Raw genomic sequence first — 57,671 nt, 5'->3', positions numbered from 1 at the left:
GACGTCGAGCACCAGCTCCTCGGCACTGCCGGAGGCCAGCGGGCTCACCGTCCACCACGGCCGGCCGTGTGCCTCGACGCTCTCGCGCACGTGTCGCAGCGATCGGTATGCCGACGCCGCCAGGTCGATGCCGATGCCGCCGGAGGTGTCCACGCCCGAGGTGTCGATGGTGGAGGTGTCCAGTGGCGCCGCACCGCCGATCGACGCCGCGGTCCAGGACGCCTCCAGGAACTCCTGACCGGTCCGGACCAGGTCGGTGGCCCGGGTGCGGATCTTCTCCGGATCGCACAGCAGCACGTGGCTGCCCTCGGGCAGCACGTCGGTCAGCAGCACCAACTCGCCCCCCTGGAGCACCGGCAGCAGCGCCTCCATGCCCTCCACCGGGATGCCCGCCGACAACTTGTCGAGCATCTCCACCAGCGCGGCGTCGGCCTGGTTGTCGCGCGAGAGCGCCGCGGCCCGGTCCCGGACCTGCTCGGTGAGCATCAGTTCACGGCACGGCGGGGCGATCAGCACGTCCACGTCGAGCTCCGGCAGCGAACGCTGGTCGGCCACCGAGAAGGACCGCAGCTCGGTCACCTCGTCACCCCAGAATTCAACGCGGACAGGATGATCCGCGGTGGGCGCGAAGACGTCGAGGATGCCGCCCCGAACCGCGAACTCGCCGCGCTTGCCGACCATGTCGACCCGCGTGTACGCCATCTCCACCAGCGTCTGGATCAGCCCGTCGAACGGCGTCTCGGTGCCGACCCTCAGGGTCACCGGTTCGATCTCGCCGAGACCCGGCGCCATCGGCTGCACCAGCGACCGCACGGTGGTGACGACCACGCGCAGCGGCGGGCCGTAGGCGGCGTCCTCCGGGTGCGCCAGTCGGCGCAGCACCTGCATCCGGCGCCCGACCGTGTCGGCCCCCGGGGAGAGCCGTTCGTGCGGCAACGTCTCCCAGGACGGAAACTGCGCGACCGCGTCGCCGAGCACCTCGCTCAGCTCGACGGTGAGGTCGTCCGCCTCCCGGCCGGTAGCGGTGACCACCAGCAGCTGGGCGTGATCGGCGATCGCGGCCGCCACGAACGGGCGGGCCGGCACCGGCGCGACGATGTCGAGGGTGGCGCTGCCGACGGCGTCACGCAGCCCGTCGAATGCGGGGTCGGCGACCGCCGTGGCGAACACCCCCGCCAACGGGTGGACGGCGGATTCCGTGGCGGCCTGACTCGGATCGTGCGGAGTACGGGAAGGCAACGTCGATGCTCCTGGGTCTGCCAAACGAGTCTTGAGTTTTCCGAACGAGGTCTTGGGGTCTTCCGAACGAGTCTTCGATTTTCCGAACGAGGATCTAGCCGGACGACTGAGGCGATTCTAGGCGCAGGCCCCCTCGTCACTCCCGCAGCTGAGGGTTCTCCTCCAGATTGGTCAGGCCGTTCCAGCACAGGTTCACCAGGTGCGCGGCCACCACCTCCTTGGATGGGCTGCGTTCGTCGAGCCACCAGGTCGCGGTGGTCGCGACCATCCCCACCAGCGCCTGCGCGTACAGCGGCGCCAGCTCGGCGTCGAACCCGCGGCGGGCGAAGTCTCCGGCCAGGATGTGCCCGACCTGGCTGACCGCCTCGTTGAGCAGGCTCGAGTAGGTTCCCTCCTTCGCCGAGACCGGCGAGTCCCGGACCAGGATCCGGAAGCCGTCGGTCCGTTCCTCGACATAGGTGAGCAGCGCCAGCGCGACCCGCTCGACCCGGATCCGGGACCGGTTCTGGGTGAGCGAGGAGGTGATCATCTCCAGCAGCGTGGACATCTCCCGGTCCACCACCACGGCGTAGAGCCCCTCCTTGCCGCCGAAGTGTTCGTAGACGACGGGCTTGGACACGTGGGCGCGGGCGGAGATCTCCTCGATGGACGCGGCCTCGTACCCCCGCTCGGCGAAAACGCTACGGCCGATCTCGATCAACTGCTGGCGACGCTGGGTTCCGGTCATCCGGGTCCGGGGCGACTTGCCGGGCAGAGCCGGCGATGGTCCGTCTGGAGTTGCCTGCGGTGGTCGGGACATGTCGACGAGCCTATCGGCCGGGGGCGACACGCCCGGCGCGACACTTCCCGGCCGGTTCGACCCGATCGCGGGTCGCATGCGAAGATCGTGGGCGCGCGGCGGGTGCTCGACCTTCGGTTCGACGGCACTCCGCTGCCGAAATGATCCGCCGTAGTGTAATGGCAGCACCTCTGATTTTGGTTCAGATAGTTCAGGTTCGAGTCCTGGCGGCGGAGCGCAAGACAAGTCGACTTCTTGAGGGAGTTACATGCCAGTCGAGACCGCCGTGGTTGTCCTCGCAGCGGGTGCGGGGACACGAATGCGGTCCAAAACCCCCAAGGTGCTCCATGCCCTGGGCGGTCGCACCATGCTGGCCCATTCGTTGTATGCGGCCGCGGAATTGAAGCCTGCGCACCTGGTCACCGTGATCGGTCACGAGCGTGAGGCCGTCGGCGCCGCCGTCGCCGGTGTCGCCGCCGAGCTGGACCGCGAGATCGCCACCGCCGTGCAGGACGAGCAGAACGGCACCGGCCACGCCGTCGCCTGCGGCCTGGGCGCACTGCCCGCGGACTTCGACGGCACCGTGGTGGTCACCTCCGCGGACGTGCCGCTGCTCGACGGCCACACCCTGCACGGGCTGCTCGACGAGCACCTGTCCGCGACGACACCCGCCGCGGTGACCGTGCTCACCTTCGTGCCCGCCGACCCGAAGGGCTACGGACGGATCGTCCGCACCACCGACGGCGAGGTCCTCGAGATCGTCGAGCAGGTGGACGCGACGCCGGAGCAGGTCACCATCGCCGAGGTGAACTCCGGCGTCTACGCGTTCGACGCGGCGGTGCTCCGTGACGCGCTGGGCAAGCTCCGGACCGCGAACGCGCAGGGCGAGCTGTACCTGACCGACGTGCTGAAGATCGCCCGACTGGCCGGCCGGGACGTGCACGCGGCACAGCTCGCGGACGAGGCCAAGGTCGCAGGCGCGAACGACCGCGTGCAGCTGGCCGCGCTGGGCCGCGAGATGAACCGTCGCACCCTCGAACGCCACATGCGGGCCGGCGTCACCGTGATCGACCCCGCGACCACCTGGGTCGACGTCGACGTGACCATCGGCCGCGACGTGACCATCGAACCCGGCGTGCAGTTGCGCGGGCGCACCGCGATCGGCGAGGACGCCGTCGTCGGTCCGGACAGCACGCTGACCGACGTCACCGTCGGCGCGGGCGCGACCGTCGTGCGCACCCACGCGGAGCACTCGACGATCGGCGCGGGCGCGACGGTGGGCCCGTACACCTACCTGCGTCCCGGCACCGTGCTCGGCGAGTCCGGCAAGCTGGGCGCGTTCGTCGAGGTGAAGAACTCCGAGGTGGGGGCGCACTCGAAGGTGCCGCACCTGACCTACGTGGGCGACGCGACGATCGGCGAGCACAGCAACATCGGGGCGTCGAGCGTGTTCGTCAACTACGACGGCGTCAACAAGAGCCGTACCGTGGTGGGGTCGCACGTGCGAACCGGGTCGGACACCATGTTCGTCGCTCCGGTGCAGGTGGGTGACGGTGCTTACACCGGAGCCGGAACGGTGCTGCGGTTCGACGTTCCGCCGGGGGCGCTCGCCGTCTCCGGAGGCAAGCAGCGCAATATTGACGGCTGGGTCGAGCGGAACCGACCCGGCACTGCGGCGGCCGACGCGGCCTCGCGGGCACAGCAGCACCACATCGAGAACACGAACAAGGACGGCGAAGAGCAGTGACCGCGAATTGGATCGACAACCAGAAGAACCTCATGCTCTTCTCCGGTCGCGCCCACCCCGAACTGGCCGAGCAGGTGGCCAAGGAACTTGACATCCAGATCACGCCGCAGACGGCCACGGACTTTGCGAACGGCGAGATCTTCGTCCGCTTCGAGGAGTCCGTGCGCGGCAGCGACGCCTTCGTCCTGCAGAGCCACCCCGCGCCGCTGAACCAGTGGGTGATGGAGCAGCTCATCATGATCGACGCCCTCAAGCGTGGATCCGCGAAGCGCATCACCGCGGTGCTGCCGTTCTACCCGTACGCGCGGCAGGACAAGAAGCACCGCGGCCGCGAGCCCATCTCGGCCCGCCTGATCGCGGACCTGCTCAAGACCGCGGGCGCGGACCGGATCATCACCGTCGACCTGCACACCGATCAGATCCAGGGCTTCTTCGACGGCCCGGTCGACCACATGCACGCGCAGGGCCAGCTCGCCGAGTACGTGCGGGAGAACTACGGCACCGAGAACATCTGCGTGGTCTCCCCGGACGCGGGCCGAGTCAAGGTCGCCGAGAAGTGGGCCGACGCCCTCGACGGCGCACCGCTGGCCTTCGTGCACAAGACCCGCGACCCGCTGGTGCCGAACCAGGTCAAGTCGAACCGGGTCGTCGGTGACGTCAGCGGACGCACCTGCGTGCTGATCGACGACATGATCGACACCGGCGGAACCATCGCCGGCGCCGTGAAGGTGCTCAAGGACGCAGGCGCGGGCGACGTCATCATCGCCACCACCCACGGGATCTTCTCGCACCCGGCCGCCGAGCGGCTCGCGGCCTGCGGCGCCAAGGAGGTCATCGCGACCAACACGCTGCCGATCCCCGAGGAGAAGCAGTTCCCCACGCTGACGGTGCTCTCCATCGCGCCGCTGCTCGCGCGCACCATCAAGGAGGTCTTCGAGAACGGCTCGGTGACCTCGCTCTTCAACGGCAGCGCCTAGGCGCTTCGCGCTCGTGCGCGGTTGACGGGTCTGTGGACCCGTCAACCGCGCACGAGCGATAGCCTGTCCCTGTGGTGTTCACAGGGTTTCCCGTCGCGGCACTCGACTTCTACGAGGACCTCGAGGCGGACAACAGCAAGAGCTGGTGGACCGCGCACAAGAGTGTCTACGACGAGTGCGTCCGCGAGCCGATGACCGCGCTGCTCGCCGAGCTCGAACCACGGTTCGGGGCAGGCAAGGTCTTCCGGCCGTACCGTGACGTGCGATTCTCGAAGGACAAGACCCCCTACAAGACCCACCAGGGCGGATTCGTCGACGCCGCGTCCGGCCTCGGCTACTACGTCCAGGTCGACGCGTCCGGTCTCTTCGTCGCGGGCGGCTTCTACCAACACACCCCCGACCGGGTCGCCCGGTACCGCACCGCGGTCGACGGGGCGCTTCGTGGTGGGCAGCTCGAGACGATCACCGGCGACCTGCGCGCCGCCGGATTCGAGATCGGCGGTGACCGCCTCAAGACGAAGCCACGGGGGTTCGCCGACGACCATCCCCGGATCGAACTGCTGCGGCACCGTTCGCTGACCGCAGGCCGCTCCTACGGCTCCCCGCGGTGGCTGTCCACTGCCCGGACCGCCACCGAGGTCGCGGCCGCGTGGACGGCGCTGGAACCGCTCGTCGAGTGGGCCGCCGACGTGCTCGGCGATCCGTCCTGACGGCACGAGACCAATCGGAATCTTCTTGCGCGACAACCAATTGTGCGCTATGTGGACGCGACACGGACCGGCTGACCATGAGATTCGTCACGCCTGAACGGAGAACGCCAGGTTCGTAACGATCCGGTGTCGTGCGGCGCGGAGGACTGCCCTAGTGTCATGCGTCGTGATTGACGCGCAGACTCTCGATGTCCCGGCCGGAACCACGACGATGCAGGCGGCCCGACGTTGGGTTCCCGGCTCCTGCGTGTGGTGCGGTGACGACGATTCGGTGGAGACCTATCGGAACGAGCCCCGGTGCGGCACCTGCCGCGAGAACGAAGAGATCATCGAAGGTGCGCGACGCTTCCTCGGGATGTACGGCCTGCGCCCGCTCGGCGGCACGCTGCAGTCCGACGACGACGAGGAGCGCGAGGTCCGCGTCAACGCTCGCGACGCCCGCGCCGCGCTGAACGGGACGCGCCTGCAGAACCCGCCGGACCCGGCACTGGTCCGCAAGGCCCTGCGCCCCCGCGCCGCGGCCGTGGTCGCCGAGACGGCCGCCCCGGTCCGCCGGACCGCCCCGCGTACCGCCCCCGCCGCCACCACCGCCTCGGGTTCCGCTGCCGGTACCGCGAAGACCACCGCCTCGGTCGCGACGACCACGGTGGACCTGGCCACGCTCGAGGCCCGGGTCACCGGCCTGCTCGAGCAGCTCACCACCGTCGGCGAGCAGATCGCGGTCGCCGAGACCGGCCAGGGCCTCGCCGCCCGCGCCCGGCTCGCGGACCTCACCAAGCAGCAGGCGTCCATCCTGCGCATGCTGGCGGCGCTGGAGAAGACCCGCCGCGGCATGAGCAACTGAGCCGGATGAATTAGCGTCCACCGCATGCTGATCCGCGACGCCGGCCCCGACGACCTCCCGGGCATCCTGACGATCCACAACGAGGCGGTACTCAACTCGACCGCGGTGTGGGACGAGGAGACGGTCGACATCCCGGACCGTCGGGCCTGGCTCGAGGGTCGCCAGGAGGCCGGCTTCCCGGTGCTGGTGGCGGTCGAGGGTGACACGGTGGCCGGGTACGCCTCGTACGGGACGTGGCGAACCAAGAGCGGCTACCGGCACACCGTGGAGAACTCGGTGTACGTGCACGCCGACCATCACCGCAAGGGCATCGCGACCTCGTTGATGACCGAGCTGATCGCCCGCGCACGCGACGGCGAGGTGCACGCGATGGTGGCGAACATCGAGGCCACGAACGTCACGTCAGTGGCGCTGCACGAGCGCTTCGGGTTCCGGGTGGTCGGCCAGCTGCCGGAGGTCGGCGTGAAGTTCGGCCGCTGGCTGGACCTGACGATCATGCAGCTGACCCTCTAGCGCGCGCACCCGCAGCCCGTGCGGACCGGAATTGGCGAACCCCACCTGTAACACCGCGGCGGCGGTACCGAAACACTGGTCATGGACGACGTTGGGGTGCGGATCGCCACACTGGAGTACCGGGTCGGGCGCCGACGGAGGGCGGTCTACTCGTTCAACCCCGCCCTGCCGGAGGTCGGCGGCTGGGCGCGACCCGAGTCGGCGGCCTGCGCGGAGTCGATTGCGATCTCCGACGCCGCTGCGGCGTTCGAACTCTCGGATGCCTGCGCCCTCTGGCTCCACCTGGCGGCCCCCGCCGCGGATCAGGCCCTGATCGCGACGTGCGAGGACAACGCGTTGGTGGCCACCGCCGACCCCTCGAGAATCCATCACATCTCCGGCATCGCCGCCACGAGCAGCGACGAGCCGCGACACCGCGAGCTGCCGGTTCGCGACGTCCTCGACGCGATGCTCGACAACCTGGACTGGCGACGTGGCCGGTACGCCAACCGGCCTGCCAGTGCACACGAACTGTGGGAGTGCTGCGCCGCCGACGGCCCACCGGGGCCGGTCTCGGCGCGGACCGTCGGACCGTACACCGGCTGGCGGCTCGAACAGGGTGCCACCGTTCGAGTTTCACCGCTGGGCCACAACAACTTCCGCACCGACGCGGCGGTCAGGCGAATCCAGGCCACGATCGACGGCCTGGACGGCACCGTCGAGAGCTGGTGTGACGCGCACGATGCCCTGGTCGGCGTGCCCCAGGCCGGCCCCAGCTGGCTCGTCGCGCCCGGGGCCGACGGGTTCGACGGACCCGACCGCAGGCTCCTCGCCGACCTGTTCCTCGATCTGATCCTGTGGCATGCCGGACGGACCGCCGGCCCGCCCTCGCGCCCGGTGCGGCGCGACCCGCTCGGGTTCGACGCCCCGCTGAACGGCCTCCGGCGGCCCGGGACCTGGTCCCGCGTCACGTCGGCCGGCGCCTCCGAGCTGTTCATCGGCATGAGCGAGGACGGCTTCGAGCTCGGCGTACCGAGCCCAGCCGGCGACCCCGCGACCGAGTACCGGATCACGGTCCCCCACACGGAGATCGACTCGATGTGCCGCCGCCTGGGCGCACCCGCGCAGGCGCATCCGGGTGCCGTCGTCAGCCTGTTCGTCGACGACATCCTGGCGAAGGGCCCGCTCGGTTGGCTGGTGAGCCAGGGTGTCGAACTGTGGACCGAGACGCCGTCGCGCACCGGCCGCGGACCGGACACCAGGCGAGCACCCGCCCGCGTCGCCCCGCCCGCACCCGACGCCGTCACCGGATCGACGGGTGCGGCGCTGCCGGGCACCAGGTTCGACCGGATGCTCTCCTTTCGCGCGGCGAGCGGCGGGCACGACACCGGTCTCGGGCTGCCCGGCAAGTCCGAGTTCCCGGCCGAGTGGTCGACTGACACGACGCTGGCCCGGATCGACGCGACGATGGATTCGCCGGACCGGCGAACACAGATCGGGCACACCGTATTTGACGAGCGGACGTTCGACGGGGTGCTGGTCTGTTGCGTCTGGCGGCGGCCGATGGAGGGTGGATCCCGGATGCTGACGGCATTCCCGGTGTGCGGCGATGGCGTCGCGCTGAACCCGTACCCGGCCGACTACCCTGCGGACCTGGTGACCTCGGTGGCGCAGGCCCTGCCGGACCTGCTCGCCGACGGCGACCGGGAGGCGGTGCGCCTCGTCGCGATGGCCGCGGCGGTCGGCGAGCCGTACGAGGCCGTGCAGTCCGGGCTGTGGGTCGCGCTGCGGGACGGGATCGCGCTGCCCGAGAAGTACATGATGGCGATCGGGACGATGGTCGACAACAACTTCTTCGCGGCCGAGGACGACGACGAGATCGTGGCGGTGTTCAACGTGCTGGCCCGGCGAGACCATCCCGAAGCCACCTCGTGGGGGCAGCTGTAGCCAGTCCCTCGACGGTCGAACAATTCGACCGTCGAGTAACTCCACGGTCGCCCGCGAACCGGCCGGGACGCTCCGAACGGGACATAGAAGACACGGATGTAGCAATCCGGCGTCTCCTGACGATGTACAGGACAATGCAGACAACGAAGTGACGCACCGGCCGGGGGAAGAACCCGGTGTGTTCCGGGAGTCCGAATGGGGAGTGGGCATGGCATCTCGTAGGTTCTTCGCACGTCATCCGATTGCGTCGGGCATGCTCGCGCCCGCGATCCTGGGCGTGGCGGCGATCGCCACGCTGCCGTGGGCGCTGTCCCCGGGACCGCACACCGCGGACACCGAACTCACGGCGTCGGTGACCGAGTGCCACGACATGGTGACCGTCTCGGTCGCCGGCCGAAACGACACGCCCCGGGCGGGCACGACGAAGATGCTGGTCGGCGCCGACGGCAAGGACCTGCCGGCCGCGCTGTCGAGTGACTATCGCAGCGACTGGGTGGACCCGGTCGTCAATGCACCGTCCGGCTCGGTGGACAAGGGGTCCTACGCCGCCGTCTACATCGCGTATCCCGCGAACATGGACAGCTACGACGACGCCGTCAACGTGGGGGTGGCCAACACCGAGTCGGTGATGCGGCAGATCCAGACGGCGTGCCCGAACACCAAGTTCGCGATCACCGGGTACAGCGAGGGCGCCGACGTCGCCCGCCGTGTCGCCATGAATGTCGGGCACCAGCAGGCCGATGCCGACGGCGGCTACTCGATCGTCGATCCCTCGAACGTCGTCGGTGTCGTCATCCTCGCCGACGCCGGCCGCGCGGCCGGTCAGGGCCCGTTCCCCGGCGCAAAGAACCCGTTCACCAACCCGGACGGGTTCGACACCAAGTACCAGAACGGCACGACCGCGACGCCAGGACGGGGCGCCGTCACGAACACCGGCGGCGACGACTTCGGCACGCTGGCCGGGAAGGTCGCCGCGTTCTGCTCCGACGGCGACCTCACCTGCGCTGCACCGCAGAACATCTCGCTGCTGCAACTGGTGGTCAACCTGGGTCGGCAGTTGAACATCGACGGACTCGAGAAGAACGGGCTCACCCCGGCGACGGGCCAGGACGTCGCGGTCACCCTCGGCCGCATCGCAACCGACGCGTTCGCAATGATTCAGTCCCAGCCCAACTGGATGCAGGGTGACCAGACGTTCCTCGACGTACTGCTGACGGTGTCGGATCCGTCGCACAAGCCGGGCACGAAGGTGCAGGCACCCGCGAAGGCCGAGTCGATCTCGGCGGACACGATGTCCCCGCTGGCCTATCTGCCGAAGAAGGTGTTCAAGGAGATCGTCGGGCTGATCGTGACGAACCAGAACACCATCCCGGTGGTCATGAGCGATCCGTACAACTTGACGCTCGCCCCGAACGGCAAGGGCCATCACTTCGACTACTGGCGGGACGCGAACCCCGCCAACGGCAAGCCCCTGACCTCCGCCGAGTACGCAGCCGCCTGGCTGACCGAACTCGCAAAGCAGGCACAGGCCGGGCAGTCGATCGATCCGACGACGAAGCCGGACTCCGTCCTCTCGTCGGCCGGTACCGGAAAGCCGTCGGCCACGCCCACGCCGTCGGGCACGCCCACGCCGTCCGGCGCGCCCGCGACCCCGGCGGCCACGACACCGGCGACGACGACCGAGCCGCTGGCGGATACCGAGTCGGCAACTGAGACAACTGCGCCCGAGCCCAGCACGGACGCGGCGACGACGTCAGCTCCGACCACGACCCTCCCCGTGACGCCGGTCGACACACCGGAGAGTTCGACGACCGCGGAATCGCCCGCAGCGACTCCAACTACCAGTCCCGCGGCGACGACCACGACCACCAGCGCGCCCGCCACTCCGGTTCGAGGCACGACCGAGTAGATCAGCCTCGGCGTCCGACTGTCGGGACACACGGCTCGACGCGGTCAGAACGGCGGCGGCGATCCGTCCGGCCGCGGGCGCCGTGGGCTCGGCGGACAGGAGCGGTCCACGGTGACCGTTCGTCCGACCGTGCCGGCATTGACGTAGTCGCCACCGGCGTCCCGGAACTCGCGGATCACCCGGTCGAACTCCGGGTTCCGCCAGCGCGGGGCACTGAGGTCGAGAAGGAACTCGAGGCCGTTGGTGATCGGCGAGCTCGCGTCCTCGAACAATCGTCGAACGGTGGCCCCGTCGGCGAGGACGTTCGGGCCGATGCCGCGCGCAGCAAGGTCGGCCTCGGCGCGGGCACGGCCGGCCTCGGCGCGGGCACGGCCGGTCAGGGTGGCGGCAGCGCGGTCACCCGGACCGGAGTCGTCGCGGGCGTCCGGATCGCAGAATGCTCCCCCGGGAACGGTCACCAGCTTCTCGCCGTTGGGATCGGTCCATTCGAGGCGTCCGCCACCGATCTGCCGAACCTTCCAGTACCCCTGGTCTTCAGGCGATGATGCTGCCGCCACCAACGGTGCGCCCGACGCCCCTTCAGCGCTGGACAAAATGGCCATTTCCGACAGGTCGGGACAATTCCTGATATTCATTCTCACTCAGCGGGACTGACGCAGATCGCACCGGTGAGCTTGGGTACAAATGGATCCGCACTGAGACGTGCATCACCCCCTTCCATCCCAAGGAGTGCTCACTATGGGTTCGTCTGACGCCGACCTCGCCATGTTCGCCGACGCCGCCAAGATCATCGGGTTCGGCGCCACGATCCTCGGTGGCACCGCCGCGGTCCTCGGACTCGGCATGCACCTGAACACCATGTCGGCCGACAAGTAAGTCGCAGACAACAGCTGCCACACGGAAGGGCCCGCTCGCATCGGCGAGCGGGCCCTTCTGCGTCTGCCGCCTGCTACACCCGGTCCGCGAGGATCAGCGCGAACCGGTCCAGCGGATCCGTCCACACCCGGTCGCTGGTGAACCCCGCGCTCGCCAACTCCTTGCCGATGCCCTCGAGCCGGAACTTTGCCGAGATCTCCGTCCGCATCTGCTCCCCCGCCGCAAACTCCACCGACATATCGAGCGCCGGCAGGTGCACCGTGGCCGCGTCCCGCGCCTCGAGCCGCATCTCGATCCACTCGTTCGTCTGGTCCCACACCGCCACGTGCCGGAAGTTGGACAGGTCGAAGTCCGCCCCCAGTCGGTCGTTGAGCACGGCCAGCACGTTGCGGTTGAACCGCGCGGTCACTCCCGCGGCGTCGGCGTAGGCCGGCACCAGCACGTCCGGGTCGGTCACCAGTCCCACCCCCAGCAGCAACTGCTCCCCCTCCTCGAGCACCTCGGCGATCGAGGCAAGGAATTCCTCCCGCTCCTCCGGGACCAGGTTCCCGAGCGTGCCACCGAGGAAGGCGATCATCCGCCTGCTCCCGCTGCGAGATCCGTCCGCGCCACGCCTGCCCGGCAGATTGTGCAGCGTCTCGGTGAAGTCGCTGACGATCCCGTGCACCGCCAGCGACGGAAACTCCTCGGCCAGTTGCCGGGCCGCCGAGACCAACGCCGCCTCGGACACGTCCTGGGGCACGTACCGCTCCAGCGTGCCGTGGGCGGTGAGCGCGTCGAGCAGCAGCCGGGTCTTGTCCGACGAGCCCGAGCCCAACTCGACCAGTATCTGCGCGTCGGTGGCCTGCGCGATGTGCGGGGCACTGACCCGCAGCAGCTCCCGCTCGGTGCGGGTGGGAAAGTATTCCGGCAGCCGCGTGATCTCCTCGAACAGTTCACTGCCACGCGCATCGTAGAACCATTTGGGCGGCAACCACTTCGGTGACGCCGCCAGCCCGACACGAGCGTCGTCCCGCAGGTTCTGGTTCAGCTGCTCGGGCGAGAGGTGAACCTCCACTGTCGGTTCGCTCATGACCGTCCCTCCGCTTCGGTGATGTCCAGTTCGGTGATCTCCAACTGCCCCGGCCTGGCACGCACCAACCGCCGGTCCGGGACCTGAATCCAGCCCGGCCCGTCGTCGACCGGCTCGGACGCCACCAGCGCCGTCGCATCGTCGACCCGCGCCCACAGCGAGTGACCCACGGTCGACGCCCACAGCGTGGACCCGTCGCCGAGCAGCAGGTTCAACCGCGACCGCGGCGCCGCGGCCAGGACGTCGGAGATCACGGATCGAAGCGCATCCGCCGGTCCGCCCGCGACCAGGCGGCGCCGCACCAACGTCCACACCAGTGCCGAGTCGGTCAGCGCGGGCATCCGCAGCAGCTCCACTGCGGGCAGCCACTCCGCGAGCGCCGCAATCGATTCCGGCCAACCGCCTATGAGACCGTTCAGGCTGAACGCCCAACTGCCGTCCTCGAACGGCGCGCAGGCCGCCCGTTCCAGCGGCATGCCGACCGTCGCGGACCGCACCGCCGCCAGCACCGAACCCGAGCGCACCCCGGCCAGTACCCCGCCGACCGCCGGGTCCGACCAGATCGGCGCGGCATTGCGGTACCCGCGGACACCGGCGGCGCCGTCCCACCAGGCGACGCCGAAACCGTCGGCATTGATGGTGCCGCCGCCCCGCATGTCCCGCGGCGCCCACGACTGGACGAACAGGCTGTGGGTCCCGGCGGTCAGCAGTTCACCGACAGCTCGCGGCGGACCGAGGTAACCGAGGTGCCGGCACACGCGCCCTACGCCCCGACCACGTCTCGCGCACAACGGAACCCCGCGAAGATCTGCCTGCGGATCGGAAGGTCCCAGTTGCGGAACGTGCCTCGGCAGGCCACCGGGTCTGTCCCGAACGAGCCGCCGCGCAACACCTTGTAGTCGCCGCCGAAGAACACCTCCGAGTACTCCCGGTAGGGGAACGCCGAGAACCCCGGGTACGGCTGGAAGTCCGAGGAGGTCCATTCCCACACGTCGCCGATCAGCTGGCCCACCCCCAGCGGCGACCGACCCGCCGGGTAGGCGCCCACCGCGGCCGGTTCGAGGTGCCGTTGGCCCAGATTCGCGTGGCCGGAGTCGGGTTCGCCTTCGCCCCAGGGGAATCGCCGGGACTCGCCGGTCCGCGGATCCCAGCGCGCGGCCTTCTCCCACTCCGCCTCCGTGGGCAGCCGCCTGCCGGCCCACCGCGCGTAGGCCTGCGCCTCGAAGTAGCTCACGTGTACCACCGGACTTGCAGGCGGCAACGGCGCCAGCACCCCGAAGACCCGGCGCCACCAGTTGCCTGCGCCGTCACGCTCCCAGAACTGCGGCGCCGCGAGCGTGGCACTCTGCCGATGCTCCCAGCCCCGCGCACTCCACAGCTCCGGGCGTCGGTAGCCACCGTCGTCGAGGAACTCGAGGAACTGGCCGTTGGTCACCGGCGCCGCGTCGATCGCGAAGGCCGGCAGAGCGACCCGGTGCGCGGGCCGCTCGTTGTCCAGGGCCCACGGGTCGGTGGAGGTACCCATGGTGAACTCGCCTGCGGGCACCACCACCTCCGCCCCCACCGCCGGAGGCCACGACGGCGACGGCGGCGGCGGGGCCGTCAACACCGCCGGGCCGCTGCGCAACTGGTGGGTGGCGAGCATGGTCTCGTCGTGCTGCTGCTCGTGCTGGGCGATCATCGCGAACGCGAAACCGTCCCGCTCGAGCCGCCGTCCCCGCAGCGGCGCCCGGTCCAGCACCTCCCACACCTTGTCCCGGACCTGCGCGACGTACCCGCGCGCCTCGTCCGGATCGAGCAGCGGCAGTGCGGGTCTGGCGGCCCGGGGGTGGCGGAACGCGTCGTACAGCTCGTCGATGTCACGCCGGACCGGCTCGCGGCCGCCGACGTCGCGGACCAGCCACAGCTCCTCCTGGTTGCCGATGTGCGCGAGGTCCCAGACCAGCGGACTCATCAACGGCGAGTGCTGCGCGACCAGCTCGGTCTCGTCGACGCACTCGGTGAGCGCGGCACTGCGGTCCCGGGCCCGGGTCAACGCCACCGCCAGCCGGGCCCGCAGCTCCTCGCCTGCGCTCATCCGCGGGAGTCCTGGACTGGGGTGCGGCCCCGGCGACATCGCTGCGCCGCGGCCGCCAGGTCCGCCTCGAAGGCCGTCGACCGCGACGCCGCGAGGAACAGCAGTTCGGCTGCGGCATTACGCAATTCGCCGTCCTTCAGCCCGAACTGCGCGGCCTCCCGCCAACGGCCGGCGGCCGGCGCCCCCAGGGCCGACGCCCGGGCCAGGGTCTGCCGGTCGCGCAGCAGCGCGTCGAGCGCGGCGATCGGAACCCGCCACAGGTCCCCCGGTTGGGCGTCGAGGTAGCGCACCTCGAGATGACCACAGGCCCGCACCGGGGGGAACAACGTGGTCAGGTGGTAGTCGAGGTCCGCGAGCCCGGGCCTCCGGCCGACCTCGTCGTCGAGGGCGCCGGACAGCCAGTCCGCGAAGCTCGCCGACGCCGGCGCCGACCAGTCGCCGTCCCGGCCGCCGTTCGACCCGAGACACCCGCCGATCACACAGAGCAGCGGGGCGTCCAGCGCCCAGCGGGAGTATCCGGCGATCGGGTCGGTCAACGGGCCCGGACCGGTCCGGGCCGGGTCCAGCTCCAGCCACGCACGCATCCGCTGCGAGGCCCAGTCTCCGTCGGGGATCCCGCACAGTCGCGGCGAGCAGGCGAAACCGGCGAGCAGGGCCGGACCGATCGCATCGAGCGCGGCCCACCGCTCGGCAACCTCGGCCGCGTCGGCGCCTGCGTCCACGCTGACCTGGGTGGCCGCGGTGTTGCACATCATCAAGCGGCCGAAGGGCCCGATCCGGTCGAACCGGTCCTGCATCGCGCGGTAGCGCAGCATCTCGAGCACCCGGCGCGCCGGCCGCGCGACGTCAGCGGCGGCGGCGTGCATGTCGATGCCCTCGTCGGCGAGCAAGCCGCGCAGCGTTCGGGCGTCCCCGCCGAGCGCGGAACACAGCTGCTCGGCGGAGGGAAACGGTGCGCTGGAGAGTTCGACCTGGCCGCCGGGCTCGAGTGTCACCGCGCTGCCGTGTGCCAGGGGCAGGGCGGGCGAGGCGACGGCCAGGGAGGTGGGTGCGTGCGGACCCAACGCGGCCGCGAGGGCGTCGAGGTCCGGTCGATCGTGCCCCGCGCCGGAGGTGATCCACTCCAGTTCGGCGCCGATCAGCCGCGGCGGCCCCAGCTTGAAACAGACACCACCGACATACGCCTCCGCGGCGGCCCTGGTGGTGAACCGTCGGGCGTCTACTGCCATTGCCATGATGCGCTCCGATCCTGGGCGGCACTACTCAGGCAGAAAAATTCACGGGCGAGCCGGATGTGGAACAGCGCCTCCGACACTAAACCGAGATCGGCGACGGCGCACCCGCCCGCGGTACCGTCCAGGCACCACCCGCCCCAGGAACGACACACCCGACCCCACGGGAGGACCCGTGCTCGATCAGCATCGCGTCCGAGCGGACACCCCCGGCTGCTTCGGACAGGCATTTCTCGACAGTGCCGGGTCCTCGCTGCCGCCGACGGTGGTGACCGAGACGGTGATCGCGCACCTGCGCCGGGAGGCCGAGGTCGGCGGCTACCGGGCCGCCGCCGAACGCGCCGACGACCTCGCCGACGTGAAGGTCGCACTCGCCGAGCTGCTCGGTGCCCGGCCCGGCGACCTGGCGCTGGTCGAGAGCGCCAGCCGCGGATGGGCCGACTTCTTCTACGCGGTGCCGCTGGCCGCCGGCGAGAAGATCCTGGTCTCGGAGGTCGAGTACGCCAGCAACGCCATCGCCGCGCTGCAGCGCGCGGGCGCCACCGATGCCGTCGTGGAGGTGGTGCCGTCCACACCCGCCGGGGAGATCGACCTCGATGCCCTCGCCCGGATGCTCGACGAGCGGGTGCGCCTGGTCTCGCTGGTACACGCGCCGACCAACGGCGGCCTGCTCAACCCCGTCCGCGAGGTGGTCGAACTGGCGCACGGCGTCGGGGCGCTGGTGCTGCTCGACGCCTGCCAGTCCGTCGGCCAGGTACCCGTCGACGTGACCACGCTCGGCGTCGACGCACTGTCCGGGACCGGTCGCAAGTGGCTGCGCGGACCCCGCGGCACCGGGTTCCTCTACGTGCGCCCCGAGCTGGCCCGCACGATGGAACCGGCGGCGCTGGACCTGCACGGTGCGCAACTGTCCGGACAGAAGCAGCTCGGCGGGTACCGCCTCGCCGAGGACGCGTCCCGGTTCGAGTTCTGGGAGTGCTCGGTCGCCGGGCGCCTGGGGCTCGGCGCGGCGGTGCGGTACCTGCTGGGGCTCGGCATCGAGGCCGTCGCCGCGTCGGTCGCCGAACGGGCCGAGTTCGCGCGGGCCTGCCTGGCCGCAGTACCCGGGGTGACCGTGCGCGACCTCGGCGCCACCCGGACCGGCATCGTCTCGTTCACGGTCACCGGGACCGAACCCGCCGCGGTACGGGAGTCGTTGGCCGCCAAGGACATCACCGTGACGGTGAGCGGACGGAGCTCGACCCAGGTGGACATGAGCCGCCGCGGCCTGGACGCCGTGGTGCGCGCGTCGCCGCACTACTTCAACACCCTCGAGGACGTGCAGCGGCTGGTCGACGCGGTCGACGCCATCCGGTGACGCCGACGGTCGACCGCCGGGTGGCGTCGGGGCGGGGGCGTCCGGTACGCTGTCCAAGTTGTCTCGGCGAGGGTGAACCAACAACCGTTGGATTACCGTGATCGACGCGGCTACGGCTACCAATCGAGCGTCACTGCTCCGGGCCGTGCGCGTTGTCCGCCCCCCGTCGAGCTCAACATCCAAGCGATGTAAATCTGATGTGAGCCGTAGGAGCTGTATTTCCATGTCGAACGAAGTCAACCGTCTCGAAGCCGCCGTCCGCACCGAGTTCGGCAAGGGTGCCGCCCGCCGCGCACGTCGTGACGGCCTGGTCCCCGCCGTGCTGTACGGCCACCAGAGCGAGCCGCAGCACCTCACGCTGAACGCCCGTGACTTCGCCCGCGTCCTGCGCGCCCACGGCACCAACTCGATCCTGACCCTGGACATCGAGGGCACCGAGCAGCTCGCGCTGACCAAGTCGGTCGTCGTGCACCCGATCCGTCGCCACATCGAGCACACCGACCTCCTCATCGTGAAGAAGGGCGAGAAGGTCTCCGTCGAGGTCGCGATCGTCCTGGTCGGCAACGCCAAGTCCGACGCCCTGGTCGTCACCGACGTCGACACCATCAAGCTCGAGGCCGACGCCCTCAACATCCCGGACCAGATCGAGGTCTCCATCGAGGGCGCCGAGGCCGGCACCCAGATCCTGGCCGGCGGCATTGAGCTGCCCGCCGGCGCCACCCTGGCCGACGACGCCGACCTGCTGATCGTCAACGTCGTTGCCGCTCCGTCGGGCGAGCCCGAGGCCGAGGAAGCTGCCGAAGAGGCCTGAGCCATCGGCCGGCACCCATCAGTGCAGCGCTAACGTGAACGGCGCGTCGTCCCGTCAGGGATGGCGCGCCGTTCTTCGTATCCGGCGCAGTCGAAACGCCCCTACCAGTGAGAGAACCGAAGCGTTGAGCGAGAACACCGCGACCGAGCCCCAAGGCCCCGCACTGGTCGTCGGACTGGGCAACCCCGGACCCCAGTACGAGCGCACCAGGCACAACGTCGGCTTCCTGGTGGTCGAGGCGCTCGCCGCCCGCGAACGCGCCCGGTTCAGCGTGCACAAGAAGAGCGGCGCTGACGCCGTCACCGTCCGGATGGCCGGCCGTCAGGTGATCCTCGCCAAGCCGCGCTCCTACATGAACCTCTCCGGCCAGCCGGTCGCCGCGCTGGCCCGGTTCTTCTCCGTCGAACCCGCGAACATCGTGGTGGTGCACGACGAGCTGGACCTGGACTTCGGAACGCTGCGGCTCAAGCTCGGCGGCGGCGAGAACGGGCACAACGGGCTGCGTTCGATCTCGCAGTCGCTCGGCACCAAGGACTACCTGCGCGTGCGCGTCGGCATCGGCCGTCCCCCGGGCCGGATGGACCCGGCCGACTACGTGCTCAAGCCGTTCTCCTCGGTCGAACGCAAGGAGCTGGACCTGAACTGCGAGGAGGCGGCGGACGCTGTCGACCTGCTGCTGCGCGTCGGGCTCGAGGCCGCGCAGAACCGGCTGCACTGAGCGGCACCCCGCAGCGGCCCCGCAGCGAGTGAACGGAACGTTCATTCGATGCGATCGAATGAACGGAAGCGTTCATTCGATGGGTGGGTGGCCGGTCAGCCGCCGATCAACGCGATCGAGGTGGCCCGCCGCAGCTTCCCCGACGAGGTCTTCGGGATCGACCCGGGACCGAGCACCGCGACGGTCCGGGGCCGGACCCCCACCTCCGCGACCACGGCGTGGGTGACCTCGTGCTCGATCCGGCGGATCTCCTCGGCACTGTCGATCTCGTTGGTCTCCACCGCGACCGCGAAGCCCTCCCGCTTCTTGCCCGCGTCCAGCCGGATGGCGACCGCGTTGCCCGGACGGACCCCGCGGACCCCGCACGCGGCGCGTTCGATGTCGGTCGGGTAGATGTTGCGCCCGCCCATGATGATCACGTCCTTGGCGCGGCCGCACACCACCACCAGACCGTCCTCGGTGAAGTAGCCGACGTCACCGGTGTCGATCCAGCCGTCGGGGTCCTGCGCGGGCCGGGGACCGTCCACCGTCAGGTACCCCGGCGTCACCGATGCGCCGCGCAGTTCGATGATGCCGACGCCGCGGGCAGGCAACTCGTTCCGGTCCTCACCGACCACCCGTCCCTGAAGCCCCGACACCAGGGTGCCGAGGGTCGGCAGGCGCCGGGCGTTGCTGCGCCGCGACGGCACCGCGATGCCGCCGGACTCGAGCAGGTCCGGGTCCACCGCGTCCAGCACCATCCCCAGTCCGGTCTCCGGAAGCGAGACGGCCAGGGTCACCTCCGCCATCCCGTACACCGGCGCGAGCGCCCGCGGGTCCAGCCCGAAACGGGCACCGGCCGCCGCCACCGCGGTCAACGTGTCGGGGTCCACCGGCTCGGCACCGTTGAGCAGGCAGCGCATCGTCGACAGGTCGACGGCGCCGTCGTCCGCCTGGGCCAGCCGGCGCGCCAGCACGGAGTAGGCGAAGTTCGGGGCCGCGGTGACGGATCCGCGGTACTTGCCCATCAGCGCCGCCCAGAGCAGCGGGTTGTTCAGGAAGTCGAGCGGGGTGATGCTCACGACCTCCGCGCCGAACAGCATCGGGAGGGTGAGGAACCCGACCATCCCCATGTCGTGGAAGAGCGGCAGCCAACTGATCATCACGTCCTGCTTGGGATCGATCTTGAGGCGGTCGATCATCGCGCAGGCGTTGGTGTACAGGTTGGCATGGGTGAGCTGGACCGCCTTCGGGGAGCCCGTGGACCCGGACGTCAGCTGCTGCACCACGATGTCGGACTCCGCGGTCGCGACGGGATCGACCTCCCCGCCTGCGCGCAGTTCGTCGAGGGTGACCACGCGGATACCGCGCTCGACCAGCAGCGGCGTCGCGGCCTCGAAGGGCGGACCCACGATCACCGCCGACGCCTCGATCATCGTGATCACCGTCTCGGTGTCCCGCGCCCAGACGGCCAGGTCGGTGCGCGGCGTCGGCTGGTGCAGCATGGTCACGCAGGCCCCGCGCATCCACGCCGCCTGGCAGGCGGGGGCGATGTCGACCGGCATCCCCGCGAGGACGCCGATCGCGTCGCCGTGGCCGATGCCCGCGGCCGCCAGCCCGCCCGCCATCGCGCGGGCCACCTGGTGGATCTCACGCCACGTCTGCCGCAGCGGCCGGTCCGGCTCGCCGGTGACCAGGCCACGGGTGCTCTCGGCGGCGCTCGCGTACATCTCTTCGGTGAACTTGCTCATGTGCAATCCCTCCAGAGGTACAAGCGGGAACTCCCACCATTGTGTTACACCCAACACACCTGAAGTTCGGTTCGCCCGATCTCCCGATCGTCCTCCTCCACGGCCCAGGTACGCTGGAGTACTGGCGTTTCGCCACGTCTCGGGTTGCTCGACCGGCTCGAGCAGTAACCGTCTCCAGTTAGGAATCCCCGGTGACCACCGAGCCCGCGTCGGCGCCCGACACCTCCTCCCCCGGCACCACCGAGGACGCGCCGACCGGCAAGTCCGCGGTCAAGTCCGAGAAGGCCCTGGCCGCGGAGGCCACCCGGCGACGCACCTTCGCCGTCATCTCGCACCCCGACGCAGGCAAGTCGACGCTGACCGAGGCCCTCGCGCTGCACGCGAAGATGATCTCCGAGGCGGGCGCGGTGCACGGCAAGTCCGGCCGCAAGTCCACGGTCTCCGACTGGATGGAGATGGAGAAGGCCCGCGGCATCTCCGTCAGCTCCACCGCGCTGCAGTTCAACTACAAGTCCCCAGAGACCGACCCGGCCGACGAGCCCAGCGTGATCAACCTGGTCGACACCCCCGGCCACTCCGACTTCTCCGAGGACACCTACCGGGTGCTCACCGCGGTCGACGCCGCGGTGATGCTGATCGACGCCGCGAAGGGCCTCGAGCCGCAGACCCTCAAGCTGTTCCAGGTGTGCAAGCACCGCGGCATCCCGGTGGTCACCGTGATCAACAAGTGGGACCGGCCGGGCCAGTCGCCGCTGGAACTGCTCGACGAGATCCACGACCGGATCGGGCTCACCCCGACGCCGCTGTACTGGCCGGTCGGCATCGCCGGCGACTTCCGTGGCCTGCTGCGCCGCGGCGAGGACGGCGCGCCGCAGGAGTACATCCGCTTCACCCGCACCGCAGGCGGCGCCAAGATCGCCCCCGAGGAGATCCTCGACGCCGACGCCGCGGCCGCCCGCGACGGCTCCGAGTGGGACACCGCCGTCGAGGAGAGCGAACTGCTCTCCGCCAGCGGCCAGGACCACGACCAGGAGATGTTCCTGGCCGGGCAGACCTCACCGGTGATCTTCGCGTCCGCCATGCTGAACTTCGGCGTCCGGCAGATCCTCGACACCCTGGTCAGCCTCGCCCCACCGCCCGCGGCCCGGGAGGACATCGCCGGTCGCACCCGCACCGTCACCGACCCGTTCAGCGCCGTGGTGTTCAAGGTGCAGGCCGGCATGGACACCTCGCACCGCGACCGGCTGGCCTTCATGCGCATCGTCTCCGGCGTCTTCGAGCGCGGCATGGTGGTCACCCACGCCCAGACCGGCAAGCCCTTCACCACCAAGTACGCGCAGACGGTCTTCGGCCGCGAACGCTCCACCGTCGAGTCCGCCTTCCCCGGCGACGTCGTCGGCCTGGTCAACGCGACCGCACTGGCCCCCGGGCACACCCTGTACACCGACAAGAAGGTGGAGTTCCCGCCGATCCCGTCGTTCGCCCCGGAGCACTTCTCGGTGCTGCGCGCGGAGAGCGCCAGCAAGTACAAGCAGTTCCGTCGCGCCGTCGAACAGCTCGACTCCGAAGGCGTGGTCCAGGTGCTGCGCAACGACATTCGCGGCGACGCCTCGCCCGTCATGGCGGCCGTCGGCCCGATGCAGTTCGAGGTGGTCGCGGCGCGGATGAAGGCCGAGTTCTCGGTCGAGGCGAAGATGGAGGGCCTGCCCTACCAGCTGGCCCGACGCACCGACGCCGCGTCCGAGGTGGAGCTGAACCGGCAGCGTGGCGTGGAGGTGTTCACCCGCTCCGACGGCGTGATGCTGGCCCTGGTCAGCGACAAGTGGCGGCTGCAGTACCTCCAGAAGGAGCACCCGGAACTGACGCTGGAACCGCTCGTCGCGACCACCGACTGACCCCTCGCGTCGTAGCATCGGGCGGTGACCGACACCGCCCGCACTCCCCTGCGCGTACTCGTCTACAGCGATGACGCGACCGTCCGCGCAGCGGTGACGCGGGCGCTGGGCACCCGCCCGGACCCCGACCTGCCCGAGCTCACCTACGTCGAGGTCGCCACCGCCCCGGTGGTGATCGAGCACCTCGACGCGGGCGGCGTCGACCTCGCGATCCTCGACGGCGAGGCGACGCCTGCCGGCGGGATGGGGATCGCCAAGCAACTCAAGGACGAGATCGACCCGTGCCCACCGATCCTGGTGCTGATCGGCCGGGCCGACGACGCCTGGCTGGCCGACTGGTCGCGGGCCGAGGCCACCTCGACACACCCGATCGACCCGCTGCGGCTGGCCGAGACCGCGCTCACCCTGCTGCGCGGCCGACGGCCCGCGTAGCCCCGGCGACCGGGCTTCGACGCGCCGTCGACCGCTGAAGCCGACCTGCCCGCGGCGACGGCGGTAGCGTGTGTGTCACAGCTCACCAACGCCCGCAAACCGGGTGGTCAGGCTCTCGCGGAGAGGGGTTTCGACGCAGTGAACGAATACCTGCCGATCCTCGTCCTGGGCACGATCGCCGCTGCCTTCGCGATCGTCTCGGTGATCCTCGCGTCCGTGGTCGGTCCTCGGCGGCACAACCTGGCCAAGCTCGACGCCTACGAGTGCGGAATCGACCCGACGCCGGAGCAGCCGGACGGCGGCGGCCGCGGGGCCGGCGGCCAGCGCATCCCGGTGAAGTTCTACCTGACCGCCATGCTCTTCATCATCTTCGACATCGAGATCGTCTTCCTCTACCCGTGGGCCGTGCACTTCGACGCCCTCGGTGTCTTCGGGTTCGCGGCGATGGCGCTGTTCATCTTCAACGTCTCGGTGGCCTACGCCTACGAGTGGAAACGGGGCGGGCTCAGCTGGGACTAGGTCTTCTCCGACAAGAGCTTCGCCGAAAGTGAGGTCGAGTATGGGTCTCGAGGAAAAGCTGCCGAGCGGCTTCCTGCTGACCACCGTCGAGTCGCTGGCCGGATACGCCAGGAAGGGCTCGCTGTGGCCCGCGACCTTCGGGCTCGCCTGCTGCGCGATCGAGATGATGGCCACCGCCGCCGGACGCTACGACATCGCCCGGTTCGGCATGGAGGCGTTCCGCGCCTCGCCCCGCCAGGCCGACCTGTTGATCGTCGCGGGCCGGGTCAGCCAGAAGATGGCGCCGGTGCTGCGACAGGTCTACGACCAGATGGCGGAACCGAAGTGGGTGCTCGCGATGGGCGTGTGCGCCTCGTCGGGCGGGATGTTCAACAACTACGCGATCCTGCAGGGCGTCGACCACATCGTCCCCGTGGACATCTACCTGCCGGGCTGCCCGCCGCGTCCGGAGGCGCTGCTGAACGCGATCATCACCCTGCACGAGAAGATCGCGCAGATGCCCCTCGGCGTCAACCGCGACGAGGCCGTGCGGGCCGCCGAGCAGGCGGCACTCGCATCCACCCCGACCTTCCAGGTGCAGGGGTTACTGCGGTGACCGAGAAGCGTCAACGCGGGATGTTCGGCGTCAGCGGCACCGGCGACACGTCGGGGTACGGACGCCTGGTCCGCCCGGTCACCCTGCCCGACAGCACTTCCCGACCGTACGGCGGCTACTTCGACGAGGTCGCCGACAACCTGGCCGCCGCGCTCCGACCGCACGGCATCGACTTCGCCGAGGCCGTCGAACGGGCGGTGGTCTTCCGCGACCAACTGACCCTGCACGTGCGCCGCGAGTACCTGCCGCGGGTCGCCCGACTGCTGCGCGACGAGCCCGACCTGCGCTTCGAGCTGTGCCTGGGCGTCAGCGGCGTGCACTACCCGGAGCAGACCGACCGCGAGCTGCACGCGGTCTACCCGCTGCTCTCGATCACCCACGGCCGTCGGATCCGGCTCGAGGTCAGCGTGCCCGACTCCGACCCGCACCTGCCCTCGCTGTGCGGGGTGTACCCGACCAACGACTGGCACGAGCGGGAGACCTACGACTTCTTCGGCCTCGTCTTCGACGGCCACCCGTCGCTGACCCGGATCGAGATGCCCGACGACTGGACCGGCCACCCGCAGCGCAAGGACTACCCGCTGGGCGGCATCCCCGTCGAGTACCAGGGCGCGCAGATAGCGCCGCCCGACGAGCGGAGGGCGTACCGCTGATGCCTGCGAGCAAGGAGACCGTGTACACGTCGGGCGGGCAGGACTGGGACGAGATCGTCGAGGCCGCACGCGAATCCGGCGACGAACGGATCGTCGTCAACATGGGCCCACAGCACCCGTCCACCCACGGCGTGCTCCGCCTCGTCCTGGAACTGGAGGGCGAGACGGTCACCGAGGCGCGGTGCGGGATCGGCTACCTGCACACCGGAATCGAGAAGAACCTCGAGTACCGCAACTGGACGCAGGGCGTCACCTTCGTCACCCGGATGGACTACCTCGCCCCCTTCTTCAACGAGACGGCCTACTGCCTCGGCGTGGAGCGACTGCTCGACATCACCGACGCGATCCCGGAGCGGGCCACCGTGATCCGGGTGCTGCTGATGGAACTGAACCGGATCTCCTCGCACCTGGTGGCGCTCGGCACCGCGGGCATGGAGATGGGCGCGGTCACCGCGATGATCTTCGGGTTCCGGGAGCGCGAACTGGTCCTCGACGTCTTCGAGGAGATCACCGGCCTGCGGATGAACCACGCGTACGTCCGGCCCGGCGGGCTGGCCCAGGACATGCCGGCAGGCGCGGACCGCAAGGTGCGCGAACTGCTCGACCTGATGCCGTCGCGGCTGCGGGACCTGGAGAACCTGTTGACCGACAACCCGATCTGGAAGGGCCGCAACCAGGGCATCGGCTACCTCGACCTGACCGGGTGCATGGCCCTCGGCGTCACCGGACCCGTGCTGCGGGCGACCGGGCTGCCACACGACCTGCGCCGGTCCGAGCCCTACTGCGGCTACCAGGACTACGAGTTCGACGTCGTCACCGACACCGGGAACGACTGCTACGGCAGGTACCTGATCCGAATCGGCGAGATGAAGGAGTCGCTGAAGATCGTCGAGCAGTGCCTGGACCGGCTGCGTCCCGGCCCGGTCATGGTGGCGGACAAGAAGATCGCCTGGCCCGCCGATCTCCGCCTCGGCAGCGACGGGCTGGGCCAGTCCGCCGAGCACGTCGGCAACATCATGGACCACTCGATGGAGGGCCTGATCCACCACTTCAAGCTGGTCACCGAGGGCATCCGGGTGCCCGCCGGGCAGGTGTACACGGCGGTCGAGTCGCCCCGCGGCGAGCTCGGGGTCCACATGGTCAGCGACGGCGGCACCCGCCCGTACCGGGTGCACTTCCGGGACCCGTCGTTCGCGAATCTCCAGGCGGTGGCCGCGATGTGCGAGGGCGGCATGGTCTCCGACGTGATCGCCTCGGTCGCCAGCATCGACCCCGTCATGGGCGGGGTGGACCGGTGAGCGCCGCGGAGCCGGTGTTCGTCGAGCTCGGCGGGCGGCCGGAGCGCAGCGCGCCGCAGTCGCCTGCCGACGCCCGGCGCGCCTACCCCGCCGACGTGCTGGCCCGGCTCGAGATCGACGCCGAGGAGATCATCGGGCGCTACCCCCGCTCCGCCACGGACCGAGCCGAGCGACCGCAGCACGCCGAGCGCTCCGCGCTGATCCCGATGCTGCACCTGGTACAGGCCGAGGACGGATACCTCACCCCGGCCGGAATCGACTTCTGCGCAGCGCAACTGGGCCTCAGCGGCGCCGAGGTGTCCGCGGTCGCCACCTTCTACTCGATGTACCGGCGCACTCCGACCGGCGACTTCCACGTCGGGGTGTGCACGAATGCGCTCTGCGCGGTCATGGGTGGCGACGAGATCCTGGCGGCCCTCGAGAAGCACCTCGGTCTCGGCGGCGCCGGCTCGACCGGTGACACCACCGCCGACGGCCGGATCACCCTCGAGCACATCGAGTGCAACGCGGCCTGCGACTACGCGCCGGTGGTGATGGTCAACTGGGAGTTCTTCGACAACCAGACCCCGGACTCGGCCGCGGCGGTCGTCGACGCCCTGCGGGCCGGCGAGCAGGTCACCCCGAGCCGGGGCGCGCCGCTGTGCACCTTCCGGCAGACCGCGCGGATCCTCGCCGGGTTCCCCGACGAACGCGACGGCGCGCTCGCGGCCGCAGGCGTCGGCGACGCCACCGTGGCCGGGCTGCGCGTGACCCGAGAGCAGCGCGACCGGCCCCGCGCCGGGGCGACCCCGCTGACCCCCGTGCTGAGCGGGTACTGGGACGACCCCGAGTCCTGGACGCTCGAGACCTACCGCCGCCACGACGGCTACCAGGGCCTGCACCGGGCCCTGAACCTGAAGCCGGAGGAGGTCATCGCGGCGGTCCAGGACTCCGGGCTGCGCGGCCGCGGCGGTGCGGGTTTCCCCACCGGGACCAAGTGGTCCTTCATCCCGCAGGACCCGGACATCGGCGCGGCGCATCCGCACTACCTGGTCGTCAACGCAGACGAGTCCGAGCCGGGCACGTGCAAGGACATGCCGCTGATGCTGGCCACCCCGCACGCCCTGGTCGAGGGCGCGATCATCGCGGCGTACGCGATCCGGGCCGCGCACGCCTTCATCTACGTGCGCGGCGAGGTGGTCCCGGTGCTGCGCCGACTGCAGGCCGCGGTCGCGCAGGCGTACGAGGCCGGGTACCTCGGCCGGGACATCCTGGGCAGCGGCTACGACCTCGACCTGGTGGTGCATGCCGGCGCCGGGGCCTACATCTGCGGCGAGGAGACGGCGCTGCTGGACTCGTTGGAGGGCAGGCGCGGTCAGCCCCGGCTGCGGCCGCCGTTCCCCGCCACCGAGGGCCTCTACGCCTGCCCGACCGTGGTCAACAACGTCGAGTCGATAGCGAGCGTGCCGTCGATCATGCTCGGCGGCAGCGAATGGTTCCGGACGATGGGCAGCGAGAAGTCCCCGGGTTTCACCCTCTACTCGCTGTCCGGGCACGTGACCCGGCCCGGGCAGTACGAGGCGCCGCTGGGGATCACGCTGCGCGAGCTGCTCGACTACGCAGGCGGGGTCCGGGCCGGGCACCGGCTGAAGTTCTGGACCCCGGGCGGCTCGTCGACGCCGATCTTCACCGACGCGCACCTCGACGTCCCGCTGGACTACGAGGGGGTGGCCGCCGCGGGGTCGATGCTGGGCACCAAGGCCCTGCAGGTCTTCGACGAGACCACCTGCGTGGTGCGGACGGTGCTGCGCTGGTCGCAGTTCTACGCGCACGAGTCCTGCGGCAAGTGCACGCCCTGCCGTGAGGGCACCTACTGGCTGGTGCAGATCCTCGAGCGGCTGGAGGCAGGCGCAGGCACCGAGGCGGACCTCGAGAAGCTGCTCGACATCTCCGACAACATCCTCGGCCGGGCCTTCTGCGCGCTCGGCGACGGCGCGACCAGCCCGATCACCTCCTCGATCGCGCTCTTCCGCGACGAGTACCTCGCCCACTTCGGGTCGGGCTGCCCCTTCGACCCGGCCGCGTCGACCCTTCGGCCTCGTCGATCCACGGGAGGTGCGCGATGACCGTCCACGAGGCCAGCGACGCGACCGGCCTGCCGCTGCCGACCGACCTGGTGACCCTGACCGTCGACGACACCGAGATCAGTGTCCCCAAGGGCACCTTGGTGATTCGGGCCGCCGAGCTGATGGGCGTGCAGATTCCCCGGTTCTGCGACCACCCGCTGCTCGAACCGGTCGGCGCCTGCCGGCAGTGCCTGGTGGACGTGGAGGGCCAGCGAAAGCCCCTGGCCTCGTGCACCACCACGGTCTCCGACGGCATGGTCGTGCGCACCCAGCTCACCTCGCCGGTGGCCGAGAAGGCGCAGCGCGGCGTGATGGAACTGCTGTTGATCAACCACCCGCTGGACTGCCCGGTCTGCGACAAGGGCGGCGAGTGCCCGCTGCAGAACCAGGCGATGTCCAGCGGCCGGACCGAGACCCGGTTCCTCGGGGTCAAGCGCACCTTCCCCAAGCCCATCCCGCTCTCCTCGGAGATCCTGCTGGACCGGGAGCGCTGCGTGCTCTGCGCCCGGTGCACCCGGTTCGCCGAGCAGATCGCAGGCGACCCGCTGATCGACATGCTCGAACGCGGTGCGCGGCAACAGGTCGGCGTCGCCCCGGACCAGCCGTTCGACTCGTACTTCTCCGGCAACACGGTGCAGGTGTGCCCGGTCGGCGCGCTGACCAGTGCCGACTACCGGTTCCGCGCCCGGCCGTTCGACCTGACCTCGAGCCCCAGTGTGTGTGAGCACTGCGCCAGCGGCTGCGCCCAGCGCACCGACCACCGGCGCGGCAAGGTGATGCGGCGCCTGGCCGGCGACGACCCGCAGGTCAACGAGGAGTGGAACTGCGACAAGGGCCGGTTCGCATTCACCTACGCCACCGAGCCGGACCGGCTCACCACCCCGATGGTCCGCGGCGCCGACGGCGAGCTGGCGCAGGCGTCCTGGCCCGAGGCGTTGGCGGCGGCGGCCCGCGGTCTGGGGGCGGCGACCGGCGGGTCCGGGGTGTTGGTCGGCGGCCGGTCGACCGTCGAGGACGCCTACGCCTACGCGAAGTTCGCGCGGGTTGCGCTGGACACCAACGACATCGACTTCCGGGCCCGCGCGCACTCCGCAGAGGAGGCCGAGTTCCTCGCCTGCCGGGTGGCCGGGCGGCCGATGACCCTCACCTACGGCGACCTGGAGCAGGCACCGACGGTGCTGCTGGTGGCCTTCGAACCGGAGGAGGAGTCACCGATCGTCTACCTGAGACTGCGAAAGGCGGCGCGGCGGAACACTCTTCGGGTGCTGTCGGTCGCCCCGTGCGCGACCCGCGGACTGGAGAAGATGTCCGGCCTGCTGATCCAGACCGTGCCCGGCGCCGAAGCCGCGGCGCTCGACGCCCTGCGCGAAGACACCGGGCTGTGCACCCCCGGGGCCGTCATCCTGGTCGGCGAGCGGCTCGCGGCGGTGCCCGGCGGGCTCACCGCGGCGGCCGCGCTGGCCGACGCCACCGGCGCCTCGCTGTCCTGGGTACCGCGCCGGGCCGGCGAACGCGGCGCGGTGGAGGCCGGTGCACTCGGGTCCCTGCTGCCCGGCGGGCGACCCGTTGTCGACGCCGAGGCGAGGGGGCAGGTCGCCGCGGCCTGGAACCTTCCGCACCTGCCGTCGAGGCCCGGCCGGGACACCGCGGGCATCCTCGACGCCGCGCGGTCCGGGGCACTGGGCGCGCTGCTGATCGGCGGCGTCGACCTCGACGACCTGCCCGACCCGGACCTCGCCCGCGGCGCCGTCGAGGCTGCCGGGTTCGTCGTCAGCCTGGAGCTGCGGCGCAGCGCGGTCACCGAGCTGGCGGACGTGGTGTTCCCGGTCTCGCCCGTGGTCGCGAAGCCGGGGACCTTCCTCACCTGGGAGGGCCGCGAGCGCGAGTTCGGCGCCGCGCTGGACACCTCCGCGGCGATGCCGGACCAGCGAGTGCTGGATGCCCTCGCCGAGCGGATGGGCGTGGTCCTCGCGCTGCCGGACGCCGCATCCGCCCGCGAGGAACTCGCCGGACTCGCGTCCTGGGACGGGGCGCGGCCGGCCTACCCCGACCGGGCCGACGCCGAGCCGCCCGCGCCCGACCCCCGTCCCGATCCCGGTCCGGGCCAGGCGATCCTGGCGAGCTGGCGGATGCTGCTGGACGCCGGGCGGCTGCAGGACGGCGAACCGCACCTGGCCGGCACCGCCCGCACCCCCGTCGCCCGCCTGAGCGCAGGCACGGCCGCCGAGATCGGCCTGGTCGACGGCGACCCGGTGACCGTCTCCACCGGCCGCGGCTCGCTGACCCTGCCGCTGTCGATCACCGACCTGCCCGAGCGGGTGGTGTGGCTGCCGCTGAACTCCCCCGGCGCCGCGGTGTACCCGCAACTGGCGGCCGCCTCCGGCGCCGTCGTCCGGATCCGGCCGGGGCGACCGTGATGACCGCCGCCGCGGCCGCCGACCTGTCCGCATTCGGGCAGGACCCGTGGTGGCTGGTGATCGGCAAGTCGGTGGCCATCTTCGCGTTCCTGATGCTGACCCCGATCGTCGCCATCCTCGCCGAGCGCAAGGTGATGGCGTGGATGCAGATGCGGATCGGCCCCAACCGGATCGGACCGTGGGGCATGCTGCAGTCCCTCGCCGACGGGATCAAGCTGGCGCTCAAGGAGGGCATCATCCCGGCCGCCGCGGACAAGCCGGTCTACCTGCTGGCGCCGGTGATCGCGGTGGTGCCCGCGATCATGGCGTTCGCGGTGATCCCGTTCGGCCCGGAGGTGTCCGTGTTCGGGCACTGGACGCCGCTGCAGCTGACGGATCTGCCGGTGGCAGTGCTGTACATCCTCGCGGTCACCTCCGTCGGGGTCTACGGGATCGTGCTCGCCGGCTGGTCGTCCGGCTCGACCTACCCGCTGCTCGGCGGGCTGCGCTCGACCGCGCAGGTGATCTCCTACGAGATCGCGATGGGCCTGACCTTCGCGGCGGTGTTCCTGGTCGCCGGCACCATGTCCACCTCCGGCATCGTGGCCGCCCAGGACGGCCTCTGGTACGTCTTCCTGCTGCTGCCGTCGTTCCTGATCTACGTCACCTCGATGGTCGGCGAGACCAACCGCGCCCCGTTCGACCTGCCGGAGGCCGAGGGCGAACTGGTCGGCGGCTTCCACACCGAGTACTCGTCGCTGCGGTTCGCGATGTTCATGCTCGCCGAGTACATCAACATGGTCACCGTCTCGGCGCTGGCCACCACGCTGTTCCTCGGCGGCTGGCACGCGCCGTGGCCGCTGAACATGTGGGACGGCGCGAACTCCGGCTGGTGGCCGGTGCTGTGGTTCACCGCGAAGGTGTGGGCCTTCCTGTTCCTGTTCATCTGGCTGCGCTCGACGCTGCCGCGACTGCGCTACGACCAGTTCATGAACCTGGGCTGGAAGATCCTGATCCCGGCGTCGCTGTTGTGGGTGATGGTCGTCGCCGCGGTGCGGGCGCTGCGCAACGCCGGGCACGACACCTCGACGATCGCCCTGGTCGGCGCCGGCGTGCTGGTCGCCCTGGCGGTCGGCGCCCTGGTGCGGCGGATGCTGCGGCGACTGGCCGAGCCGGCGCCCCCGGGGCCGCCGACGGCGCCCCCGGCGTTCGACCCGATGGCCGGCGGCTTCCCCGTCCCACCGATGCCCGGCCAGGCCGTGCCTGCCTTCACCCGACCCACCGCGTCAACTTCTGTGCAGGAGGACAGCGATGCCTGAATTCCTCGGTCCCCTATCGGGTTTCGGCGTGACCTTCTCGACGATGTTCGCCAAGCCGAACACCGAGTCCTACCCGGAGGAGAAGGTCCCGACCGCGCCCGGCTACCACGGCAGGCACCAACTGAACCGGTACCCGGACGGCCTCGAGAAGTGCATCGGGTGTGAGCTGTGTGCCTGGGCGTGCCCGGCCGACGCGATCTACGTCGAGGGCGCGGACAACACCGACGACGAGCGCTACTCGCCGGGCGAACGGTACGGACGCGTCTACCAGATCAACTACCTGCGGTGCATCGGCTGCGGCCTGTGCATCGAGGCCTGCCCGACGCGGGCGCTGACCATGACCGACGACTACGAGATGGTCGACGACAACCGCGCCGGACTGATCTACGGCAAGGACCGGCTGCTCGCGCCCCTGCAGGACGGCATGACGGCGCCGCCGCACCCGATGGCCGAGGGCGCCAGCGACGAGGACTACTACCGGGGCAACGTGATCGGCGAGGTGCTGCCGTGACCGGGCCCGGGCCGGCGCTGTTGGCCGCCGGCGCCCTCGACGCCGAGCCGCTCACCCGCACCTCCACCAGCGAGGCCGTGCTGTTCTGGGTGCTCGGCACGCTCGCGGTGCTCGGCGCGCTCGGGGTGGTTGGCGCCGCCAAGGCCGTCTACTCGGCGCTGTTCCTCGCGATGACGATGATCGTCCTGGCGGTGTTCTACATCGCCCAGGGCGCACTGTTCCTCGGTGTGGTGCAGATCGTCGTCTACACCGGCGCGGTGATGATGCTGTTCCTGTTCGTGCTGATGCTGATCGGCGTCGACTCCGCCGACTCGCTGGTGGAAACCCTGCGCGGGCAACGGGTTGCAGCGGTCGCGGTGGGCATCGGGTTCGGGATCTTGCTGGTCGGCGGCATCGGCCGGGCCGTCGCACGGGCAAGTTTCGTCGGCCTGGACGAGGCCAACGGGGCGGGCAACGTCGAGGGCCTGGCCGAACTCATCTTCACCCGCTATGTGTGGGCCTTCGAGCTGACCGGCGCGCTGCTGATCACCGCGACGGTCGGCGCCATGGTGCTGGCACACCGAGAGCGCTTCGACCGGCGGCGGACCCAGCGGGAGCTCTCGCAGGAGCGTTTCAGCGCGGGCGGACGGGTCACCCCGCTGCCCGGCCCGGGCGTCTACGCGCGGCACAACGCCGTGGACATGGCCGCGCTGCTGCCGGACGGCACGCCCGCCACGCTGTCGGTCAGCCGCACGCTGCGTCCCCGCGAGACCGAGGCTTCCGTTCCGACACTCGACGGCAAGGAGGAGGGCACTCGATGAATCCCGAGAACTACCTGTACCTCTCGGCCCTGCTGTTCACGATCGGCGCCGCCGGTGTGCTGCTGCGGCGCAACGCCCTGGTGGTGTTCATGTGCATCGAACTCATGCTCAACGCGACCAACCTCGCGTTCGTGACCTTCGCCCGGATGCACGGGCACCTCGACGGGCAGGTCTTCGCGTTCTTCACGATGGTGGTCGCCGCCGCCGAGGTGGTCGTGGGACTCGCGATCATCATGACCATCTTCCGGGCCCGCCGCAGCGCCTCGGTCGACGACGCGAATCTGCTGAAGTATTGAGTACCGTCGCGCTCGTCCCGGCCCTGCCGTTGCTCGGCGCCGTCGTGCTGCTCCTGGGCGGCCGGCGCGCTGATTCCTGGGGACACCTGCTCGGCTGCATGGCCGCGCTCGCGTCGTTCGCCGTCGCCGCGGTCGCCTTCGTGGAGATGCTCGGTCGCGCCGACGCCGACCGCTCCGTGCACCAGAGTTTGTTCAGCTGGGTGCCGGTGGCGCAGCTGCAGGTGGACTTCGGGCTGCAGCTCGACCAGCTGTCGATGTGCTTCGTGCTGCTGATCACCGGGGTCGGATCGCTGATCCACCTCTACTCGGTCGGATACATGGCGCACGACCCGCAGCGCCGAAAGTTCTTCGCCTACCTCAACCTGTTCCTCGCGGCGATGCTGATACTGGTGCTGGCCGACAACTTCCTCGGCCTGTACCTGGGCTGGGAGGGCGTCGGTCTGGCGTCGTACCTGCTCATCGGGTTCTGGCAGCACAAGCCGGCCGCGGCCACGGCGGCGAAGAAGGCGTTCGTGGTCAACCGGGTCGGTGACATGGGCCTGGTCGTCGCGCTGATGATCATGTTCGCGACCTTCGGCTCGGTCGGCTTCGCCGAGGTCTTCGGCGCCGCACCGCAGGCCAGCGAGTCGGTGCTGACCGCGATCGGGCTGACGCTGCTGCTAGCCGCGTGCGCCAAGTCCGCGCAGGTGCCGCTGCAGTCGTGGCTGGGCGACGCGATGGAGGGCCCGACGCCGGTCTCCGCCCTGATCCACGCCGCGACCATGGTGACCGCAGGCGTCTACCTGATCGTGCGCTCCAACCCGGTCTTCGACCTGGCGCCGAATGCCCGGCTGGCCGTGGTGGTCGTCGGCGCGGTGACGCTGCTGTTCGGCGCGATCATCGGCTGCGCCAAGGACGACATCAAGAAGGCTCTCGCGGCGTCGACGATGAGTCAGATCGGCTACATGGTGCTGGCCGCCGGGCTCGGCCCGGCCGGCTACGCGTTCGCGATCCTGCACCTGCTCACCCACGGCTTCTTCAAGGCCGGGCTGTTCCTCGGCGCCGGGTCGGTGATGCACGGAATGAACGAGGAGACCGACATGCGCCGCTACGGCGGCCTGCGCGCGGTCATGCCGATCACCTTCGTCACCTTCGGCCTGGGCTACCTGGCGATCATCGGGATTCCGCCGTTCTCCGGGTTCTTCTCCAAGGACAAGATCATCGAGGCGGCGTTCGCGCAGCCCGGCGTCACCGGTCCCGTGCTCGGCGCCGTGACCGTGCTCGGCGCCGGACTGACCGCGTTCTACATGACCCGGGTGATGCTGATGACGTTCTTCGGCGACCGCCGGTGGCAGGGCGGCGCACACCCGCACGAGTCGCCCGGCGTGATGACGGCGCCGATGATCGTGCTCGCGGTCGGATCGGTCGCGGCAGGCGCACTGCTGACCGTCGGTGCCTCGCTGGCGGACTGGCTGGCACCGGTGGTGGGCAGCGACCACGAGCAGCCGCCGATTCCGGTGTGGGCGATCACCGCCGGAACGCTGGCGGTGGTGCTCGTCGGCGTCGCGGTCGCCTACCGGCGGTACGCCGCCGAGCAGATCCCGGTGACCGCCCCGACCGACGTCTCGGCGCTCACCGTCGCAGCCCGCCGCGACCTCTACGGCGACGCGGTCAACGAGGCGGTGTTCATGCGTCCGGGTGCGGGGCTGACCCGGGCGCTGGTCACCGTCGACGACCGGGTCGTCGACGGCTCCGTCGACGGAATCGCCGGGCTGGTCGGCGGCGTCTCGTCGCGGATCCGGCGGTTGCAGACCGGCTTCGTCCGGTCCTACGCCCTCGCGATGTTCGCGGGCGCGGCCCTGGTGGTCGCGACGATGCTGCTGGGGAGGCTCTGGTGAACGAGATTCCCTGGTTGACCGCGCTGTGGCTGGTGCCTGCGGTGGGCGCCGTGGTCGTGATGGCGGTGCCCGCGCGGCAACGCCGCCTCGCGAAGGCCCTCGCACTGGGCGTCTCGGTACTGACGCTCGCCGTCGCCGTCGCGGTCGCGGTCGGCTTCGAGCCGGGCGGCGATCGGTACCAGTTCGTCGAGTCCCATTCCTGGATACCCGCTTTCGGTACCCGCTACGCCCTGGGTGTGGACGGCATCGCGCTGGTGCTGGTGCTGCTCACCGTGGCCCTGGTGCCGCTGCTGATGCTGGCGGGCTGGCACGACGCCGGCGCCGAGCCCGCCGACGGCGGCCGCGAGTCCCGGGGCGCGCACACCTATTTCGCGCTGATCCTGACGGTCGAGGCGATGGTCCTGCTCTCGTTCACGGCCCTCGACATCCTGCTGTTCTACATCTTCTTCGAGGCCATGCTGATCCCGCTGTACTTCCTCGTCGGCGGGTTCGGCCCGCGGGCGGACCGGGCCCAGCGGTCGCGCGCCGCGGTGAAGTTCCTGCTGTACAACCTGTTCGGCGGGCTCGTCATGCTGGCCGCGGTGATCGGCCTGTACGTGGTGACCGCCGGCGACCGGAGCCCGTTCGCCGCAGGCACCTTCGACCTCCGCGCGATCGTCGACGCGGTCTCGTCGGGCGCGCTGGTCATCGACGCACCGGTCGCCAACGCCCTGTTCCTCGGCTTCATGTTCGCCTTCGCGGTCAAGGCGCCGCTGTGGCCGCTGCACACCTGGCTGCCCGACGCCGCCGTCCAGGCCACCCCGGCCACCGCGGTGCTGATGATGGCCGTCGTCGACAAGGTCGGCACCTTCGCGATGCTGCGTTTCTGCCTGCAGCTGTTCCCGGACGCATCCCGGACGTTCGCGCCGTGGATCGTCTCGCTGTCGGTGGTCGCCGTCGTCTACGGAGCCCTGCTCGCGATCGGCCAGACCGACGTGATGCGCCTGATCGCGTACACCTCGATCTCGCACTTCGGGTTCATCATCCTGGGGATCTTCGCGCTGACCAGCCAGGGGCAGGCCGGTTCCACCCTCTACATGGTCAACCACGGCATCTCCACGGCGGCGCTGTTCCTGATCGCCGGCTTCCTGGTCTCGCGCCGCGGCACCCGGGCCATCGCCGCGTTCGGCGGGGTGCAGAAGGTGGCGCCGGTGCTGGCCGGCACCTTCCTCGTCGCGGGCCTGGCCACCCTGTCCCTGCCCGGGCTGGCGCCGTTCGTCAGCGAGTTCCTGGTCCTGGTCGGCACGTATCCGCGCTACGAGGTCGCCGCGGTGATCGCGACGCTCGCGCTGGTGCTCTCCGCGGTCTACGTGCTGTGGCTCTACCAGCGGGTGATGGGCGGGCCCGTCACCGAGGGCAACGAACGGATCCGCGACCTGGTGCCCCGCGAGGTGCTGGTGGCGGCGCCGCTGCTCGCGTTGCTGCTGATCCTCGGCCTCTACCCCAAGCCGGCGCTCGACGTCATCACCCCGGCGGTCACGCGGACGTTGACGACAATCCACCAACCGGACCCGGTCCCGACCGTCGCCGAGCAGGACGGAGGTGCGCACCGGTGAGTCCCGCACTGTTGTCCGCGTCGAGCGTCGACGCACCAGATGTCGAGTACAGCCTGCTCGCGCCGATGCTCATCGTGTTCGGCGTCGCCGCCGCCGGGGTGCTGGTCGAGGCCTTCGTGCCGCGCCGGTACCGGTACGGCTGCCACCTGGTGCTCGGTCTCGGCGGCCTCGTCGCGGCGTTCGTCGCCGTCGTCGCGCTCGCCGGGACCGAGGAGTCCGCGGTGGCCGGCGCGGTCGCGATCGACGGCCCGACCCTGTTCCTGCAGGGCACGATCCTGCTCGTCTCGATCCTGGCGATCGCGTTGATCGCCGAGCGCCGCATCGACCGGGTGGGCACCGGGGACTCGGACACCGGCAGGGGCGTGGTCGGGCGTGCGGACGCGTTCGCCCCGCAGGCGTCCGCGGTCCCGGGCAGCGTCGCCGAACTCGAGGCCACCCGGGCCGGCGTCGCCCAGACCGAGGTGTTCCCGCTGACCCTGTTCGCGGTCGGCGGCATGCTGCTCTTCCCCGCGTCGAACGACCTGCTCACCATGTTCGTCGCGCTCGAGGTGTTCTCGCTGCCGCTGTACCTGCTGTGCGGGCTGGCGCGCAGGCGTCGGCTGCTCTCGCAGGAGGCGGCGATCAAGTACTTCCTGCTCGGCGCCTTCTCGTCGGCGTTCTTCCTGTTCGGCACGGCCCTGCTCTACGGGTACTCCGGGACGGTCTCGCTGCCGGGCATCGCCGACGCGATCGCGTCGGACGCAGGCGAGCGGCCGCTGGCGCTGATGGGCGCGGCCCTGCTGTCGGTGGGGCTGCTGTTCAAGGTCGGTGCGGTGCCGTTCCATTCGTGGATCCCCGACGTCTACCAGGGCTCCCCCACCCCGATCACCGCGTTCATGGCGTCGGCGACCAAGGTCGCGGCGTTCGGCGCGATGCTGCGCGTGTTCTACGTCGCCCTGCCCGGCCTGCAGACGGACTGGCGTCCGGTGCTCGCCGCCGTCGCCGTCCTCACGATGCTGGTCGCCTCGGTGCTGGCGGTGACGCAGACCGACGTGAAGCGGATGCTCGCGTACTCCTCGGTCTCGCACGTCGGGTTCATCCTCACCGGGCTGATCGCCGGCAGCCACGACGGGATCTCGTCGACGCTGTTCTACCTGCTCGCCTACAGCTTCAGCGCCCTCGGCGGCTTCGCCGTCGTCGGCCTGGTGCGCGGACCCGACGGCGAGGCCACCACGTTGTCGCAGTGGGCGGGACTCGGGCGGCGCTCGCCGCTGCTCGGCAGCGTCTTCGCGCTGCTGCTGCTCGCATACGCCGGCATCCCGCTGACCAGTGGGTTCGTCGCCAAGTTCGCGGTCTTCCAGGCCGCGCTGGCCGGCGGCGCCCTGCCCCTGGTGCTGGTGGGGGTTCTCGCCAGCGCGATCGCGGCGTTCTTCTACGTGCGGGTGATCGTGCTGATGTTCTTCGCGGAGCCGCATGCGGACGAATCGGTGGTCGCGGCGCCCAGCGTCGGGACGACCGTGGCGATCGCGGTGGCCGCCGCGGTGACGGTGGTGCTCGGGATCGCCCCGCAGCCGGTGCTGGACCTGGCGGATTCGGCCGCGTCGTTCCTGCGCTGACCGGGCGCCGGTCGGCGGCGGGATGCGGCCGGGTAGAACTGTGCTGTGAACCCCCTGCTCACCCTCTTCGACGCGGAGATCCACCTCGGCGGCGCCACCATCCTCTGGCGTGAGGTGGTCGGCAACACCTTCGGCATCGCCTCCGCCGTCGGTGGGATGAAGCGGGTGGTGTGGGCCTGGCCGGTCGGCATCGCCGGAAATGCGTTGCTGTTCACCGTGTTCATGGGTGCGCTGTTCCACACCCCGCAGGAGTTGAACCTGTACGGGCAGGCCGGCCGCCAGCTGTTGTTCATCACCGTCAGCGTCTACGGCTGGACCCGGTGGCTGCAGTCCCGGCACGACTCCGGCGCGGCGGTGCTGCCGCACTGGGCGACCACCCGGCAACGAATCGTCATGGCGGCGACCATGATCGTGGGCACCGTGGTCTTCGCCCAGGTCTTCGGACTGCTCGGCTCCTACGGCCGGTGGGCGGAGGCGTGGATATTCACGGGATCGGTGCTGGCCACCTACGGCATGGCCCGGGGCTGGACCGAGTTCTGGCTGATCTGGATCGGCGTCGACGTGGTCGGGGTGCCGCTGCTGCTGCAGGCGGGCTTCTACCCGTCGGCCGTGCTGTACCTGGTGTACGCCGGGTTCGTGCTGTGGGGGTTCGCGGTGTGGCTGCGGATCCAGCGGCGGGCCGTCGGCGAGGACGCCCCGGCTTCCGGCTTGTGAGGCGGGACGGCCGTCAGCTAGGCGTGGGACGCGACCGTGTTCTCGCCGGCACGGTCGGCCGGCTCGATGCTCCGCCGCCTGACGAGAAGAATGATCGCGAGAATCGGGTAGGCCAGCAGCGGCGCGAAAGTACCCACGTACGCCTGCTGGTCCAGCAGGATGACCGTCCCGGTGAGTAGCGAGAAGTCGAAGAGTCCGTGCATGACGGAGTTGAGCGCGTTGCTGCCCGAGACGCGGCGCGTGAGGTAGAAGAAGTATCCCGCGAGGCTGACGATGACCGCCTGGGCGATCGCGCCGCTGCCGCCGCCGGTGAAGACGTTCGACAGGTGCACCACACCGAAGATGAGGCTGGACCACAGGGCGACCTGCCCCTCGCGGAGGCCGTGCTGGCGCAGCACCGTGACGCCGATACCGCGGAACATGCCCTCCTCGCCCCAGCCGACGAACTGCGTCGCGATGAGCAGGCACACGATGAACAGCCAGCCCTTCTCCGACAGCGCGCTGTAGTTGATGCCCAGCAGGATCGCGCCGAGGAGGATCGCGGGCACGACCCAGACCCATCGGCTGACCGGTCGGTCGTCCTTCATCACCGGCCGCCACCAACCGAGCGCCGCGATGACCGCGTAGGTGAAGATCACCGAGAGCCCAAGCGGGATCAGCATCGTGAAGACCACCCCGCGGGTGGTCAGGGTGTCGTCCTCGTCGGCCCAGCCGGCGATCAACGTTCCACTGATCTTGATGATCGCCAGGTAGGCGACGACGATCACGGCGAAGGCCAGGTAGGAGAGCCGGCGGCCGGTGATTCCCGACGGCGGCGCCTCGTGCTTCGGTGTAGTCACCGCGCAAGAGTATGCAGACAATTGACCCACTCGTGAGATTGACACTCGGTGTCGCGGGCGTTGTTCGACGCCCACTCTTCGGCCCGCATCGAGTGTTCGAGCGTTCCTCGGCTCGACTGCACGCAGGATCCCTCACCAACTCCTAAGAGTTGGCTAACCACCGCCGAGTTTTCCGCTCATAGGTTCGTGGATGTCGCGGCCACCAGGGCCGCGACCCCGAGCGAGGAGATCACCCGTGCGCAAGACCATCGTCAACAACTCCACCCGCAGGCGAGCTGCCGTTGCCGCCGTCGGCTTCAGTGCGGTCGCGGCGCTCGCCGTGCCGGGAGTGGCCTGGGCCAACGACGCCATCCCCAGCACCGCGCCGGTCGTCGTGTCCGTCCCCGCCACGCCGACCGTCCCCGCCACGCAGGCCGAGCCCACCGCTGCCGGGTGCGCCGCCGCCCGCGTCCTCACCCCGGAGGAGGTCGACGCACTGATCGCGAAGGGAGAGCTCGTCATCGACACCACCGAGCCCGCGATGCTCGTCGACGCCGCGGGCGACCCGTCGGCGACCGTCGTCCTGGATGCGATCGACATGGACACCGCGGTTCCCTCGACTGCAGCCGTAGCCGTGGACGACGCGTCGGCAACGGTCATCCGCCTGGCCGAGCTCGTCGGCCAGGGCCAGACCGTCGCGGACCTGATCGCGCGGGGCGTGGACGCGCTGACCGGCCCGGGCGCCGCCGTCACGCTCGCACTGCCCGCCTGCTGACCCGGTGAGATCCGCGGGCGCTCGAACTGCCGACATCCTCACTCCGGGCACTATGGAGCGAGTGAATGACAGCGCCCGCATCCTGATCGTCGACGACGACTCGAAGGTCCTCTCGTCCCTCACCCGGGGGCTCCGTCTGTCCGGTTTCGAGATCGAGACCGCGCACGACGGAGCCTCCGCGTTGCGCGCGGTCGTCGCCACCGGTCCCGACGCGCTCGTCCTGGACGTGAACATGCCGGGTCTCGACGGCGTCGGGGTGGTCACCGCGCTGCGGGCGATGGGCAACGAGGTGCCGATCTGCGTGCTCAGCGCGCGCAGCTCGGTTGGCGACCGGATCGCGGGGCTGGAGGCGGGCGCCGACGACTACCTGACCAAGCCCTTCGAGCTGGGCGAGCTGGTGGCGCGCCTGCGCGCACTGCTGCGCCGGGCACCCCGCACACCGACCCCGGCTGGCGTCGTGAGCGTTGGCGCCCTGGAGGTGGACCTCCCCGGGCGCCGTGCCCACGTCGGCGGACACCGCGTCGACCTGACCAAACGCGAGTTCGACCTGCTCGGTGTGCTCGCCGAGAACGCGGGGATCGTGCTCAGCCGGACACAGCTGATGCGGCTGGTGTGGGGGTACGACTTCGACGCGGACACCAACGTCGTGGACGTCTTCGTCACCTACATTCGCCGGAAACTGGAAGCGACGGGGAAGCCACGGGTGCTGCACACCGTACGGGGCGTCGGGTTCGTGTTGCGGGACGAGCCGTGAGCGGCCGGCGCCGATCGCTGTCCCTGCGTACCCGCGTTGCGCTGGTGTCGGCGCTGGCGGCCGCCATCGTCATCTGTGCCGTGGGCATCGCGTTCGTCGTGTTCCTGCGGGCCAACGGATCCGCCCAGCTGGACCGCACGCTCGACTCCGTGGCACTGAGCGTGCCCGCGGAGTTGACGATCGCTGCGGAACCCATGGTGATCCCGGACCTACCGATCGCCGACCCGGCATTCCCCGTACCGATGTCGGACCCCTATGTACTCGACCCCGGTTCGGTACGCACCGAATCCGTCGCCGGGACGCCGGTCCGCGCCCGCGACGTCCAGGTCAGCGGGGCGGCGGGCACCTACCTCGCCGTCACCGTTCCGGAGGACGCGCTGACCGTGGCGATCCGGCAACAACAGTGGCAGGTCGCGGCCGCGGCTGTGGTGGCGATCGCGGTGGCGGCGGGACTCGGCTGGCTGCTGGCAGGCCGGGCCGTGCGGCCCCTGCAGCGGCTCGCTGCGGCCACGCACACGGTCGGCGACGACCCTGCCGCGATGCTGCCGAACGTACGCGGCGCCCGCGAGGCGGAGGAGCTCTCCGAGGCGATCACCCACATGCTCGGCCGAATACAGCAGGCCCGCAACCGGACCCAGGACGCGCTCGGATCGGCCCGGGACTTCGCGGCGGTGTCCGCGCACGAGTTGCGCACCCCGCTCACCTCGATGCGGACCGACCTCGAGGTGCTCGCCACCATGCCGCTGTCCGAGGAACAGCGCGCCGAGGTGGTGCACGACCTGCTCGTCACCCAGAAGGAGGTCGAGGCGACGCTCGCGGACCTCGAGCGGCTGGCCGTCGGCGAGCTCTCCGACGCCGCCGACCACGAGGACGTCGACCTCATCGAGCTCGCCGACCGCTGTGTCCAGGAATCCGCCCGCCGGCTACCCGACCTCGACATCGAACTGTGCGGGCCGGACGCGGTCGTCGTCCGCGGCATCCCGTCCGGGCTGCGGCTGGTGCTCGACAACGCGATCACCAACGCGGTCCGTCACGGCAACGCGGACCGGGTACGAATCACGCTCGCCGAGAACGGCGCCCACGGCGCCGTCGTCACGGTGGACGACGACGGCACCGGCATACCCGAGCACGAACGGTCCTCGCTCTTCACAAGATTCGCCCGGGGGTCGACCGCGCATGCCGAGGGCTCGGGGCTCGGCCTGGCGCTGATCGCGCAACAGGCCGCGCTGCACGGCGGCACCGCCGAACTGTCCGAAGGTCCGCTCGGCGGCACCCGGCTGACTCTGCGCATTCCGCCCACCGACCGGGTGTGGGATCCGACGTGAACATCGATCCCACACCCGACCGTGAAATCAGCTCCCGCTGCTGGCGGAACCGGAACTCAGCGAGGGCAGAACCTCGAAATCCCAGTTGGTGCAGCCGAAGGTGACATTGTCCGCGAACTGAGTGCTCGCCGAGGCCCCCGAACCCACCTGGAGTCCGTACGAGGTGATCCGGGCGTTGGGGTTCGCGGCCTTGATGGCCTCGAGCGAGACCCGCTGACGCCCGGTCGCCCCCGCGATGTCGCGCGTACTCCACCACTGGCCTTCCTCGAGCGCGGTGAAGGTCTGCCACGTGTCGGCGGGGGGATTTCCACCGTTGTAGTGCGGTTCCCACACCAGTGACGTGAAGCCCACCGCGGCACCGTCTCCGGTGTCCGTGCGCTCCGCGCCGAGCACCTTCAATTGGTACGAGGGCGCCACGTTCCCCTCCTCGAGGTACGCGCTGAAGGCCAGCCCGCCCGCCTGCACCAGCGCGGTGCGGGTCGGGTGGTAGTAGCTGACCGTCTCCGAGGTCGAGGCGACTCCGAAGTCGAGAGCACCCGATCCGGTCCCTCCCGGCGTGTCGGGATTCGGTACGAACTTCGGCGCCCTGCCGTCGAGCGGTAGCCAGCCCCAGGACAGGATGGGGAACACGGGAGTCGTTCCGCAGAACGAGCCGCCCGTCGACCCCCCGTCCCAGCTGCTGCCGTCGTTGCTGCCACCGCTGCCCATGTCTGCCGATTGCGCCGCCGCCGGGGGCGCCGTCGCTACGATCGCGGCCGCCGCGATCGCGGCCACCGCCCCACCGATCCGAGTGTTCCGTTTCGCCATGCGTCCTCCATCGTCTTCGCACAAGCGAGACCACCGGGTCTCCCCTGAGGTTGCGTTCGTCGTTGTGGATTCGTGCGGTAGGCGCCTACGAATGTGAACGTAACACGACAAAACGGTCGGCGACGATCGAGCCGCGGAGCCCCGTGCATCGCTGAGAATGCGAGAGTCATTCGAAACGAACAACTTTCACCAGGCCAGCCGGATTTCCACCATTCGCCCGCGACGACGTGCCGGGGTCAGATACCCGCGCGGCGCACCAGGGTGTCGGTCAGGCTCGGCGAGAGGGTGTCGAGCACGCGCAGCAGCTCCGCGTAGGCGGGCATCACCTCGACCGGACGGGTCGCGATGGCGTCCGCCAGCCAGGACGCCGCCTGCCGCGGGGTGAGCGCAGGCATCGCGTCGTAGTCCTTGGTCGGCGCGATCATCGGGGTGCGGATCAGCGGGAAGTGCACGGTCGAGACCGCGACTCCGCGTCCGGCCACCTCCGCGCCCAGGTCGCGGCCGAAGGAGCTGATCGCGGACTTCGACGCGTGGTAGGCCGCAAACTTCGGCATCACCCGCCCCGGGACGCCCCACGTCGCGACGTTCACCACGTGTCCGCTCCCCCGCTCGAGCATCGACGGCAGCAGTGCCAGCGTCAGCCGCACCGGCCCGAAGTAGTTGAGCGCCATGGTCCGTTCGTAGTCGTGGAAGCGGCCGGTCGTCTCCTCGACGGTGCGGCGGATGGACCGGCCGGCGTTGTTGACCAGCACGTCGACCGGGCCGATGTCTGCCGCCACCGTGGCCGCCAGCTCCGCGACGGCGTCCGGGTCGGTCAGGTCGCAGGGCATCGCCTCCGCCGTCCCACCCGAGCGCCGGACCTCGTCCCGTACCGCCTCGAGGGCCTCCGCCCCGCGCGCGACGAGCAGCAGCCGCGCACCCCGGGCGGCGAGCAGGTGCGCCGCCGCCGCCCCCACGCCGGACGACGCCCCGGTGAGCAGGATCGTGGTCCCCGCGATCGGATGCTCGCGCGTCGGCATCAGCTTGGACGCCCACGCGCGGGCCGAGGGCAGCGGACTCAGGGCCGCGCGGGCCAACATCTCGGTGATCACTCGTGTTCCTTCCGGTGATTGGCTCGGTCAGCTGACCATTGCGGCGATCCCGGCGGCGTCCACCTCGGCGAGCGTCGCCGGCGACCAGGCCGGGTTGCGGTCCTTGTCCACCAGTACCGCGCGCACGCCCTCGGCGAAGTCGCCGCCGCCGGTCACCGGACCGGTCAGGGCCAGCTCGCGGCCCAGGCAGTGCTGCAGCACGTCGGTCGCACCCCGGCGGATGAGTTCCGCGGTGACGAACAGGCTGGTCGGCGAGTGCGACGTCATCGCCGCACGCGTCTCGACGGTCCAGGCGTCGTCCCCGGTCAGGCGCGCGAGCATGTCCACCGGCGAGCCGGAGCCGAATACCTCGTCGATCCGCGCCTGCTGCGCGGCGAGCGGGGCCGCGGGCGCGGGTTCGGCGAACTTCTCCAGCGCCGCGTCGAGCGCGCCGCCGCGGATCGCGTCCGCCAGCGCGGCCAGGTTCGCGCTCGGCACGTAGTGGGTGGCCAGCCCGAACGCGATCGCGTCACCGGCCGACACCCGGGCCCCGGTCAGGCCCAGGTACATGCCCGACGCGCCGGTCAGCCGGGGCAGGAAGTAGCTGGCACCCACGTCCGGGTAGAAGCCGATGGCGGTCTCCGGCATGGCCAGCACCGCCTTCTCGGTGACCACCCGGACGCTGCCGTGCACCGAGATGCCCAGGCCGCCGCCCATCGCGGCGCCGTCGATCAGCGCGACGTAGGGCTTGGGGTACTCGCCGATCAGCTGGTTGAGCCGGTACTCGGTGGCGAAGAAGTCCTGCACGATCCCGACCCGGCCGAGCAGCGCCGCCTCGCGGATCGCCTTGATGTCCCCGCCTGCGCAGAAGGCCCGTTCGGAGCCGCTGGTCACCAGCACCGTCTCGACCGCCGGGTCGTCACGCCACCGCAGCAGCGGCTCGTAGATGTCGCGGATCATGCCGGCGTCCAGCGCATTGAGCGCCTTCGGTCGGTCCAACACGATCTCCCCGACGCCACCCGAGACGCTGGTCCTGATGAAGCTCATTCGCCACTGCCCTTCGCCGCACGTGCACTCGTTCCACCCACCCTGCCAGGTCGGCGCACGGTGCACTGGCGGGACCGCCCTCGACGCGCGCCGATACGCTGGTGGACCGGCGATCGCATTCCGTCCGCTCCTCGAAAGGTCATCATGTCCGACACCGAACTGCTCAAGTGGGCCCAGAACTTCACCGACCTGCAGACCGAACTCGACAACTACGAGGGCACCCTCGCCGACCTCGCCACCGTCGACTCCGAGGCGCCGAGCCGCGCCGGCGGACGACAGCTCTCGGCGTTCCAGCTCGCGCAGATGCTGCCGATGTTCGCCCCGATCCTGCAGGCCAACCCGAACCCCACCGCCGGCGACATCGACACCGCTCCCGGCGAGGTGCTGCTCGCCTCCCGGTACTTCCTCGAGATGACCGCGGTCGGCAGCGAGGACCGCACCCTCGACGAGGCGCGCGGCACCCTCAAGGACCTCGCCGCCCGGCTGCACGACATGGCGCTGCGGTGGAACGCATCCGGGGTCGACCCCGAGGAGCGGGTGGCCATCGTGCAGGAGACGCAGGCCGCGGGCGAGCGCATGACGAGGCTCGCCGGGGGCCTGGGACAGTAGCAGGCACGACGAAGGCCCCACCTCGGTCGAGGTGGGGCCTTCGTCAGGTCTCGCGGCGTTCAGGGCGCAGGCGGGTTGGCAATCAGCGCCCACCTGTTGGAGGTCAGGTGGAAGCTCGGCAGGTCCGCGAGAGAGACCACGGTCTCGAAGGTCCGCTCGTACCCGGTGTGCGAGATGAGCCACTCGCCGGCGGCGTTCCGCACGTAGCTGTCGTGGTAGAAGGCCGTGCCGCGCACCATCATGTCGTCCTCGGGAATGATCACGGTGTCGGACAGCGACCAGATCCCGGTGGCGGTGTCACCGTCCACGTCGATCTCCGGCTGCCCGCACCGGTACTCGGTGAGCATGTGCGGGCCGAGGGTGATCTCCATGAACGAGACCAGCGCGTCCCGGTCCTCGAAGCGCAACTGCTCGCCGTAGGTGGCGGTGGCCTCGGGGATCAGCGTCGTCCGGAACAGAACCCAGTCCTTGGTGTCCAGGGCACGCAGGTACCGGTACTTCAGCCTGCTGATCAGCGCGAGAGCCTCCAGGTCCATCTACCAAGGCTAGGCCACCGGCGAGATCCCTACCGCGCGAATCGGCGTCGCAGTTACTCGAGTTCGGCCGCCAGCTCCATCCACCGCTCCTCCACGGAACCCTTCTCCGCCACCACCTGACGCAACTCGGCGTCGAGGTCGAGCAGCTTCTGCTGGTCGGTGGAGGCCTCGGCCAGCGCCGTGTGCAGTGCCCGTTCGCGGTCGTCGAGCTTGGCCACCTGCCGCTCGAGCTTGCTCAGTTCCTTGCGCGCGGCGCGGTCGTCGGCGCCGCCCTTCGGAGCACCCTTCGGCGCCACCTCCGGCGCGGGGCCGGGGCCGGCGAGCGCGGCCACCGCCGCGCGGCGACGCAGGTACTCCTCGATGCCGCCCGGCAGGTTGGTCAGCTTGCCGTCGCCGAACAGCGCCCAGGTGCTGTCGCACAGCCGCTCGATCAGGTAGCGGTCGTGGCTGATCACCACCATGGTCCCGGCCCAGCCGTCGAGGATGTCCTCGAGCTGCTGCAGGGTGTCGATGTCCAGGTCGTTGGTCGGCTCGTCGAGCAGCAGCACGTTCGGCTCACTCATGAGCACCCGCGTCAGTTGCAGACGACGACGCTCGCCGCCGGAGAGGTCGCCGACCGGGGTCCGCTGGCGGGCCGGTGTGAAGCCGAGCCGCTCGGCCAGCTGGCCGGCAGATACTTCCTTGTCCCCCAAGGTGATCCGCTCGGCGACGTCCTTGACGGCCTCGAGCACCCGCATCTTGACGGGCAGGTCGTCGAGTTCCTGGCGCAGCCAGCCGATCTTGACGGTCTGCCCCTCGATGCGGCGGCCGGTCGCGGGCGCGAGCTCGCCGGCCAGGGTGCGCAGCAGGGTCGTCTTGCCCGACCCGTTGACCCCGACCAGACCGATCCGCTCGCCCGGCGCCAGTCGCCAGGTCAGGTCGTCGACCAGCACCCGGCCGTCGGGGGTCTCGAGACGCGCGTCCTCGAGTTCGATGACGACCTTGCCGAGCCGACGCTGCGCGAACGAGGCCAGCGCCACGTTGTCGCGGGGTGGCGGCACGTCGGCGATCAGCGCCTCGGCGGCCTCGATCCGGTACTTGGGCTTGGAGGTGCGCGCCGGGGCACCACGGCGCAGCCACGCGAGTTCCTTGCGCGCCAGGTTCCGGCGGCGCTCCTCGGAGGCGTCGGCCTGCCTGGTGCGCTCCGCGCGGGCGAAGATCCAGTCGTTGTAGCCGCCCTCGTAGGCCTCGACCCGGCCGCCCTGCACCTCCCAGGTGCGGTTGGCGACGGTGTCGAGGAACCAGCGGTCGTGGGTGACGACGACCAGCGCGCTGCGCCGTGACACCAGGTGCTCGGCCAGCCACTGCACGCCCTCGACGTCGAGGTGGTTGGTGGGCTCGTCGAGGACCAGCAGGTCCAGGTCCTGGACCAGCGCGGCCGCCAACGCCACCCGGCGGCGCTCGCCACCGGAGAGACCCTCCACGCCGCGGTCGAGGCCGACGGCGTCGATCCCGATGCCGGCCAGGATCGCGCGGATCCGGGAGTTGCCTGCCCACTCGTGCTCGGCCATCCCGAGCGGCGCCAGTACCACGTCCGCGACGGTCGAGCCCGCGGGCAGCACGCCACGCTGGGTGACGACGGCCATTCGCAGGCCGCCGACCCGGCTGACCCGGCCGGTGTCCGGCGGCTCGATGCCGGCCAGCACCTCGAGCATGGTGGTCTTGCCGCCGCCGTTCAGACCGACGACGCCGATCCGCTCGCCCTCCTGCACGCCGAGCGAGACGGATTCGAGCAGCGGTGCGATGCCGAACGACTTCGACACCTGCTCCAGGTTGATCAGGTTTGCCATCAGTGCTCCGTCTCGTGGGTAATGACGCGGGCGCCGGGCACCGGTCCGTGCGCGATCCGCACGGTCCGGCACACACCGGCGCCAGCAAGTTCGGCGCCGACCGCGACCGCGGCCTCGGCGTCGGCGCAGAGGAATGCGCAGGTGGGCCCGGACCCGGAAACGATTCCGGCCAGGGCGCCCGCGGTGGTGCCCGCCCGCAGGGTGCGGCGCAGACCCGGCGCGAGCGAGAGCGCCGCCGGCTGCAGGTCGTTGCCGAGCAGCGGCGCCAGGGTGGCGGCGTCACCCGAGGCGAGTGCGTGCATGAGCGCCTCGGCGCCGCCGAGGCGCGGCGGGTTGCCCTCGGCCCGCAGCCGGTCCAGCTCCCGGAACACCGTCGGCGTGCTCAGCCCGCCCTTCGCGAGCGCGAGAACCCAGTGAAAGGTGTTGCGGGACAACACCGGAAGCAGCTGCTCCCCGCGGCCGGTGCCGAGCGCGGTGGCCCCGTGCAGGGAGAACGGCACGTCGCTGCCGAGCACGGCGCCGAGCTCGGCCAGCTCGGCACGGTCGAGGCCGAGCTGCCAGAGGGCATCGAGCGCGACCAGGGTGGCGGCGGCATCCGCGCTGCCGCCCGCCATCCCGCCTGCGACCGGGATCCCCTTGTCGATGCTGATCGCGACGTCGGCGCGCCGTCCGGCCCGCTCGGCCAGCAACTCCGCCGCCTGCCACACCAGGTTGCGACGGTCCGTCGGGACCACCCGGGCGTCCTCGCCGTTGATCTCGACGGACAGCGAGTCGGCGTCGGCGACGCGAACGTCGTCGCTGAGCGAGAGCGCCTGGAAGACGGAGGTCAGTTCGTGGAATCCGTCGTCGCGCAGGTCACCGACGCCGAGGTGGAGGTTCACCTTCGACGGTGCCCGGACGACCACCGGGCGCGGAACAACGGACAGCACGATTACCCAGCTTAGTGGACCGAATCCGGTTCACTTACCGCCTCACCTGCCGCCGATGCCGGAGCCATCAGGCCGACGGACACCTCGAGGGCGCCGAGCTCCTCGTCGAGGTAGTCGAGCAAGGGCGCCAGCGGCGGCACGCTGCGCCGGCAGCCGGTCAGCCCGAACGCGATCTCGTCGTCGGTGCTGGTGCAGGTGATGTTCAGGGCCTGCCCGTCGATCGCGATCGACAGCGGGTACAGCGCGGCGAGCCGGGCGCCGTTCCAGTACAGCGGCTCACGGGGACCGGGCACGTTGGAGATCATCACGTTGGGCGGCCGGATCGGAGCCCGGTCACCGAGCAGCACGCCGAGCACCAGCGGGACGGCGCCGAGCGCACTCATCGCCAGGACCTCACCCTGACTCCTGGCGCTCATCGCCTCCTTGCCCTCGCTCATCGTGGTCCGGACCGAGTCGAGCCGCTCCGCCGGATCCTCGAGGTCGGTCGCGAGGTTGCAGGAGAGCACCCCGAACTCGTTCCCCGTCTTGCCGCCAGGACCGCCACCGCGCAGGGAGACCGGCACCAAAGCCACGAGGGGCTCGACCGGCAACGCGCCGACCTCGTCCATGTAGCTGCGCAGGGCGCCCGAGCACATGGCAAGCACCACGTCGTTGACTGTCGCGTCGGCGGCCTTGGCGACCAGGCGGAGCCGCTCGATCGGCCACGACCGGGCCGCGCACCTCCGGGCCCCGCCGATCGGCGCGTTCAGGATGCTCGGCGGGGCTGCGAGCGAGAGCGCACCACCACGGTTGTTCCAGGCGTTGTCCACGGTGGTGGCGAGCGCGGGCAGCAGCCCCACTGCGCCGCGGACCCCGCGCAGCACCGCGCCGGGCAGTTCGAGCAGGTTCACACCGCCGGCGTCGACGGCCGTCTCGACGGCGGCAGGCGCGCGCTCCCCCAGGACCGGCTCCCACAGCGCCGGCATCCCACGCCGGCCCGCGTCCTCGCTCAGCGCGCTGCGCAGCAGTCGCATCGCGGAGACGCCGTCGGTCAACGAATGGTGGATCTTCATGTAGACGGCGAAGCGCCCGTCGGCCAGACCCTCGATCAGGTGCATCTCCCACAGCGGCCGGTTGCGGTCGAGCAGGTGCGCGTGCAGGCGCGAGACCAGGTCGAGGAGTTCGCCGAGCCCGCCGGGCTGCGGCAGCGCGTTGTGTCGGATGTGATGGCCGAGATCCACCTCGACATCGGACTCCCAGCCCCACTGACCCAGCGAGCTCAGCGTGCGCCTGGCCCGCTTACGCAGCAGCGGCGAGACCTTGCCGCCGGCGAATGCGGAGTCGAGCAGCACTCGCATGTCGCGAGCATCGCCGCCCTCCGGCGGGTCGAACAGGGCGAGCCCGCCGACGTGCATCGGATGCTCGCGCGACTCACCCAGCAGGAACATCGAGTCGGCCGGTGACATCGGAAGAATCAAAGGTGCCCCTATTTGTTGTTTCGTCGACCCGTATCCGGACCTCGTGGTCCGGCCCCCCGGGGTGTTTCACGTAAAGATCCACACTGCGCCGAAAGACGGCGTCCGCAGCGACTCGTCCACCGTTTCAGCCACGGGACGACCCGGCGACCGCACAACGCAAATGTGACACAAATGTGAGCAAGCCCACGGAAATCGCAGGCGAAATCCTGAACAACATTCGCTGTCGCCCAGGGACATTGAGCCGGATCCCGATCGCCCGGAACGGCCCGGCCCGGCCCGGCCCGGAGACCGCACGCCGAGGGTTGTCGCCCTCGCGACGGCACCCCGACGAGAACGTGAGATGGATCACGACTCCGACCCGGTGGCGATTCGCGCCGCGGGACAGGACGGGCCCATCCGGACAAATGTCCAGTCCCGACCGGACCTCGCGAGGCGACTCGTGGGCCCGACGACACGGCGCGCCGTCGACCTGCGGACGGGTCGCCGCGGGGCGCTGAATCGACACTCTCGGTCACAGCAACATTTCGGACCCTCACGGCGCGCGGTCGGCGAAAATGCTACTGACGAGTACGCCCATTGCTACTCGGAAGTAGCTTTTTCGGAGGGTTTTCCGGGGCAATTGACGCGACCAATTCCATTGCGCCACTACTGGTTTCACCAACCCTCACAATGACATGACATCGGCTCGGAAATAATGCATGCTGACATACGGGCAGGGCCGTGCGGAGACGCCGGCCGGGGGCCGAAACGATCCTCAGGATTCGTCGCAATCGCATTCCCATCGCGGATACGACCGAGTTCTCTGTGCGTCCACTCGACGCACCCACACCTCGTCCGCCAGGGCGCGGCCCGACGCAGTACCGCGGCACGGTCGAGACACTTCTTCGGGAAGAGGCACAGGAACGGTGGCAAAAGGGATGTTCACACGGATCGCAGTGGTTAACCGGGGCGAGGCGGCCGTCCGGCTGATTCGCGCCGTCCGGGAGCTCAACGCCGAACACGACTACGGCATCACGACCATCGCCCTGCACACGGAAGCCGAGCGCCGGGCCATGTTCGTCCGGCAGGCCGACGAGGGCGTCACACTCCGCCCGTCGACCACCGCCGCCACCCCCTACCTCGACCACGCCGAGCTCGAGCGCGCCCTGGTCGAGGCCAAGGCCGACGCCGTCTGGGTCGGCTGGGGCTTCGTCGCCGAGGACCCCGCATTCGCGGACCTCTGCGCCCGTCTGGGCATCGCCTTCATCGGCCCGTCCGGCGACGCCATGCGACTGCTCGGCGACAAGGTCGAGGCCAAGCTGCTCGCCGAGAAGGTCGGGGTGCCCGTCGCACCCTGGTCCGGCGGACCCGTCGAGACCCGCGCCGATGCCCGCCGGCACGCCCAGGCGATCGGCTACCCGCTGATCATCAAGGCCCGCTCGGGCGGCGGCGGCCGCGGCATCCGCAAGGTGTTCGCCGAGGAGGAGCTCGAGCTCGCCCTCGAGCGCACCCAGGGCGAGGCCGAGCGTTCGTTCGGCGACCCCGTCGTGTTCATCGAGCGGCTGGTCACCGAGGCCCGCCACGTCGAGGTCCAGGTGATCGCCGACGCCCACGGCAACGTCTGGGCGCCGGGCGTGCGCGACTGCTCCATCCAGCGCAAGAACCAGAAGGTCATCGAGGAGTCCGCCTCCCCGCTGCTGTCGAAGGAACAGGCCGACCACCTGCGCTCGGTCTCGGCCGACCTGGTCCGCGCCGCCGGCTACTGCGGCGCCGGCACCGTCGAGTACCTCTACCAGCCGTCCCAGGGCGTGTTCACCTTCCTCGAGGTCAACACCCGGCTGCAGGTCGAGCACCCGATCACCGAGGCCACCACCGGCATCGACCTGGTCAAGCTGCAGATCCAGGTCGCCACCGGCGAACCGCTGGTCGGCGACTGCCCGCCCGAGTTCGGCCACGCCGTCGAGGCCCGGCTCAACGCCGAGGACGCCGACAACGGCTTCGCCCCGGCCCCCGGCTCGGTGCAGCTGCTCAAGTTCCCGCTCGGCTCCGGCCTGCGGGTGGACACCGGCATCGCGCAGGGCGACGTCATCCCGTCCGACTACGACTCGATGGTCGCGAAGGTGATCGCCTGGGGCCGGGACCGCTCCGAGGCCCTCGCCCGGCTGCGCACCGCGCTGCGCGAGACCACCGTCGTCCTCGCCGGCGGCACCACCACCAAGTCCTTCCTGCTCGACCTGCTCGACCGCGAGGAGGTCATCACCGCCTCCGCCGACACCGGCTGGCTCGACCGCACCGGCGCGGGCACCGTGGCCGGACCGACCCGCCTCGCGTCCGTCGCGCTGCTGGCCACCGCGATCGGCGTCTACGACGCCGAGGAGGCCCACGAGCGCACCAGCTTCCTCACCTCGGCGCGCGGCGGCCGGCCCCGCACCAAGAACACGCTCGGCCGACCCGTCGAACTGAGCTACCAGGGCCAGCCCTACCAGCTCGTCGTCGGCCAGATCGGTCCGCACCGCTACCTGGTGGACGGCGACAGCGGCGAGGTCGAGGTGGACGTCGACCGCCTCGGCGAGTACGAGCGCCGGATCGTGATCGGCGGACGACGCCACCATGTCGTCTCCGTGACCGGACCGGCCCACCACCTCGTCGAGGTCGACGGCATCAGCCACCAGATCAGCCAGGACGAGGCGGGCGTGGTCCGGGCCCCCTCGCCCGCCGTGGTGGTGGCCATCCCCGTCGCCGTCGGCGACCACGTGGAGGCGGGCGCCACCCTGGTGGTGCTCGAGGCCATGAAGATGGAGACCGCCATCCGCGCGCCCTACGCCGGACAGGTCCGCGAGGTGCTGGCCGTGGTCAACGCGCAGGTCGACGCGGGTGCCGCGCTGCTGCGCGTGGACCAGGTCGCCGAGGAGACGGTGACCGAGAAGGCCCCGCGGGTGGAGTTCGTCACCCCCGAGTCCCGCAACCGCGACGACCTGACCGAGGCATTGGCCCGGCTCGACGCGCTGACCGCGATGGTCACCGGCTACGACGTGGACGCCGCCCGTGCCAAGACCCTGCTGACCGAGTTCGCGGAGCTGCGGGCCCGGGTCCCCGAGTCCGACGCCACGCTGGTGCGCGCCGAGCTCGACCTGCTGACCACCTTCGCCGACCTGTGCGAGCTCTCCCGCAACCGGCCGACCGAGGGCGGGGAGGACTCGGTCGAGCGGGTGCACAGCCCGCGCGAGCACTTCCACTCCTTCCTGCAGTCGCTCGACGTGGACGTCCAGGGTGTGCCGGAGTCCTTCCGCGCCAAGCTTTCCCAGGCGCTGCGCCACTACGACGTCGCCGAGCTCGACCGCACCCCGGAGCTCGAGGAAGCGGTGCACCGGATCTTCGTCGCGCAGCAGCGGATGGAGACCCAGATCCCCGTCGTGGCCGCCCTGCTCTCCCGCTGGCTCAGCGACGGCCGGGTCGACACCGAGACCTGCCCGGCCCTGGCCGAGGTGCTGGACCGGCTGATCCTGGCCACCCAGGCCCGCTACCCGCTGATCGGCGACGTGGCGCGCAGCATCGCGTACCGGATCTTCGACGAGCCCGCGGTCCGCAAGACCCGCGAGCAGATCTACGACGGCGTCCGCGGCAGCCTGCAGTTCCTCGCCGAGCACCCCGGATCGGCCGACCGCGCCGCCCGGATCGACGCGATGGTCGACACCCCGGAGCCGCTCGTCGGCCTGCTCGCCGACCCGGGTTCCACCGCCGCCGACCTGCTCGAGGTGGTCACCCGGCAGTACTACAAGATCCGCGGCCTTGCCGACGTCAAGTCCGTCGACGGCCACGGACTGCCCTGTGTCGCAGGCACTTTCGAGCTGTCCGGCGAGCAGCTGCACCTGGTGTCGGTGACCGCCGACCGGACCCGCCTGACCGAGGCCCTCGACGTCGTCGACGCGGTCGCCGGACCGGCCCCGGTCAACCTCGTGGTCGACCTGTACCTGACCTGGCCCGACGCACCGGCGGACGGCGACGCACTCGCGGAGTCGCTGCACTCGGCACTGGCCGCGCACCCCGGTGCCGCAGGCTGGCGCCGCCTCACCGTCACCGTGGCCACCCCCGGCGCCATCACGGTGCAGCGAGTGGTGACCTTCCGTCCCGCGGCCGCACCGGACTCCGGCCTGGTCGAGGACAAGATCATCCGCGACATGCATCCGCTCACCGCGCAGCGCCTGGACATGTGGCGGCTGAAGAACTTCGACGGCACCCGGCTGCCCGCCCCCGCGGACACCTACCTGTACCGCCTGGTCGCCAAGGAGAACCCGACCGACGAGCGGCTGATCGCGATGGCCCAGGTCCGGGACCTGACGCTGCAGTTCGACGCCGACGGCGAGATCGCCGCGGCCCCGGCGATCGAGCGCGCCGTCGCGTCGTGCCTGGACGGCATCCGCCGGTTCCAGGCGAACCGCGGCAACAAGCGCCTCGAGAACAACCGCGTCGTGCTCTACGTCTGGCCCAAGTTCGAGGTCTCCGCCGACCGGATCGCCCGGATCGCCCAGCACGTCGCGCCGCTCACCGTGGGCGCCGGGCTCGAGCAGCTCACCATCATCGGCCGGCTGCAGGAGTCGCCGAACTCGAAGCCCCGCCAGGTCGCGGTGCGGTTCTCCTACCGGTCCGGCGCCGGCCTGCAGGTCGCGGTCACCGAGCCGCCCACCGAGCCGCTCAAGCCCCTCGACGAGTACACCCAGAAGGTGCAGCGTTCGAAGTCGCGCGGCACGGTGTACCCGTACGAGCTGATTCCGGCGCTGTCCGCGGGCGGCAGCTTCGTCGAGTACGACCTCGACGAGACCGGCGCGCTGGTTCCGGTCGAGCGTCCGTACGGCCGCAACACCGCCGGCCTGATCGTCGGACTGGTGACCACCCCCACCGCCCGCTACCCCGAGGGCATGACCCGGGTCGCGCTGTTCGGCGACCCGACCAAGGCCCTCGGCACCGTCGCCGAGGCCGAGTGCGCCCGGCTGGTCGCGGCCGTCGACCTCGCGGAATCGCTTGGCGCGCCAGTGGAGTGGTTCGCGCTGTCCTCAGGCGCGACCATCTCGATGGAGTCCGGCACCGAGAACATGGACTGGGTCTCGCGCGGCCTGCGCCGGATCATCACGTTCACCCAGGACGGCGGCGAGATCAACGTCATCGTCACGGGCATCAACGTCGGCGCCCAGCCGTACTGGAACGCCGAGGCGACGATGCTCATGCACACCAAGGGCATCCTGGTGATGACGCCGGACAGCGCGATGGTGCTCACCGGCAAGCAGTCCCTGGACTACTCCGGCGGCGTCTCGGCCGAGGACAACTTCGGGATCGGCGGCTACGACCGGGTGATGGGTCCGAACGGTCAGGCGCAGTACTGGGCGCCGAACCTGACGGCCGCCATCGACGTGCTGTTCGGGCACTACGAGCACGCCTACCTCGGTGCGGGCGAACGCTTCCCGCGCAAGGCCGAGTCCGCCGACCCGATCGACCGCGACGTGCGCAGCTTCCCGCACGTGCACCCGTCGAGCGAGTTCCGCACGGTCGGCGAGATCTTCTCGGCCGAGACCAACCCGGACCGCAAGAAGCCGTTCGACATCCGCACCGTGATGCACGCGGTGGTCGACCAGGACCACGCGGTACTCGAGCGCTGGGCCGACATGGCCGACGCCGACACCTCGGTGGTGTTCGACGCGCACCTCGGCGGCAACGCCGTCACCGTGATCGGCATCGAGTCCCGTGCCATCGCTCGCAAGGGCTGGTTCCCGACCGACGGTCCGGACCAGTGGACCTCGGGCACGCTGTTCCCGCGGTCGTCGAAGAAGACGGCCCGCGCGATCAACGCCGCCAGCGGCAACCGCCCGGTGGTGGTGCTGGCCAACCTGTCCGGCTTCGACGGCTCCCCCGAGTCGCTGCGGAACCTGCAGCTCGAGTACGGCGCCGAGATCGGCCGGGCCATCGTCAACTTCGACGGTCCGATCGTGTTCTGTGTGGTCTCGCGCTACCACGGCGGTGCCTTCGTGGTGTTCTCCGGAGCGCTGAACGAGAACATGGAGGTGCTCGCGGTCGAGGGCTCGTTCGCCTCGGTGCTCGGCGGCGCACCCGCCGCGGCCGTGGTGTTCACCCGCGAGGTCAACGCCCGCACCGCCGCCGCCGCCGGGGTCCGTGACCTCGAGGCCCGGCTCGCCGCGGCCGACACCGACGCCGAGCGCGCCCGCATCCGGGTCGAACTCGCCGCCGAGCGGTCCGCGGTCCGCTCCGCCAAGCTGGGCGAGGTGGCCGCGGAGTTCGAGGCGATCCACAACATCGACCGGGCCCGTGAGGTCGGTTCGGTGCACTCCATCGTGCCTGCCGCGGACCTGCGTCCGCGCCTGGTCGACGCCGTCGAGCGGGGCATGGGCAAGGCCCTGAACACCGCGTAGGGAGCGATCCGTAACAGCAATGGGCGCCGCCGGAACAATTCCGGCGGCGCCCACTTGTCGCTGCGGCCCGAGGTGGTGTCAGCCCAATTCTCCTCCATCCCAGTCGAGGTTGCAGAAGTCCGCGTTGCCAGGCAGGAAGTACCGAGCTACAAGGCAGAAATTCAAACTCACCGATGCGGCGTTCAACTGCAAGTCCTGGAC

General features: G+C 70.6%; 49 protein-coding genes and 1 tRNA gene (2 of these 50 cut by a window edge). 33 read left to right on the top strand and 17 right to left on the bottom strand.

The features are described from left to right. A protein-coding gene (gene mfd, locus ACFO6S_RS17545; protein ID WP_378419161.1) for a transcription-repair coupling factor crosses the window boundary here: on the bottom strand, positions 1-1,239 show its start. 2,448 nt of this gene lie to the left of the window's left edge; the window shows 1,239 of its 3,687 coding nt (coding positions 1-1,239); the start codon lies at positions 1,237-1,239; its stop codon lies beyond the left edge, outside the window. A 136-nt stretch (positions 1,240-1,375) separates the two neighbouring features. Continuing rightward, positions 1,376-1,966: a TetR/AcrR family transcriptional regulator gene (locus ACFO6S_RS17540; RefSeq protein WP_378419159.1), complete on the bottom strand. Its 591-nt coding sequence runs from the start codon at positions 1,964-1,966 to the stop codon at positions 1,376-1,378. A gap of 216 nt (positions 1,967-2,182) precedes the next feature. Here ACFO6S_RS17540 and ACFO6S_RS17535 point away from each other — a divergent pair. From ACFO6S_RS17535 to ACFO6S_RS17500, 8 genes are all read left to right on the top strand, one after another. Next, positions 2,183-2,253: transfer RNA gene (locus ACFO6S_RS17535), tRNA-Gln, on the top strand. A 32-nt stretch (positions 2,254-2,285) separates the two neighbouring features. Beyond that, positions 2,286-3,764 (top strand): bifunctional UDP-N-acetylglucosamine diphosphorylase/glucosamine-1-phosphate N-acetyltransferase GlmU, encoded by a 1,479-nt coding sequence (gene glmU, locus ACFO6S_RS17530; RefSeq protein ID WP_378419157.1) that lies wholly within the window; start codon positions 2,286-2,288, stop codon positions 3,762-3,764. Beyond that, on the top strand, positions 3,761-4,741 hold the full coding sequence (locus tag ACFO6S_RS17525; protein ID WP_378419155.1) for a ribose-phosphate diphosphokinase: 981 nt from the start codon (positions 3,761-3,763) through the stop codon (positions 4,739-4,741). Before glmU ends, ACFO6S_RS17525 begins: the two co-directional genes overlap by 4 nt. Positions 4,742-4,815: 74 nt before the next feature. Next, the gene (locus tag ACFO6S_RS17520) at positions 4,816-5,451 is read left to right on the top strand and encodes a DUF2461 domain-containing protein (protein ID WP_378419457.1); all 636 of its coding nucleotides are present in this window, start codon (positions 4,816-4,818) and stop codon (positions 5,449-5,451) included. Positions 5,452-5,617: 166 nt separating this feature from the next. Then, the gene (locus ACFO6S_RS17515) at positions 5,618-6,295 is read left to right on the top strand and encodes a hypothetical protein (protein WP_378419153.1); all 678 of its coding nucleotides are present in this window, start codon (positions 5,618-5,620) and stop codon (positions 6,293-6,295) included. A 24-nt stretch (positions 6,296-6,319) separates the two neighbouring features. Then, positions 6,320-6,808: a GNAT family N-acetyltransferase gene (locus ACFO6S_RS17510; RefSeq protein WP_378419151.1), complete on the top strand. Its 489-nt coding sequence runs from the start codon at positions 6,320-6,322 to the stop codon at positions 6,806-6,808. An 81-nt stretch (positions 6,809-6,889) separates the two neighbouring features. Next, the gene (locus ACFO6S_RS17505; RefSeq protein WP_378419149.1) at positions 6,890-8,734 is read left to right on the top strand and encodes a hypothetical protein; all 1,845 of its coding nucleotides are present in this window, start codon (positions 6,890-6,892) and stop codon (positions 8,732-8,734) included. A 208-nt stretch (positions 8,735-8,942) separates the two neighbouring features. After that, the gene (locus tag ACFO6S_RS17500) at positions 8,943-10,643 is read left to right on the top strand and encodes a cutinase family protein (RefSeq protein ID WP_378419147.1); all 1,701 of its coding nucleotides are present in this window, start codon (positions 8,943-8,945) and stop codon (positions 10,641-10,643) included. A 44-nt stretch (positions 10,644-10,687) separates the two neighbouring features. Here ACFO6S_RS17500 and ACFO6S_RS17495 read toward each other — a convergent pair whose 3' ends face one another. Beyond that, positions 10,688-11,200 carry a hypothetical protein gene (locus ACFO6S_RS17495; protein WP_378419145.1) on the bottom strand — a complete coding sequence of 171 codons (513 nt, stop codon included), beginning with the start codon at positions 11,198-11,200 and terminating at the stop codon, positions 10,688-10,690. Positions 11,201-11,381: 181 nt separating this feature from the next. Here ACFO6S_RS17495 and ACFO6S_RS17490 point away from each other — a divergent pair, with 181 nt between their 5' ends. Next, positions 11,382-11,519 carry a hypothetical protein gene (locus ACFO6S_RS17490; RefSeq protein WP_378419144.1) on the top strand — a complete coding sequence of 46 codons (138 nt, stop codon included), beginning with the start codon at positions 11,382-11,384 and terminating at the stop codon, positions 11,517-11,519. A gap of 73 nt (positions 11,520-11,592) precedes the next feature. On the opposite strand, the gene egtD is transcribed toward ACFO6S_RS17490, so the two are convergent. Genes egtD through egtA form a run of 4 tightly spaced genes read right to left on the bottom strand, consistent with a single transcriptional unit; the run spans position 11,593 to position 15,903 of the window. Continuing rightward, positions 11,593-12,591 (bottom strand): L-histidine N(alpha)-methyltransferase, encoded by a 999-nt coding sequence (gene egtD, locus ACFO6S_RS17485; RefSeq protein ID WP_378419142.1) that lies wholly within the window; start codon positions 12,589-12,591, stop codon positions 11,593-11,595. After that, entirely contained in the window at positions 12,588-13,349 is a 762-nt protein-coding gene (gene egtC, locus ACFO6S_RS17480; protein WP_378419140.1) for an ergothioneine biosynthesis protein EgtC, read from the bottom strand. Before egtC ends, egtD begins: the two co-directional genes overlap by 4 nt. A 5-nt stretch (positions 13,350-13,354) precedes the next feature. Continuing rightward, positions 13,355-14,668 (bottom strand): ergothioneine biosynthesis protein EgtB, encoded by a 1,314-nt coding sequence (gene egtB / locus ACFO6S_RS17475; protein ID WP_378419139.1) that lies wholly within the window; start codon positions 14,666-14,668, stop codon positions 13,355-13,357. Then, a complete protein-coding gene (gene egtA / locus ACFO6S_RS17470) occupies positions 14,665-15,903 on the bottom strand; it encodes an ergothioneine biosynthesis glutamate--cysteine ligase EgtA (protein WP_378419137.1) in 1,239 nt (412 codons plus the stop codon). The genes egtB and egtA overlap by 4 nt, the downstream gene beginning before the upstream one ends. 172 nt (positions 15,904-16,075) lie before the next feature. Between egtA and ACFO6S_RS17465 the strand changes: the two genes are divergently transcribed. From ACFO6S_RS17465 to pth, 3 genes are all read left to right on the top strand, one after another. Further along, positions 16,076-17,257 carry an aminotransferase class V-fold PLP-dependent enzyme gene (locus ACFO6S_RS17465; protein ID WP_378419135.1) on the top strand — a complete coding sequence of 394 codons (1,182 nt, stop codon included), beginning with the start codon at positions 16,076-16,078 and terminating at the stop codon, positions 17,255-17,257. 223 nt (positions 17,258-17,480) lie between these two features. Further along, positions 17,481-18,068 carry a 50S ribosomal protein L25/general stress protein Ctc gene (locus tag ACFO6S_RS17460; protein ID WP_378419134.1) on the top strand — a complete coding sequence of 196 codons (588 nt, stop codon included), beginning with the start codon at positions 17,481-17,483 and terminating at the stop codon, positions 18,066-18,068. A 124-nt stretch (positions 18,069-18,192) separates the two neighbouring features. After that, positions 18,193-18,786 (top strand): aminoacyl-tRNA hydrolase, encoded by a 594-nt coding sequence (gene pth, locus ACFO6S_RS17455; RefSeq protein ID WP_378419132.1) that lies wholly within the window; start codon positions 18,193-18,195, stop codon positions 18,784-18,786. Positions 18,787-18,881: 95 nt separating this feature from the next. Here pth and ACFO6S_RS17450 read toward each other — a convergent pair whose 3' ends face one another. Then, a complete protein-coding gene (locus ACFO6S_RS17450; protein ID WP_378419130.1) occupies positions 18,882-20,516 on the bottom strand; it encodes a fatty acyl-AMP ligase in 1,635 nt (544 codons plus the stop codon). Between the two features lie 287 nt (positions 20,517-20,803). Here ACFO6S_RS17450 and ACFO6S_RS17445 point away from each other — a divergent pair, with 287 nt between their 5' ends. The 16 genes from ACFO6S_RS17445 to pnuC all read left to right on the top strand — a co-directional run bounded on the left by ACFO6S_RS17445 (position 20,804) and on the right by pnuC (position 39,116). After that, positions 20,804-22,411, top strand: a complete 1,608-nt coding sequence (locus ACFO6S_RS17445) for a peptide chain release factor 3 (protein ID WP_378419456.1) — start codon at positions 20,804-20,806, stop codon at positions 22,409-22,411. Between the two features lie 24 nt (positions 22,412-22,435). After that, positions 22,436-22,843, top strand: coding sequence for an Rv3143 family two-component system response regulator (locus ACFO6S_RS17440; protein WP_378419128.1), 408 nt, complete (start codon positions 22,436-22,438; stop codon positions 22,841-22,843). Between the two features lie 138 nt (positions 22,844-22,981). Beyond that, positions 22,982-23,362: an NADH-quinone oxidoreductase subunit A gene (locus ACFO6S_RS17435; protein WP_378419126.1), complete on the top strand. Its 381-nt coding sequence runs from the start codon at positions 22,982-22,984 to the stop codon at positions 23,360-23,362. Positions 23,363-23,402: 40 nt separating this feature from the next. Further along, complete coding sequence (locus tag ACFO6S_RS17430) at positions 23,403-23,957, top strand: NuoB/complex I 20 kDa subunit family protein (RefSeq protein WP_378419125.1); 555 nt, start codon at positions 23,403-23,405, stop codon at positions 23,955-23,957. A 20-nt stretch (positions 23,958-23,977) separates the two neighbouring features. After that, a complete protein-coding gene (locus ACFO6S_RS17425; RefSeq protein WP_378419455.1) occupies positions 23,978-24,610 on the top strand; it encodes an NADH-quinone oxidoreductase subunit C in 633 nt (210 codons plus the stop codon). Then, positions 24,610-25,908, top strand: a complete 1,299-nt coding sequence (locus ACFO6S_RS17420; protein ID WP_378419122.1) for an NADH-quinone oxidoreductase subunit D — start codon at positions 24,610-24,612, stop codon at positions 25,906-25,908. Before ACFO6S_RS17425 ends, ACFO6S_RS17420 begins: the two co-directional genes overlap by 1 nt. Further along, positions 25,905-28,013, top strand: a complete 2,109-nt coding sequence (gene nuoF / locus ACFO6S_RS17415; protein ID WP_378419120.1) for an NADH-quinone oxidoreductase subunit NuoF — start codon at positions 25,905-25,907, stop codon at positions 28,011-28,013. Before ACFO6S_RS17420 ends, nuoF begins: the two co-directional genes overlap by 4 nt. Beyond that, entirely contained in the window at positions 28,010-30,430 is a 2,421-nt protein-coding gene (locus tag ACFO6S_RS17410) for an NADH-quinone oxidoreductase subunit G (RefSeq protein ID WP_378419119.1), read from the top strand. The genes nuoF and ACFO6S_RS17410 overlap by 4 nt, the downstream gene beginning before the upstream one ends. Beyond that, positions 30,430-31,728: an NADH-quinone oxidoreductase subunit NuoH gene (gene nuoH / locus ACFO6S_RS17405; RefSeq protein WP_378419117.1), complete on the top strand. Its 1,299-nt coding sequence runs from the start codon at positions 30,430-30,432 to the stop codon at positions 31,726-31,728. Before ACFO6S_RS17410 ends, nuoH begins: the two co-directional genes overlap by 1 nt. Then, positions 31,721-32,239: an NADH-quinone oxidoreductase subunit NuoI gene (gene nuoI / locus ACFO6S_RS17400; RefSeq protein WP_378419115.1), complete on the top strand. Its 519-nt coding sequence runs from the start codon at positions 31,721-31,723 to the stop codon at positions 32,237-32,239. Before nuoH ends, nuoI begins: the two co-directional genes overlap by 8 nt. Further along, on the top strand, positions 32,236-33,039 hold the full coding sequence (locus ACFO6S_RS17395) for an NADH-quinone oxidoreductase subunit J (RefSeq protein WP_378419113.1): 804 nt from the start codon (positions 32,236-32,238) through the stop codon (positions 33,037-33,039). Before nuoI ends, ACFO6S_RS17395 begins: the two co-directional genes overlap by 4 nt. Then, positions 33,036-33,335, top strand: a complete 300-nt coding sequence (gene nuoK / locus ACFO6S_RS17390) for an NADH-quinone oxidoreductase subunit NuoK (protein ID WP_378419111.1) — start codon at positions 33,036-33,038, stop codon at positions 33,333-33,335. Before ACFO6S_RS17395 ends, nuoK begins: the two co-directional genes overlap by 4 nt. Continuing rightward, positions 33,332-35,212, top strand: a complete 1,881-nt coding sequence (gene nuoL, locus ACFO6S_RS17385) for an NADH-quinone oxidoreductase subunit L (protein WP_378419110.1) — start codon at positions 33,332-33,334, stop codon at positions 35,210-35,212. Before nuoK ends, nuoL begins: the two co-directional genes overlap by 4 nt. After that, on the top strand, positions 35,209-36,807 hold the full coding sequence (locus tag ACFO6S_RS17380; RefSeq protein WP_378419108.1) for an NADH-quinone oxidoreductase subunit M: 1,599 nt from the start codon (positions 35,209-35,211) through the stop codon (positions 36,805-36,807). The genes nuoL and ACFO6S_RS17380 overlap by 4 nt, the downstream gene beginning before the upstream one ends. Then, positions 36,804-38,402, top strand: coding sequence for an NADH-quinone oxidoreductase subunit NuoN (gene nuoN / locus ACFO6S_RS17375; protein ID WP_378419107.1), 1,599 nt, complete (start codon positions 36,804-36,806; stop codon positions 38,400-38,402). The genes ACFO6S_RS17380 and nuoN overlap by 4 nt, the downstream gene beginning before the upstream one ends. A gap of 45 nt (positions 38,403-38,447) precedes the next feature. Beyond that, positions 38,448-39,116 carry a nicotinamide riboside transporter PnuC gene (gene pnuC / locus ACFO6S_RS17370; protein ID WP_378419106.1) on the top strand — a complete coding sequence of 223 codons (669 nt, stop codon included), beginning with the start codon at positions 38,448-38,450 and terminating at the stop codon, positions 39,114-39,116. Between the two features lie 17 nt (positions 39,117-39,133). On the opposite strand, the gene ACFO6S_RS17365 is transcribed toward pnuC, so the two are convergent. After that, entirely contained in the window at positions 39,134-39,955 is an 822-nt protein-coding gene (locus ACFO6S_RS17365) for a CPBP family intramembrane glutamic endopeptidase (protein ID WP_378419105.1), read from the bottom strand. A gap of 235 nt (positions 39,956-40,190) precedes the next feature. Here ACFO6S_RS17365 and ACFO6S_RS17360 point away from each other — a divergent pair, with 235 nt between their 5' ends. The 3 genes from ACFO6S_RS17360 to ACFO6S_RS17350 are packed head-to-tail and all read left to right on the top strand — an operon-like array spanning position 40,191 to position 42,788. Then, a complete protein-coding gene (locus ACFO6S_RS17360; protein ID WP_378419104.1) occupies positions 40,191-40,709 on the top strand; it encodes a hypothetical protein in 519 nt (172 codons plus the stop codon). Positions 40,710-40,761: 52 nt separating this feature from the next. After that, a complete protein-coding gene (locus ACFO6S_RS17355; protein ID WP_378419102.1) occupies positions 40,762-41,463 on the top strand; it encodes a response regulator transcription factor in 702 nt (233 codons plus the stop codon). Further along, entirely contained in the window at positions 41,460-42,788 is a 1,329-nt protein-coding gene (locus ACFO6S_RS17350) for a sensor histidine kinase (protein WP_378419101.1), read from the top strand. The genes ACFO6S_RS17355 and ACFO6S_RS17350 overlap by 4 nt, the downstream gene beginning before the upstream one ends. Before the next feature lie 27 nt (positions 42,789-42,815). Here the strand turns inward: ACFO6S_RS17350 and ACFO6S_RS17345 are convergent, their stop codons facing one another. From ACFO6S_RS17345 to ACFO6S_RS17335, 3 genes are all read right to left on the bottom strand, one after another. Beyond that, on the bottom strand, positions 42,816-43,595 hold the full coding sequence (locus ACFO6S_RS17345; protein ID WP_378419100.1) for a hypothetical protein: 780 nt from the start codon (positions 43,593-43,595) through the stop codon (positions 42,816-42,818). A gap of 236 nt (positions 43,596-43,831) precedes the next feature. Then, on the bottom strand, positions 43,832-44,686 hold the full coding sequence (locus ACFO6S_RS17340) for an SDR family oxidoreductase (RefSeq protein WP_378419099.1): 855 nt from the start codon (positions 44,684-44,686) through the stop codon (positions 43,832-43,834). Positions 44,687-44,713: 27 nt separating this feature from the next. Further along, positions 44,714-45,712 (bottom strand): enoyl-CoA hydratase/isomerase family protein, encoded by a 999-nt coding sequence (locus ACFO6S_RS17335; RefSeq protein WP_378419098.1) that lies wholly within the window; start codon positions 45,710-45,712, stop codon positions 44,714-44,716. Positions 45,713-45,856: 144 nt separating this feature from the next. Between ACFO6S_RS17335 and ACFO6S_RS17330 the strand changes: the two genes are divergently transcribed. Further along, positions 45,857-46,321 (top strand): hypothetical protein, encoded by a 465-nt coding sequence (locus ACFO6S_RS17330; RefSeq protein ID WP_378419097.1) that lies wholly within the window; start codon positions 45,857-45,859, stop codon positions 46,319-46,321. 59 nt (positions 46,322-46,380) lie between these two features. On the opposite strand, the gene ACFO6S_RS17325 is transcribed toward ACFO6S_RS17330, so the two are convergent. The 4 genes from ACFO6S_RS17325 to ACFO6S_RS17310 are packed head-to-tail and all read right to left on the bottom strand — an operon-like array spanning position 46,381 to position 51,072. Continuing rightward, a complete protein-coding gene (locus ACFO6S_RS17325) occupies positions 46,381-46,857 on the bottom strand; it encodes a nuclear transport factor 2 family protein (protein WP_378419095.1) in 477 nt (158 codons plus the stop codon). A 53-nt stretch (positions 46,858-46,910) separates the two neighbouring features. Next, on the bottom strand, positions 46,911-48,686 hold the full coding sequence (locus tag ACFO6S_RS17320) for an ABC-F family ATP-binding cassette domain-containing protein (RefSeq protein ID WP_378419092.1): 1,776 nt from the start codon (positions 48,684-48,686) through the stop codon (positions 46,911-46,913). After that, the gene (locus ACFO6S_RS17315; RefSeq protein ID WP_378419090.1) at positions 48,686-49,615 is read right to left on the bottom strand and encodes a 4-(cytidine 5'-diphospho)-2-C-methyl-D-erythritol kinase; all 930 of its coding nucleotides are present in this window, start codon (positions 49,613-49,615) and stop codon (positions 48,686-48,688) included. Before ACFO6S_RS17315 ends, ACFO6S_RS17320 begins: the two co-directional genes overlap by 1 nt. Before the next feature lie 11 nt (positions 49,616-49,626). Next, the gene (locus ACFO6S_RS17310; RefSeq protein WP_378419089.1) at positions 49,627-51,072 is read right to left on the bottom strand and encodes a WS/DGAT/MGAT family O-acyltransferase; all 1,446 of its coding nucleotides are present in this window, start codon (positions 51,070-51,072) and stop codon (positions 49,627-49,629) included. 917 nt (positions 51,073-51,989) lie between these two features. Here ACFO6S_RS17310 and ACFO6S_RS17305 point away from each other — a divergent pair. After that, a complete protein-coding gene (locus tag ACFO6S_RS17305; protein ID WP_378419087.1) occupies positions 51,990-57,470 on the top strand; it encodes an ATP-binding protein in 5,481 nt (1,826 codons plus the stop codon). 78 nt (positions 57,471-57,548) lie between these two features. Here the strand turns inward: ACFO6S_RS17305 and ACFO6S_RS17300 are convergent, their stop codons facing one another. Further along, a protein-coding gene (locus ACFO6S_RS17300; protein WP_378419085.1) for a hypothetical protein crosses the window boundary here: on the bottom strand, positions 57,549-57,671 show its 3' portion. Its footprint extends 150 nt past the window's final position; only the last 123 of its 273 coding nucleotides appear in the window; its start codon lies beyond the right edge, outside the window; it ends in the stop codon at positions 57,549-57,551.

The sequence above is a fragment of the Rhodococcus kronopolitis genome, from assembly GCF_042654025.1.
In the GTDB taxonomy this organism is placed as follows: Bacteria; Actinomycetota; Actinomycetes; order Mycobacteriales; family Mycobacteriaceae; genus Rhodococcus_G; species Rhodococcus_G kronopolitis.
Note: the sequence above shows the minus strand (reverse complement) of the source record. Positions and strands in the feature narration are given on the sequence as shown.

Coding starts and splice junctions, on each gene's coding strand:
- ACFO6S_RS17450 (WP_378419130.1), bottom strand. CDS start 20,516: ATGAGCAAGTTCACCGAAGAGATGTACGCGAGCGCCGCCGAGAGCACC.
- ACFO6S_RS17355 (WP_378419102.1), top strand. CDS start 40,762: ATGGAGCGAGTGAATGACAGCGCCCGCATCCTGATCGTCGACGACGAC.
- ACFO6S_RS17460 (WP_378419134.1), top strand. CDS start 17,481: ATGTCGAACGAAGTCAACCGTCTCGAAGCCGCCGTCCGCACCGAGTTC.
- ACFO6S_RS17335 (WP_378419098.1), bottom strand. CDS start 45,712: ATGAGCTTCATCAGGACCAGCGTCTCGGGTGGCGTCGGGGAGATCGTG.
- ACFO6S_RS17330 (WP_378419097.1), top strand. CDS start 45,857: ATGTCCGACACCGAACTGCTCAAGTGGGCCCAGAACTTCACCGACCTG.
- ACFO6S_RS17490 (WP_378419144.1), top strand. CDS start 11,382: ATGGGTTCGTCTGACGCCGACCTCGCCATGTTCGCCGACGCCGCCAAG.
- nuoI (WP_378419115.1), top strand. CDS start 31,721: ATGCCTGAATTCCTCGGTCCCCTATCGGGTTTCGGCGTGACCTTCTCG.
- egtA (WP_378419137.1), bottom strand. CDS start 15,903: ATGGCAATGGCAGTAGACGCCCGACGGTTCACCACCAGGGCCGCCGCG.
- ACFO6S_RS17430 (WP_378419125.1), top strand. CDS start 23,403: ATGGGTCTCGAGGAAAAGCTGCCGAGCGGCTTCCTGCTGACCACCGTC.
- ACFO6S_RS17425 (WP_378419455.1), top strand. CDS start 23,978: ATGTTCGGCGTCAGCGGCACCGGCGACACGTCGGGGTACGGACGCCTG.
- egtD (WP_378419142.1), bottom strand. CDS start 12,591: ATGAGCGAACCGACAGTGGAGGTTCACCTCTCGCCCGAGCAGCTGAAC.
- ACFO6S_RS17410 (WP_378419119.1), top strand. CDS start 28,010: ATGACCGTCCACGAGGCCAGCGACGCGACCGGCCTGCCGCTGCCGACC.
- ACFO6S_RS17325 (WP_378419095.1), bottom strand. CDS start 46,857: ATGGACCTGGAGGCTCTCGCGCTGATCAGCAGGCTGAAGTACCGGTAC.
- ACFO6S_RS17345 (WP_378419100.1), bottom strand. CDS start 43,595: ATGGCGAAACGGAACACTCGGATCGGTGGGGCGGTGGCCGCGATCGCG.
- ACFO6S_RS17510 (WP_378419151.1), top strand. CDS start 6,320: ATGCTGATCCGCGACGCCGGCCCCGACGACCTCCCGGGCATCCTGACG.
- nuoK (WP_378419111.1), top strand. CDS start 33,036: ATGAATCCCGAGAACTACCTGTACCTCTCGGCCCTGCTGTTCACGATC.
- ACFO6S_RS17505 (WP_378419149.1), top strand. CDS start 6,890: ATGGACGACGTTGGGGTGCGGATCGCCACACTGGAGTACCGGGTCGGG.
- ACFO6S_RS17420 (WP_378419122.1), top strand. CDS start 24,610: ATGCCTGCGAGCAAGGAGACCGTGTACACGTCGGGCGGGCAGGACTGG.
- ACFO6S_RS17305 (WP_378419087.1), top strand. CDS start 51,990: ATGTTCACACGGATCGCAGTGGTTAACCGGGGCGAGGCGGCCGTCCGG.
- ACFO6S_RS17500 (WP_378419147.1), top strand. CDS start 8,943: ATGGCATCTCGTAGGTTCTTCGCACGTCATCCGATTGCGTCGGGCATG.
- ACFO6S_RS17320 (WP_378419092.1), bottom strand. CDS start 48,686: ATGGCAAACCTGATCAACCTGGAGCAGGTGTCGAAGTCGTTCGGCATC.
- glmU (WP_378419157.1), top strand. CDS start 2,286: ATGCCAGTCGAGACCGCCGTGGTTGTCCTCGCAGCGGGTGCGGGGACA.
- egtB (WP_378419139.1), bottom strand. CDS start 14,668: ATGAGCGCAGGCGAGGAGCTGCGGGCCCGGCTGGCGGTGGCGTTGACC.
- nuoH (WP_378419117.1), top strand. CDS start 30,430: ATGACCGCCGCCGCGGCCGCCGACCTGTCCGCATTCGGGCAGGACCCG.
- ACFO6S_RS17540 (WP_378419159.1), bottom strand. CDS start 1,966: ATGACCGGAACCCAGCGTCGCCAGCAGTTGATCGAGATCGGCCGTAGC.